This window comes from Rhizobium gallicum bv. gallicum R602sp (genome assembly GCF_000816845.1).
Taxonomy (GTDB): Bacteria; Pseudomonadota; Alphaproteobacteria; order Rhizobiales; family Rhizobiaceae; genus Rhizobium; species Rhizobium gallicum.
Genome location: NZ_CP006877.1, coordinates 1,976,797 through 2,031,605 on the forward strand (window position 1 = coordinate 1,976,797; position 54,809 = coordinate 2,031,605).

The window sequence follows — 54,809 nt, forward strand, 5'->3', positions numbered from 1 at the left end:
GGACTTTCCAAGATCGCCCGCGTCGTCGAGATCTATGGCCGCCGCCTTCAGACGCAGGAAACCATGACAGCACAGATCGCCAAGGCGATCGATGATACACTGGCTCCGCGCGGCGTTGCTGTCATGCTCGAAGCCGAACATCTGTGCATGGCGATGCGCGGGGTACAGAAACAGGGTTCCACGACGCTGACGACGACCTTTACCGGAATCTTCAAGGCCGAGCCTGCCGAACAGGCGCGGTTCATGACCATGGTGCGGAGCCGCTGATACGGCTCCATTAAGAGAGCCGAATGATGCCTTTTGCATTCAATGCGCCGTCAGACGACAAATCCGAACTGGAAGATGCCGGCGATTTCACGCCCCGCTTCGATGATCGCGGCCTGATCACCGCGATCGTCACCGACGTGCATGACGGCGAGATCCTGATGGTTGCGCACATGAACGCGCAGGCGCTGGCGCTGACGATCCAGACGGGCAAGGCACATTACTTCAGCCGGTCGCGCGGCAAGCTCTGGATGAAGGGCGAAACCTCCGGCAACATCCAAACGGTGAAGGAAATCCGTACCGACTGCGATCAGGATGCAATCTGGCTTAAAGTAGAGGTCGCGGGCCACGACGCGACGTGCCATACTGGCCGCCGTTCCTGCTTTTACCGCACGGTGACGCTCCAGGACGGGAAACCAATGCTCGATATCGTGGATGACGAACGGCATTTCGACCCGAAAGACGTCTACGGAAAATAGCGCGCCTGTCAGGTACCTGCTCGCTATTGAGACAGATAGCGCTGCTGTATACGATTTGGAAAGGGAACGGGGACACTATAACAAACTGAAATATTTCTGCCTGGAGGAGGCATACCATGCTGAACTGGAGTTTGCATCGTCTGAGCTCTGAAGCAGGCAGTTCAGGTTCCGGTGTCTCGACAGTTCCAGATATGACCGCTCCTCCGACGTCCACCCTTCCCCCTAAAAGAACAAAGATTGCGCTGGCGCTTGGCGGCGGCGCGGCGCGCGGCTGGGCGCATATCGGCGTGCTGCGCGCAATGGACGAGGCCGGCATCGAAGTTGGCATGATCGCGGGAACCTCGATCGGTGCGCTGGTCGGCGGTTGCTATCTTGCCGGCAAGCTGGATGAGCTCGAGGCCTTCGCCCGTTCGCTGACGATGCGCCGCATTGCCAGCCTGCTTGATCTTACCATCGGCGGCAGCGGACTTTTCGGCGGCATGCGCCTGACGAAGCGCATGCAGGAGCATCTCGAAGGTCTGAATGTGGAAGACCTCGACCGCCCCTTTGTCGCCGTGGCTGCAGAGGTGAACACCGGCCACGAGGTCTGGATTTCCAGCGGCTCGCTGATTACGGCGCTGCGTGCATCCTATGCCCTGCCCGGCATCTTCGAGCCAGTTCGCAGCAACAGCCGCACTCTGGTCGACGGCGCACTGGTCAATCCGGTGCCGGTTTCCGTTTGCCGCAGCTACGAACAGCAGCTCGTCGTGGCTGTCAATCTGAACTACGACCTCTTCGGCCGGTCCGCAGTCGTCAAGCACAATGCGACCTTGACGCTTCAGGAGATGCAGAAGCAGGAGGAAGCTCCCTATGCGCGCCTCGGAATGACCGGCGTGATGGTACAAGCCTTCAACATCATCCAGGACAGGATTTCGCGCGCGCGCCTTGCCGGCGATCCGCCGGACATTTCGCTACATCCGCGTCTCAGTGACATCGGCCTGTCGGAATTCCACCGGGCTGGCGAAGCGATAGAGCGCGGATACGAGGAAGCCAGAGCGCGACTTCCCGAACTCCGGCGGATGCAGGAAGCGTTCGCCACCCAGGCGTGATGGTGGGCCGCCCGCCTCAGCCCGCGATATAGGCCTTGATTTCTTCTGTCTCGCGCTCGACTTCAGCGATGCGCGTCTTCACGACGTCGCCGATTGAGACGATGCCGACGAGCTTTCCATTCGTTTCAACCGGCAGATGGCGGAAGCGCCGGCTGGTCATCAATTCCATCAATTCGTTGACGGTCGTGTCTTCGTGGCAGCGGAAGACCCTCGATGTCATCAGCGAGACAACCGGCTGATCGAGGCAATCCTTGCCAAACTTTGCTACGGCATTGACGAGATCGCGTTCGGTGAAGATCCCGGCAATACGGCCTTCCATGCCGACAATGACAACGGCACCGATCTTGCGGCTGCTGAGCACTTTCGCCGCTTCGCCGGCGGTCGTGTTCGCGCCGGCCGTGACGACGTTGCGGCCCTTCAGGTCGAGGATGGCTTTTACGGTGTTGGACATTCGAAACCTCCCATGTCGAAAGTGAAACACTTAACTGAACAGAGGCACCTGCGAAGGGCTGTTCGTCCCAACGCGGATCAATCCGAATGGTGCACTCCAAAGCTCAAGATTGCAATATATCCGGCTCTTGCGAAACCTCGGGCTCGGCAGGAATATTCCGGTCGAAGAACGAGAAAAGGAAGAATCCGAAAACGAAACCACCGATATGTGCGTCCCAGGCGATCGGCTGGTTCGGGTCGCCGATCAGTGGAATGCCGACGGCGATCAGCCCGTTTCCAATCAGCCAGAAGAGCGTGAATACCACCACCGTGCGGCTGCGAAAGGACTCGGCCACCGACAGGCGCGGATTGAGATGTGCCGGACGCGTTACCTTCCGCTCCGGCGGAAACGCAAAACGGCAGGCCGCCCCCATGAGCCCGGAAACGACACCGGAAGCGCCGATGAGCAAGGTTGGATCGCCCCAGTTCAATCCGGCGTGAAGCGCTGCGGAGGCGACCGATGAAAGAATCCAGAAGATAACATAGCGCAAGCTTCCGATGCGGCGCACGACCGGCGCGCCGAAAGCCATCAGCCACAGCCCATTGAAGAGAATATGCTCCACGCTGCCGTGCAGCAGAGAATAGGTCACCGGCGACCAGATCCATTGCAGCCCCTGCTCCGAGAACGGGATCACATAGCGTACCGGAATGAAGCCGAAAGTGATGAAAAGCCAGTCGACTGCGTTTGCGGAGAGGATGAACGACTGGACCGCATAGATCGCGCCGAGCAGACAGAGTGTCGCCAAAAGGATGCCGGGCAGATTGAAAACCGGCGTCCGTTTCTTTTCAATCGGGATTTCCTCAACCGTTTCCGGCTCCGTCCTGTGATCGTCCATATGCGTCCTCGCCGGATTGAGGTCTCAGCCTTACAGGAGCGAAGATCAAAAAAAAAGCCGCCCGGACAAACCGGACGGCTTGCCGAGCGTCCCCCGAGATTGACCCCGCGCCCGATCAGTGAAGTGCTGAACTTCGTTTCCGAAGCGATACCCAACAGTGGCACGGCATGTCACTGGCCGCAATCGAAACCGTTCCTTAACCTTAACTGCCCGCAGTTGGCATGAAATCCGCTTGGTAAGCATCAGAACAGCCGTTCGGGCTTGAACTTGAACCGAAATGAAACAGGTTGGTGTGCCGTGCGTCATCAGACGATCATCGATATTTACGATCACTGGAACCGTCTGCGCGGTGCCAGCGATGCACCGCTGAAATCGCAGATCGAACCGTCGAGCCTTGGCCACCTTCTGCCGAGCCTCTTCATCCTTGAGAAAAACGACGAACTGGGTGCCGTCACCTTCCGGCTTGCCGGCACCAGAATCTGCGATCTCTTCGGGCGGGATCTGCGTGACGAGAGCTTTGCCGAGCTCTTCGGCGACGGCCATGCCGATGACATTGAGGCAACGCTTCTGGGTGCGATGCATCACGTCATCCCGACGCTGCTCAATGCGACCGGCTACAGCACGGCGGGGCATCAGGCCACCTTCGAGATCATCGTCATGCCGCTGCGCTGTGAAAACGGCAGCCGCGCGCGGCTGCTCGGCGCCATTGCGCCGTCGGTTGCGGCAAGCTGGCTGGAAATCGTGCCGCTCGATTTTCTGGCGCTCGACCGCAGCCGCCTGCTGCGCGATAAGCCCGGGCAGAACGGCGGTGGGAGCAACTGGCCATACACAGCTGTCGCCGAGCCTCCGCATGGCTTTAGTGTGGTCCTCGGCCGCATGATGTCTTCATTGTTTTCCGGGGTGGCACCGCGCTGACCGTCTCATTCCGGCACAGCCTTATCCTATGCTGCAAGGTGTAATCGCGCCCTTCAGGACAACCTTCTGTTAAGGGATTGCGGGTAATGATTGTCCTATACCATTTTATGAAGAAGCGCTTTCATGCACTCATTCCAGCAAGCCCAGACGCCACGGACAACAGTGCCGCGCCCTGAGCAGGGTGTCTTCCAGCGCGTGCCCATCAATATGCAGGGCCGCCTCATGCTTGCGAACTACGAGGAATACGAATGCACAGTGATCGATATGTCTCCCGGCGACATGTATGTCACCTGCGCCGGCCGGCCGCGCGCCAATGAGCGCGTCGTCGCCTATATCGATCATCTCGGCCGTGTCGAAGGCAACGTTCTGAGCGTCGACGTGCGTGGCTTCACGATGTCGATCAACGCCACCGAGCGCAAACGGGAGAAGCTTGCCGCACAGCTCACCTGGCTTGCCAACAAGCATGAGCTCGGCCTGCCGGAAGACCGGCGTCATGACCGTCTGACCCCGCGTGAGACGAAGACAGAGCTAACGCTTGAGGATGGCACGCGCTACACCTGCCGCATCATGGACTTGTCGTTGTCGGGTGCTGCAGTTGACGTGGAGGTGCGCCCCGCTCTCGGCACGCCAATCCGTCTCGGCAACATGCGTGGCCGCGTCGTGCGCCATTTCAGCGAGGGCGTCGCGCTGGAGTTCCTCTCGCTCCAGTCCCGCGAGACATTGCGCGAATTCCTCTAAGCGGCTGCTGTCACTCCGACGTCATGGACATGACCGATGAAGGCCGCCCCAACAGGCGACCTTTCATGTCTTCGCTTTATCCCGAAATCGAGCCCTATGACACGAGATTCCTGGAGACCGGAGACGGCAACCGGATCTACTGGGAATGCTGCGGCAATCCCGCCGGCCAGCCTGCGCTCGTTCTCCACGGCAGTCATCCCGGCTCGGGATGTTCTGCAACCGCACGACGCTATTTCGACCCTTCAGCCTATCGCATCGTGCTCTTCGACCAGCGAAATTGCGGCCGCAGCCTGCCGAGTGCCGCCGAGTTCGATACGGACTTTGCGGCAACACCACGTGGCATTTGGTTGACGACATAGAGCGGCTTCGGCTTCACGTCGATGTCGAGGCCTGGGTCATATTCGCGAACGCCTGGGGCTCGACGCTGGCGCTCGCCTGTGGCGAGAGCCATCCCGATCGCGTGCGAGCCATGGCGATCGCTGGAGTGACGACCACCCGCCGTACCGAAATAAGATTGGCTCTGCCACAGCATGGCACGCTTCTTTCCCGAGGAATGGGGGCGGCTGCGCGAGGCGATACCGCCAAACCTTCGCCATCTCGATGTGCTTTCGGCCTTTCACCAGTTGCTGAACGGGCCTGATCAGGAAGTCCGCATAAAGGCGGCGCGCGATTGGCATGACTGGGGGGCGGCACCGATCCTTCTCGCTGATTCGGATGGTTTGCCCCACCGCTGGCGCGATCGGGACTATGTGCTGGCTCGAGCGCGGATCGTCACGCCCTTTTCTTCAACGGCGCATGGCTTGACGACGCTGTCCTGCTTTGCAAGGCGGGACGGCTTTCGGGAATACCCGGCATCTTGGTACAGGGCCGCTTGGACCTTGAAGCGCCGCTGACGACCGCCTGGGAACTGGCCGAAGCTTGGCCCGGCAGCCGCCTTGTCGTGGTTGAAAACGCTGCGCACTCGACGTCGAACACGGCAATCTCCTCCGCCGTCATCGCCGCAACCGACGAATTTCGCGAAATTTCCCAAAAATAATTTTTGAGGCATCGCTGCGGAAAACGAGCCGCAATCGCGTTTCGGAGCAACCCTATTCAGAATTTCCGCGTCTCTCCATGCCGCGCGCGCTATCTCCTCACCGGGCAGCGCGCTGCAATATTGAGCCGCAATGGTCGCTGCCGTTAACTTTTTTACGGAACGGCAGCACCTGTGGCGTCATCAAAGCTTGCGTCGAAACATAAAAGTTTATTCGAATTTACATCGAAACTGCGACGAGTTTTACGCGTATTCGATTTTGTTTTTAATCAGGTTTTACGCGCTTTTGAATCAACTAAGCTGTTAATTTTACTGCGTAATTTTGCGCTGGATAAAAACGTCCGTGTCATTGTCATCCTCACAAAACGGGGACGACAAAGACAATGTTCAATGCACTCAAAGGCACCTTTCTGGCCGGTATCCTGATGATGGCAATGACGGGCTCGGGCCAAGCGACGCCTGCCAATATGACGCTTGCAGGCAACACAAGCCCGCCGATCGGCCACTATGAATTTTGCAAGGCAAACTCGAGCGAATGCGCCTATGACGGTGGCGACGCCGGTCCCGCGATCCTGACCCAAGAGCGTTGGAAGGCGATTCTCAAGATCAACTACGAGGTCAACTCGCAGATCCAGCCGATGACCGACAAGGAAATCTTCGGCGTCGAGGAGCGCTGGGCCTACCCGCGCAGCGTCGGCGATTGCGAGGATTTCGTGCTGCTGAAGCGCAAGATGCTGATAGATGCCGGCATCTCGCCATCCGATGCGCTGATAACGGTTGTCATGCAGCCGAACGGCGAAGGCCATGCCGTGCTGACAGTCCGCACGGACCATGGCGACTTCATCCTCGACAACATGCGCAACAAGGTGATGCTCTGGGCGGATACCGAATACACCTTTCTGAAGCGCCAGTCCGCCGATGATCCGGCACGCTGGATGAAGCTGCAGGACGGCCGTGCCGTCGCTGTTGGCAGCGTGCGTTAAGTCAAATTGCCCCGCCGGAAATAGCGGCGGGTCCACTCGGCCCGGTCAGTCCCCTACGCACCCGTCCAGACCGGCGCCCTGGAGCCGTTCCCGCTGTCCCGGGAGCGGCTCGCCTTTTTGAGGGACGCTTGGCAATCAGGTTAATCTTTCTTTAACCGCATCCACCGGATGATGCCGTGAGATTCATCCAGGTACCGGCGACTCCAGTCTCTTTCGCGGCGGTCAGACACTGAAGAACCGCCATGAGCCACCTCGCCCGCAGCACCGGCACATCCGAGGAGTCGCCCCTCTTCTCGAACGGCTTCATCCTCCGTCTGAGCGCAGTTGTCGCAATGCTTGCAATGCTGATGCTGGGTATCAGCATCGGCGGCCGCTGGATCGGCCGGCACATTACACTGGCGGGCAATTCCGACAATACCGCCATCGTCACGATCACCATCGGCCGCGACACGCTCGATCTGCCCGAAAACGTGATCCGCTTCCCCAGCCAGAGGCACGGCGGTGCCGCCGAACGCGCCGACGTCTATCTCACCTGGCCGGAATTGCAGGGCTACACGAAGGAACACCGCGAGCGATTCGACGACGTCTCGCAATCCGCCAATCTTATCTTTCTGCAGATCACCCAGAGCACGATGTCGCGCGACATGTCGGGCCGCGTCGAGCTCATCTATAAGCATGTGATGGAAGGCGCCGCCGTGCCCTATGGCAACGGACTGACGCTTCACAATCTGAAAGCCGAGGCAGGCTATGGCGGCGAGGTTCTGCTGACTGCACCGCGCGCCAAGGAGGCCACATATGCCGTTCGCTGCATCCTAGCATCCGCCTCGCTTAGCCCAACAAGCGGGGACTGCCAGCGCGACATCAAGGTCGGCAAAGACCTAAGCGTCCTCTACCGTTTCTCAAGCCGCCATTTGCACGACTGGGACCATATTGATGCCGCTATTCGCGGATTTGTGGAGGCCCGTCTCGTGACCCGTTCCGCAACACCCCGCTAAAATGCATCTGCACGGCGAAGCAAACGATTAATCATAAACGGATTGGTAACCCTGCTCGGTTAGATTCAAAAGACAATGGCTGAGACAACGAGGACGTGTGTAGGCCGATATTTGAAAATGCAAGCGAAGAGTGAAATAGTGTCAAGGTCAATATCCTTCGTATCATCGCCACGATCCGGCAATTTCCTGGTGAAGATGTTAGCGGCGATCGCGATCGCAACAACGGCTTTCCTCGTTGAGTCGGCCACGGCCGAAGCAGAAGCCGCAAATTCGAAATATGCGGGCATTGTCGTCGATGCGAAGTCCGGCAACGTTCTCTACAGCGAGAATGCCGATCGCCTGCAATATCCGGCGTCGCTGACGAAGATGATGACGCTCTATATGGTCTTCGAGGCGCTTGAACAGGGTCGCATCCGTCTCGACACGCGTGTCCCCTTCTCGGCTTACGCTTCATCTCAGGCTCCGACCAAGCTCGGCGTTAAGGCCGGCAGTTCGATTAGCGTCGAGCAGGGTATCCTTGGCCTTGTGACACTCTCCGCCAATGACGCGGCAACCGCCCTTGGCGAATTGCTTGCCGGCAGCGAAAGCCGGTTCGCGCAGACGATGACCGCCAAGGCCCATGCGCTCGGCATGACCCGTACTACCTATCGCAATGCCAACGGCCTGCCAAACACGGCACAGATGACCACCGCACGCGATCAGGCCCGCCTCGGTATCGCACTTCGCCAGCATTTTCCGCAATATTACAGCTACTTCTCCACGCGCAGCTTCAAGTTCGGCAAACGCGTCATTCGCAGCCACAACCGCCTTGTCGGTTCGGTGCGCGGCGTCGATGGCATCAAGACCGGCTATACCCGGGCTGCTGGTTTCAATCTTGTGAGTTCAGTGCAGGCCGACGGCAAGTCGATCGTTGGTGTCGTCATGGGTGGCACCTCCACGCCTGCCCGCGATGGGCAGATGCGCAAGCTGATCGCCACCTATCTTCCGAAGGCTTCCACGCGCGGCGGCTCGAACCTGATTGCGCAGACGGCGCCCACTCCGGTTCCGTCACCGGCTGCTTCTGCGGCTGAAATTCCTGTCGCGGCCGCCGATGTCGACCTGCCGCGCAAGGGCCCGACGCCGGATGCGCGCTATGAGGTAGCGTCCGCTGCCGTCGCCTATACTGACGCTCCTGCTGCCAAATCCGAAAACCCGCTCGTTGCCGAACAGAAGACCGAAATTCCGGCTCCGACCAAGGTGAAGACCAAGAGCTTCAAGCAAGCCTCCGTTGCGGTCCCCTCTCCGGCCCCTGCCTACATGCCGCCGGAGGAGCCCGCCGGCAATCCAGTCGATGCTCTCACGACCGCCTCGGTGGGGCCTGCCGCCGCTGCCGCAAAACCGGCTCCGGTTGACGATCAGGGGCCGAGCGGCTGGGTCGTTCAGATCGGCGTGTCGTCGAGCCGCGAAATGGCGATGGATCTGCTGGAGAATGCAAAGAGCAAGGGCGGCAAGGCTTTGAGCTCCGCAAAGCCCTTCGCAGTCGCCTTTGCAAACGGCGGCGATCAGGTCTATCGCGCCCGCTTTGGCGGCTTCGACGACCAGCGCGAAGCCGTAAATGCCTGCAAGGCGCTCAAGCGCGCAGGCGTCAAGTGCTGGGCGGCAGCCCAATGAGAGATACGGTGCCGCCAGCATTCCTGACGGCGCCGTTCACGGCCGGAATCGGTGTTTGCGGCGCCGGCTACAGTTCATAACCTCGATTTGTAATGCGTACGGGGATGATTATGGCGACCAATGGAAATGTAACGGGTTTTCCGCCCCGCAGTTCAGGCAGGCCGGCGCGGTTCGGCCTCCACCCGCTGCACGAGGCAGCGCTCCGGCTTGCTGAGATCGGCCTGCACCGGCCGAGAGCAAAATCGGCTAAGACCAAGGATCTCATCAATCTGCTCCTCTGCCACGGCGCGCGCGCCTGGCGCTACTCGCAGCCGGAAGCCAACATTCACTTGCACGTCACCTGCCCGGACGGCAAATCGCCAGTCATGCTGCGGCTGCGCTGAGGTTAGAGCAATCCAAGCTCCGACAGCTCGCGGCGCAAATCCGCGGGCATCTCGGCAACACCCTCTCCAAGCGTCGTGATATCCCGCGGCACGTCTTCTTCCGGATAATAGCGCCAGCCCTGGAAGGCGCGCTTCGGCTGCACGGCAGTTTCGATCACTTCCGGCCCAAGAACCAGGTGGCACCGGCCGATCCCTTCACTGTCCGTGAAGGTCTGGATATCCAAGAGCTTCTGGCGCGCTTGCACCTGCCCCTTGATGACCCAATAGAGTGAGCCGCCGTCAAGCAATTCGGGGACCCGTTTCGGAACCATGCGCGTCGTGTGAACGGAATGCGGCTCGAGGCCAGCCGCAATCGCCCGCAGCGAACGCTCCGCCACCCATTCGCGCAAATCGTCTATCGAGTCCGCGCCGACGCATAATTTGATCAGATGCAATGCCATGCCGTCGTTGAAATCCTTTTGGCCGGCAGCGTCAAGCGACTAAGGGTCGCAAGTCCACAGGCTCAGCATTCGACGACGTTGACAGCGAGACCCCCTGTCGAAGTTTCCTTGTATTTCTCGCTCATATCGTAGCCCGTCTGGCGCATCGTCTCGATGCAGGCGTCGAGGGGCACGAAATGCTGGCCGTCGCCTTTGACGGCAAGCGAGGCGGCGGTAACGGCCTTGACGGCACCGAGCGCATTGCGTTCGATGCACGGCACCTGGACGAGACCGGCCACCGGGTCGCAGGTCATGCCGAGATGGTGTTCCAGCGCGATTTCCGCCGCATTCTCGATCTGGGCGGGCGTGCCGCCCATCACCGCGGCAAGTCCCGCAGCCGCCATCGCAGCCGCAGAACCGACCTCGCCCTGACAGCCCACTTCGGCGCCGGAAATCGAGGCGTTGTGCTTGATGATGCCGCCGACGGCAGCCGCAGTCAGGAGATAGTCGCGGATGCCGTTCTGATCCCAATCCTCGTGGAAATGCTCGTAATAGCGGATCGTTGCGGGAATAACCCCCGCTGCACCGTTCGTGGGCGCGGTCACCACGCGGCCGCCGGCCGCATTCTCCTCGTTGACGGCCATGGCATAGACACTCAGCCAGTCGTTGGCGAGCAGCGGATTGATGCGGTTACTCCTCCACTCCTCCTGCAGCTTGTCATGGATCTTCCTTGCACGGCGCCGGACGTTCAAACCGCCCGGCATGACGCCGTCGACCTTGAGGCCGCGCTCGATACAGGCGCGCATGGCTTCCCAGATACGATCGAGACCTTCGTCGAGCTCCTCACGGCTGCGCTGGCTCTCCTCATTGGCGCGCTTCATCTGCGCGATGCTGAGGCCGGAGCGCTCCGCCATTTCCAGCATCTGCTTGGCGGTGGCGAAGGGATAGGGAACCTTGGTCGCACCCGCGACGGCCCTCTTCTTGGCGCGCATCTGCTCGAGCTCGGTATCGGTGACAACGAAACCGCCGCCGACGGAATAGTAGACGCGTTTCAGGAGCAGGCGTTCGTCCCTGTCATAGGCGCAGAAGGACATGCCGTTTGCGTGGCCCGGCAAGGGCTGCTTCTTGTCGAAGACCAGATCGTTCTTCGGCATGAAGAAATAGGCCGGGTGGCCGGGCGGCGTGATGCGGCCCGAGCGCTCCACCTGGTCGATGATTCCGTCCATCTTGTCTGGATCGACGCTGTCGGGCTTCTCGCCCATCAGGCCAAGAACGACCGCCCTGCCCGTCCCGTGGCCGATACCGGTATGCGCAAGCGAGCCGTGCAGGCTGACCTTGATCGAGGCAACCTGCGCGCCAGAGGACGGACGTGGCCATTCGCTCGAAAGGATCAGGTCGAGGAAGCGGTTGGCAGCCGACATCGGCCCCATCGTATGCGAGCTCGACGGGCCGATGCCGATCTTGAAAACGTCGAATACCGAAAGGAACATGCCAGCTTCCTGTGAAAATCTTCAGCCAGACTATCCAAAAGGCTATTCCGTCACTCGCGACGAACCGACATCGCGTTTAATTGGCGCGACACTAAAACGAAGGGCGCGTCTTGCCAATCATTGCAGCATGCAATTGCATCTGTAGAGTGGCGGCGTCGAATGCAGGATTGTAACATTGATGCTGACGGTTGCGGATTATATCGCACTGGCTTTCTTCGCCATTCTGTGGCTCGGCTATTCCTGGCTGCTGCGCGGCAGGACATTCTTCGGCCGCACGAGCCTCACCCATGCCATGACCGAACGGCGGCGCGAATGGATCTATAATTCGCTGCGCCGCGACCTGAAGATGATCGACACGCAGATCATGGCCGGGCTCCAGAACGGCACGGCCTTCTTTGCGTCGACCTCAATGTTCGCGATCGGCAGCTGCTTTGCACTGCTCGGCGCGACGGACAAGGTAAATGCGATCTTCGCCGATCTGCCTTATGTATTCAGCAGCGGCACCGCGAGCTTCGAACTCAAGGTCGGCGGGCTGACGGCGCTTTTTGCATACGCCTTCTTCAAGTTTGGCTGGTCTTACAGGCTCTTCAACTACTGCAGCATCCTCTTCGGCTCGATCCCAATGGTGCGCGACAGCGAGACCGATATCATCGCCGCCGAGCGCGCCGCCGAACGGGTCATCCGCATGAACGTGATTGCCGGCGGTCATTTCAATGAAGGCCTTCGCGCGATCTTCCTGTCGATCGGTTATCTCGGATGGTTCGTGAACGCTTACGTTTTCATGGCGACGACGGCGATCATCGTCGTGGTGCTCACGCGCAGGCAGTTCTTTTCGGAGGCGCGGCTGGCGATCATGGATGCCAACCCGCCATCAATTCTCCACCTTTCTGCTATTCGCCGCGATATGCCGCCAGATGGCGGAAGTGATTTGTCCGGGGGATTGTGATGGCTATTTCGACGAACGAAAACGGTGCGTCCTCCCGACCGCCGCGCATCGGCCTGCTCGATACGGCGCGTGGCGCGGCCCTGGTTGCCATGGCGACCTACCACTTCACCTGGGATATGGAGTTCATGGGCTATCTGGCGCGCGGCACCGCGGAGGCTGGCTGGCTGAAGATCTATGCCCGCGCGATCGCCTCGACATTCCTCTTCCTCGCCGGTGTCAGCCTGATGCTTGCCGGCACTCCAAGCATCAGGCGCCAGGCCTATCTCCGGCGGCTTGGCATGATCGTTTCAGCCGCGGCTCTTATCACGGCCGCGACGGCAATTGCGATGCCGCAGGGCGCGATATTTTTCGGCATTCTGCACAGTATCGCAGCGGCAAGCGTCATTGGCCTTCTCTTCCTGCGCATGCCCGGGATTATAACGATCGCCGCCGGCGTTGCGGCCGTCATCGCCCCGCTCTATCTGCGCTCTTCATTCTTCGATACGCCATGGCTTTGGTGGGTGGGCCTATCCCAAGCGGTTCCGCGATCGAACGATTATGTGCCGGTTCTACCCTGGATCGGGCCCTTTCTCATCGGCATGGGCGTTTCGAGCATAGCGCTGAAGCAGGGCTGGGCGGAATGGCTCGCAAGGTTTGGCACCGGCTCCACTCTGCTCGCAAAAGCTGGCCGCCACAGCCTCGCAATCTACCTGATCCACCAGCCGATCCTGATCTCGCTCGCCTATGCGCTTTCGATCGCCGTCCCGCCCGCCAAGCCGGATCCCGTGCAGACCTACATGCAGCAATGCCAGTCCTCCTGCGTCGTCCAGGAAGGCGAAGCGCTTTGCCGCAGCTTCTGCCAATGCACGCTCGAAAGATTGCAGGGTGAGAACCTGTTCACGCCACTCCAGTCCGGCGCAATCCAGGCGGATAAAGATGAAAGGGTACAGCGTATCGCATTGGAGTGCAGCACCGAAGCGCAATGAAGGTGGTGGTTCGATGAATGCCTATCGTTCTAAGCCGCTGCAATTTCCGTGGCCGCCGGTTCTATACGGCCTCGCTTTTGTCTGCGCTTTCCTGCTCGGCGAAATCGCAGGGCCTCCGGTACCCCGGATGCATACCGCCTTTGGCTGGATCATAGGCGCAGCGCTCACCGTCGCAGCCGTCGGGCTCGACATATGGGCGATAAAGACCCTGCTGGAGAGCGGGACGACGATCATGCCGCATCGCGAAACAGCCCATCTCGTCACCCGCGGACCGTTCCGCTAGACGCGCAATCCGATCTATCTCGGCTACACGCTTGCAACGGTTGCCTTCGGCCTCATGACGGCAAACAGCTGGTTCTAGGCCGCAGCGGTCTTTGCGGCGATCGTCACCACCTTTGTCGCGATCCGGCGCGAGGAAAGACACCTGCAGGCCAGCTTCGGCTGTGATTTCGAAAGCTATTGCAGAAGGACCAGACGCTGGATCTGACGCTCAGGTGCCCACGCCGATTTCGGCGAGCCGGCCGAGGCAGGCCTCTTCGATATTGTCGAGCTCCGTCAGCGTGTCGTCGATGTCCTTGCGCTTCTTGCGCAGGTCTTCCCGCTTTTCATCGACACGTTTCATCAAAAGCTTGAGCTGACCGAGTTCCCCAGGCGGGTCCTTATAGACCTGAATGATCTCGCGAATCTCCGCAATCGTGAAGCCGATGCGGCGACCGCGCAGGATTTCCTGGATCAGGCGCCGGTCGGCCGGACGAAAGAGGCGCGTGCGCCCGCGGCGTTCCGGATGGATCAGGCCCTCGTCTTCGTAGAAGCGAAGCGTGCGCGTCGACACTCCGAATTCGCGCGTCAGCTCCGTTATGCTATAGTACTTGTTCACTGGCATTGGCTTCCCACTCTCGTAGCCCATAATATTGACTTTTACGTAATAGTCAATTTCGGCAAATCCGGCTCAGATGCCGAACCACCAGGTGGCGATACCGAGGAAAGCGAAGAAGCCCGTGCAGTCAGTGACGGTGGTTACGAAAACGGACGACGCAATAGCTGGGTCCGCGCCGACCTTATCCAGAAGAAGCGGCAAAAGAATGCCCGCCAGCGCTGCCGCCACCAGGTTGATGATCATGGCGGCGCCGATGACCATACCAAGCTGGTAGTCGTGGAACCACGTGCCGGCAATCGTGCCCATGATGCTGGCAAAGACGATGCCGTTCATGATCCCGACGCCCGCCTCCCTGCGGATGATGCGGCCGGCATTGTATATGTCGAGGTCGCGGGTCGCGAGCGCGCGCACGGTGACGGTCATCGTCTGCGTGCCGGCATTGCCTCCCATGGAGGCCACGATTGGCATCAGTACGGCAAGCGCGATCATTTTCTCGATCGATGCGTCGAAGAGGCCGATTACACTGGCCGAAAGCATCGCCGTGCCGAGATTGATCATCAGCCAGAGGAAGCGCGAGCGGACGGTCGATAAGACATTGTCGGACAGCTCTTCGTCTCCGACGCCGCCGAGGCGTTTGATGTCCTCATCCGCTTCCTCGTGAATGACGTCGACGACATCGTCGATGGTAAGAACACCGACAAGACGGTCGTTCTCGTCCACGACGGCGGCTGAGAGAAGGTCGTATTGCTCGAAGAGCTGCGCCGCCTCTTCCTGGTCCATCTCGGCTGGAATAGGATGGGTCGTCTCGCGCATGATCGCTTCGATTTTTGTCTGCCGCTTGGTGCGGAGAATCTGGTCGAGATCGACGGCGCCGAGCAGCTTGAAGGTCGGGTCGATAACGAAGATCTGCGTGAAGGAATAAGGCAGGTCCTCCTCTTCGCGCATATAGTCGATCGTCTGACCGACAGTCCAGAAGGGCGGCACCGCCACGAATTCCGTCTGCATGCGGCGGCCGGCAGAGCTTTCCGGGTAGTCCAGTGCCCTACGCAGGCGCACCCGCTCGGTGAACGGCAGCTGCGCCAGAATTTCTTCCCGGTCTTCCTTGTCCAGGTCCTCGAGAATGTAGACAGCGTCGTCCGAATCGAGCTCCCCGATTGCAGCGGCAATCTGCTCGTTCGGTATCTGATCGACGATTTCGCGACGGATCGTTTCATCGACCTCCGTCAGCGCCGTCATGTCAAAATCGTCGCCGAGGAGGCGGACAAGTGCCAGGCGCTGATCCGGCTGGATCGATTCCAGCAGGTCGCCTATTTCGGACTCGTGAAGACGCGCGACGTTCTGCCGGAGAAAAATCGTATCCCGGTCGGCGATGGCAGCGCCGACAAGCGCCAGAAAGTCGCTGCGGACATTGCCGTCCTCGTCGTAGATGTCGGCTCCTTCGTCGTCCGGACGTCTGCGGATGCGGTCGTCTTCTCCGTTTTCCGTCATCTGCCGTCCTCGCATTCCAAGATTAACGACTGTCGCGCCGCATTCGAGAATGGCGGCTGAAAAAGCATTGTCAACAAGCGGATAAATGAACTCCGCCTGCGCTCTCGGCCCGCCCGAATTCCAGCCTCTGCTAACCGAAATGCTCGGTGCCGTCTAGCGCCAAAGCGCATCGCGCAGATGACAATGCGCCGTCTTGCCGATAGTTTTCGCGCGCCAGCAAACAAGGACCGCCGCCGATGGCCATTCGTCCCATTCTTCGCTATCCGCATCCCGGCCTGAAGACGATCTGCGAACCGGTGACGGTCTTCGATTGGGCACTGCGTCGGCTTGCTGACGATCTGCTGGAGACGATGCGCGTTGCACGCGGCGTCGGCATTACGGCCGCCCATGTCGGCGTCTTCCTGCGGGTGGTCGTGATCGAACTCAACAAGGTGGACGGAGTTCGGACCTTTATCAACCCCGATATCATTTCGGTTTCGGATGAACTCATGCGCCAGACCGAAGGAAGCGTGTCGATGCCAGGCGTGACCGACGAGGTGACGAGGCCCCGCGCAGTCCGTTTCCGCTACCAGGACATCAACGGTGTCCAGCATGAAGAGCATGCCGATGGCTTCCTGGCGATTTGCATCCAGCACGAGGTCGACCAGCTTGACGGAATTTTCTGGCTTCAGCGCCTGTCGAAGCTGAAGCGCGACCGCCTGATCCGGAAATGGGAAAAAGCGGCGCCGTGATTTCACGAAACTTTGGCGAACCATTCCGGACCACGAGCGTTCTTCGATCAAGGTAACGCCTGAGGGAGAATGACTATGCCAAAGAAGGACGACAAGACCACCTTTTCGCGCGAAGACGATTATCGCGATTACGAAGAACGCAATCTTGACGAGGGCTGGCCCTACTCCGACGAAGCAGGTGCGCGATCGCCTGAACCGCAAAATCGAGCCTACGGCGAAACGCCTGCAAACTTCGACCGCGATCCTAACAGCGGCTTTCGCGTTGACGGCACGGACGAAGACGGAAACGAAAACCGGCTCAAGGATTCGCTCAGGGCCGATACGATCCATCGCGATGAAAGCGATGACCTCGAAGCGCGCGTGACGGAGAACCTGGAAAACATCCCGGATCTGAACCTCGACAGCATCGATGTTCATGCCGACGGCCACACCGTAACGCTGGAAGGCGCCGTCGAGACCATCGGAATGGCCCGGAAGGTCGAACTCGGTGCCCTTTCAGTTGATGGCGTCCACCATATCCGCAACCGGCTGGAAACGATCGGTGTTGATTCGCATCTATCGGACGAGGATTGAAGTCCCTGAAAATCAAGGCCTGTCGAACCGTTCGAGCATGCCGCAAACGAAAAGGGACCGGAACCGGCCCATTTTTCATGTCGCCGGCGAGATGAGACGATCTAAGAATTTCTCCGGAAGAGAATGGTGCGGTCGAGAAGACTCGAACTTCCACGGGTTGCCCCACAGCGACCTCAACGCTGCGCGTCTACCAATTCCGCCACGACCGCATCGTGGTAGGTGCCGATTTGCGTCGGCGGGGCAGCATGTAGCAAAAGCATTTGGGGTGCACAAGGGCGATATGGCAGATTTTTGCAAAACAAATCACAGCATTTGAATTGCCCGTCAAACGGGGCCATATAGGCGGTCTGCCGCCTGTGATCGCCGTGCGGCGAGGGAAGTCTATGCTGCGCACCGATCTACAGTTCTCGATGTTTCCGCTCGAAGGCTCAAAGCCCGTGCGTTGGCGCATCTCCGATGGTCTCATTCCTTATAGCGAAGCCGTCGAGACGATGGAGCGCGAGGTGGCCGTGATCGCCGAGGGGGGCGACGAGCTTGTCTGGCTCGTCGAGCATCCGCCCCTCTACACGGCAGGCACCAGCGCCAATGCGAAGGACCTTGTGCAGCCGGACCGTTTTCCGGTTTTTGCGACCGGCCGCGGCGGCGAATATACGTATCATGGCCCCGGCCAGCGCGTTGCCTATGTGATGCTTGATCTCAAACGCCGGCGGCAGGATGTCCGCGCCTTCGTCGTGGCGCTTGAAGAAGTGGTAATCCTTACGCTCGATTCGATGAACGTACGCGGCGAGCGGCGCGAGGACCGCGTCGGCGTTTGGGTAAGCCGGCCGGAGAAACCGCATCTTCCGGACGGCAGCATGAGCGAGGACAAGATTGCCGCGCTCGGCATCCGGCTTCGTAGATGGGTGACGTTTCACGGCTTGTCGCTCAATGTCGATCCCGACCTCGACCATTTTACCGGCATCGTACCCTGCGGGATTTCTGCCTACGGCGTGACAAGCCTTGTCGATCTCGGCCTGCCGGTGATGATGGCGGATGTGGATATCCGCCTGCGCGAAGCCTTCGAATCGGTCTTCGGCAAAACGGTGGGCGAACTCTAGTCGATATTGATCGGCATGCATTCCTGTGGTTGATGGCTTCGTTCCCGAAAGCCTGCAACATGTCCCAAGAACAATCTCCGTATAATCCGCTTCAAGGCATGGTCATCATGGCCGGCGCCATGGTCGTCCTGCCCGCCATGGATGCGATCGCCAAATACATGGCGACCTTCGAGGCTATGTCACCGGGACAGGTGACATTCTATCGCTTCTTCTTTCAGGTCGCCTGCACGCTTCCTATCCTGCTTGCCGTCTTCCGCTGGAAGGCCCTTTCGGCAAAGCGACCATGGATGAACCTGCTGCGGGGCGCCTTGCATGGCGCAGCCAGCCTGCTCTTCTTCGTCGCGGTCAAATACATGCCGCTCGCGGATGTCTTCGCGATCTATTTCGTGGAACCATTCATGCTGACGGCTCTTTCGGCGCTCTTCCTCGGCGACAAGGTCGGTTGGCGGCGGTGGGCGGCGATCGTCGTCGGCTTCGCAGGCGCGATGATCGTCATCCAGCCGAGCTACGAAATCTTCGGCCTGAAGGCGCTGCTGCCAGTGCTTTGTGCCTTCCTTTTCTCGCTCTATCTCTTTCTCAACCGGGCAATCGGTGAAGCCGATTCGCCGTTAACGATGCAGACCTTGGCCGGAATTGGTGGAATGCTCTTCATGGGGGCCACGCTCCTGGGCGGAAATGCGCTTTCAATGCCCGATTTCGAAATGTCGCTTCCTTCGTCGGTATTGGGCCTCGTCCTGCTGCTCGTCCTCGGCACTATCTCCGGCTATGCGCATATGCTGATCGTCAGGGCATTCCGCCTTGCGCCACTGTCGCTGCTTGCCCCGTTCCAATATTTCGAGATCATTTCGGCGACCGTGCTCGGATATGTCGTGTTCAACGATTTTCCCAATTTTTCCAAATGGATCGGCATTTTTATCATCGTCGCGTCCGGCCTCTTCATCATCTGGCGCGAACGCGTTCAGTCAAGATCGCTAAAATCATCGCAAACACCTGCGTAGTCGATTAACCCTTGTCGTTGAGGGTTCTTCAATTCCGCCGGGCTAAAATCATTTCTGGCTTCATGACGAAGTCTGGAGATGAAAGATGAGCGAATTCCGACTCGCTTTTCCGGCATGCGTGATCGCGGGAAAGCATCGGCTGGCCGCCGACGATATCAGCCTCTTGCGCAAGCACAGCTTTCCGCACGGCGTACGGAAGGCCGACGACGTCGTTGTCATGCTTGCGCTGAACAATTCCTGTCCTGAAAAATGCCCGGAATGGAGCGCCTTCTTTCTGGAAGAACTCGCCGGTTTCATTGTAAACTACAGCTATCCGCAGGGCTCGCTGGACGAGATCAATGTCGCCTGGATCATGCGCATGTTCGCGACCGACGGCGTCATCAATTCGTCGCTCGAACTGGAACTCATACTGCACATCATGGAGATTTCCTCCCATGTACCGGACGAGCTGCGCGCCTTTGCGCTCGATCAGCTGCGCCTTGCGATTACCGACGATGTTGGCGGCTACAAGCTGTCGCGTGCAGTGGACCGCAAAGGCATCGCCCGCCAGGACATCGATTTCGTGATGCGCGTGCTGCGGAACATCTGCGAGGGCGGTGTGATTCCAGTTTCGCATCTCACCTATAGCGTCTTGCGCCGGATCGAAGCGGAAACGCTGCCTTCCGCCAATCATCCCCGCTGGGCTGAGATCCTCCAGGCGCTCCAGCTTCGGGATTACGCCGAACTGCGCACCAGCCGCTGGCTGCGGATCGTGGACGACGAACAAGCCGTTGCGTGACTTGCGTTAGGACAGGTACCTTCCCCACCGTCAGATTTCGCACGATTGTGCGTCCCGGCGTTTCTGCGTAGAACTTCTGGACGCATTTTTCGGGTGGAGTCTGCATGTTCAAGAAAATCCTGATCGCGAACCGCGGCGAGATCGCTTGCCGCGTGATCAAGACTGCACGCCGCATGGGTATTGCAACGGTCGCGGTCTATTCGGACGCAGACCGCGATGCCCTTCATGTCGAGATGGCTGATGAGGCAGTGCATATAGGCCCGGCGGCGGCAGCCGAGAGCTATCTCGTCGCCGAAAAGATCATCGCCGTCTGCAAGGAGACCGGCGCGGAAGCTGTTCACCCCGGCTACGGCTTCCTTTCCGAACGGGCCTCCTTTTGCGAGGCCCTCGAAAGGGAGGGTATCGTCTTCATCGGGCCGAAACCGAAGGCCATCAGGGCGATGGGCGACAAGATCGAATCGAAGAAGTTCGCCAATGCCGCCAAGGTTTCAACGGTGCCGGGCTATCTCGGCGTCATCAAGGATGCAGCGCATGCCGAGAAGATCGCCGGCGAGATCGGCTATCCCGTGATGATCAAGGCTTCGGCCGGCGGCGGCGGCAAGGGCATGCGTATCGCCTGGAACGAGGCGGAAGTCCGCGACGGTTTCGACCGTGCCCGCTCGGAGGCAAGAAGTTCTTTCGGCGACGATCGCGTCTTCATCGAGAAATACATTGTCGATCCGCGCCATATTGAAATCCAGGTGCTGGCGGATGCGCACGGCAATACCGTCTATCTCGGCGAGCGCGAATGCTCGATCCAGCGGCGGAACCAGAAGGTCGTCGAAGAGGCACCCTCGCCCTTCCTCGACGAAAAGACCAGACAGGCGATGGGCAAGCAGTCCGTCGCACTGGCGAAGGCCGTCGATTATCAAAGCGCAGGAACGGTAGAATTCATCGTCGACCGCGACCGCAATTTCTATTTCCTCGAAATGAACACGCGGCTGCAGGTCGAGCATCCGGTGACGGAGCTGGTGACCGGGATCGACCTCGTGGAGCAGATGATCCGGGTTGCCGCGGGCAAAACGCTTCCCTTCAACCAGAAGGACATTAGGCTGAATGGCTGGGCGATCGAAAGTCGCCTCTACGCCGAAGATCCCTATCGCAACTTCCTGCCGTCGATCGGCCGCCTGACGCGTTACCGCCCGCCCGCGGAAGGCTGGCACGGCAGCACGATCGTCCGCAACGATACCGGTGTCTTCGAAGGCGCCGAAATCTCGATGTATTACGATCCGATGATCGCCAAGCTTTGCGCCTGGGCGCCGGACCGTTCGGCAGCGATCGAGGCCATGGGCCAGGCACTCGACGGTTTCGTGGTTGACGGCATCGCGCATAATCTGCCGTTCCTCTCGGCATTGATGAAGCACCCGCGCTGGCGCGAGGGCAGACTTTCGACTGGTTTCATTGCCGAGGAATATCCGGACGGCTTTGCGCCGATGGCCCCGGATCAGCGGGAGGAGGCGCTGCTTGCGGCCGTAGCGCTATCCACGGCGCTGATCGAAGCCAATCGCCGCGAACGCCATATCGACCGGTTGCGCGCTTCGGACGGTAATCTTCGCGAGGAATGGGTCGTGAAGATCGACACGGCCTATGTGCCGGTGAGACTTGCCGACGGACTGGTGACCATCCCGTTCGACATGGAGATGGAAGCAGCGGGAGAAAAGATCCATGTTGTCACCGATTGGCGACCCGGTGCACCAGTCTGGAACGGGGCAATCGGCGGACGGGCGGTGACGGCCCAGATCCGGCCGGTTCTGAACGGCATGCGCATCGACTGGCAAGGCCTTGCGATCCGCGCCACGGTTTTTACGCCGCGCCACGCCGAGCTCGATTGCCTGATGCCGGTCAAGCTCCCGCCGGATACCTCGAAGCTGCTGCTTTGCCCGATGCCGGGGCTGGTGATTTCGATCGCCGTCGCGGAAGGCCAGGAGGTAAAGGCCGGTGAGACACTTGCCGTCGTGGAAGCTATGAAGATGGAGAATGTGCTGCGCGCCGAACGTGATTTGGTCGTCGGCAAGATCAATGCGAAGCCTGGCGAGAGCCTCGCCGTCGATGCCGTGATCCTGGAATTCGCCTGATCCGGATTGGCACAGGTCCGTCTGCGCCGCAGCTTGCGCGACTTCGCATTTGTTAAGGTCTTGTAGCCTAGTATGTGGCGTTTTCGTCTTGTGGCTGGGGCCTCGGAGACACGAATGACGGCGCTGCAATCTGCCGCCCTGCTGCTTTTCATCAATCTTGGCCTCCTCTGGCTGCTCATGCGCATACCACTCGGCGTGCGCACCATTCGCCTGACGCGGACATTCCAGAGACCGCCGGAGGAGCTGTGGAGAGCGATCGATCCCGCCGGCACCGACGCTGACTGGCACCATTCCGTCATCAGCAGCAAGCCGCTCAAGAACCGCACAGGCATCGTCGAGCAGATCTACAGCCATTTGGACCGCGACGGCGCACCTTTGCGCCGCTTGCTGGCTTTGGAGCCGTTGCCGGCCGCCGGCGGACGCGGCTTTCGTTCGCGTATCGCTGACGACAGCACGCTTGATTTGGCCTTCTGGCGGGATTTCAGCGAAAGCAGGATCGTGCGCCGGCTGCCCGACGGCGCCGAGATCGAAATTACGCAGACGGATCGTTACCGCGGCCTCGCCTTCCTTCTTTTCCGATATGTCATGCTGCGCCGCGAGCTGCGTGCGCTCGAAGGTTGGCTTGAAACCGGTGCATCGGTTCCGCAGGGATATTTCGAACGTCCCACGTTTCAATGCGGACTGGCTGCAGTCTCGACGTTTTTGCTTTGGCCGTTCTTCGGACTGACGACGTACGGGCTGATGATCTCGACATTTCTTACCCTGGTCATCGCTCTGCACGAGCTCGGGCATCTCGCCGCCTACCGGACTTTCGGACATGAATCCGTGCGCATGATCTTCGTGCCGCTCCTCGGCGGCATCGCGATTGGCGGCAGACCCTACAAGAGCCATTTCGAGGTTGCCACCTGTGCGCTGATGGGACCTGGCATCTCGGCCTTCTTCGTGCCTATCCTGATTGCCGGGGATAACATTGCGGCACATGGGCTGCTGTCGGAGCAATTCCGCGGCCCGCTATTGATCTTCCTGCTCATCCTCGGCGCTTTCAACCTCCTCAATCTTCTGCCAATGCAAAGGTTCGACGGTGGCCAGGTCTTGCGGCAGATCTTTAGAACACCGCGCTCGCTAATCGGAGCGAGCTTTGCCATTACGGCCTGCATTCTCGCCATCGGCTGGGAGGTCGGCGTTTCCAGCGGCATCCTGGCTGCAGCGCTCGCCGTCTTCATCCTGCTCAGCATGATTGGCGCGGGATCCCTCAAGCCTCGCCACAAGCTCGAGGAGATGAAGGCCGGCGAGCGCCTTCTGGTCACCTTCGGTCTTTATGCTGCGATCCTCATTCACGGTTATGCAGTTATTTTTTCGGCGGAAAAGCTCTTTTGACGCTCTAAGCAAATTGGTTGTCGCAAGTAGCTGATTTTGCAATAATGTTGTTGCCGCCTTTCCTTTTCGCTTGAGCCGCCGTCGCCCGGCATGCCAAGTTACGCCGGAAAATCACGAGGAGATCAGACGATGGACGTTCGCGCCGCCGTTGCCGTTCAGGCTGGAAAACCGCTGGAAGTCATGACCGTGCAGCTGGAAGGCCCGCGGGCCGGCGAGGTTCTGGTCGAGGTCAAGGCGACCGGCATCTGCCACACGGACGATTTCACGCTGTCTGGGGCCGATCCGGAGGGCCTGTTTCCGGCAATCCTCGGCCATGAGGGTGCCGGCATCGTCGTCGATGTCGGCCTGGGCGTCACTTCGGTCAAGAAGGGCGACCACGTCATTCCGCTCTACACGCCGGAATGCCGTGAATGCCCGTCCTGCCTGTCGCGCAAGACCAATCTGTGCACGGCGATCCGCGCCACTCAGGGCCAGGGGCTGATGCCGGACGGCACGAGCCGCTTTTCGATCGGCAAGGACAAGATCCATCATTACATGGGCTGCTCGACCTTTGCCAATTACACGGTGCTGCCCGAGATCGCCGTTGCCAAGGTCAATGCGGACGCTCCCTTCGACAAGATCTGCTACATCGGCTGCGGCGTCACCACCGGCATCGGCGCCGTCATCAACACCGCCAAGGTGGAGATCGGCGCCACGGCGATCGTCTTCGGCCTCGGCGGCATCGGCCTCAACGTTCTCCAGGGCCTGAAGCTTGCCGGTGCCGACATGATCATCGGTGTCGACATCAACAATGACCGCAAGGTGTGGGGCGAAAAGTTTGGCATGACGCATTTCGTCAATCCCAAGGAGGTCGGCGACGACATCGTGCCCTATCTCGTCAACATGACGAAGCGTGGCGCCGACCAGATCGGCGGCGCCGACTACACCTTCGACTGCACCGGCAACACCAAGGTGATGCGCCAGGCGCTGGAAGCCAGCCATCGCGGCTGGGGCAAGTCGGTCGTCATCGGGGTGGCCGGTGCCGGCCAGGAAATCTCCACCCGCCCGTTCCAGCTGGTCACCGGCCGCAGCTGGATGGGCACCGCCTTTGGCGGCGCGCGCGGCCGCACCGACGTGCCGAAGATCGTCGACTGGTACATGCAAGGCAAGATCCAGATCGATCCGATGATCACCCATACGATGCCGCTCGAAGACATCAACAAGGGCTTCGAACTCATGCATTCCGGTCAAAGCATCCGCGGCGTGGTGCTGTATTGATCTCGTGTCGGTAGAATTGGAAAGGCGATATCAAATCTTTGCTGAAACCCGCTTCTCAACCTACAGCGCTTTCCGAAATATCCAAGCATCAGGATGTTCCAGTTCTGGACTCAATCATCATCTACGATCCGATGCCGGAAGGCGCAGGCGTGGAACTGATCCGCATTTTCAATGCGGCACGAGACTACCATCGTTATTTCGACGATTAGAAACGAACGACAATGCCGCAAATATATGTCGATGCTGACGCCTGCCCGGTGAAGCCGGAAATCCTGAAGGTTGCCGAACGCCACGGCATCAAGGTGACCTTCGTCGCCAATTCCGGCCTGCGGCCCTCACGTGATCCTATGGTCCGTAACGTCATCGTTTCCAATGCCTTCGATGCCGCCGACAACTGGATTGCGGAACACGCAACCAACAGCGACGTTGTGGTGACTGCGGACGTGCCGCTCGCCGTGCGGTGCGTTGCGGGTGGTTCACTGGTTTGCGGCCCCACCGGGCGCGTTTTCGACGACACAAACATCGGCATGGCGAGCGCCATGCGCGATCTCGGCGCGCACCTGCGGGAAACCGGCGAAAGCAAGGGCTACAATGCCGCCTTCAGCCCGAAGGACCGTTCGCGGTTCCTCGAAACCTTCGACCGGCTTTGCCGTCGCGCCAAGGCGGCAGCCTCAGGAACGGGAGATCAAGAATGAACATCATTTCCGAGGCGACCGCCTTCGGCGGCATGCAGGGCGTGTATTCGCATGAATCCGAAGCCTGCAAATGCGAGATGACCTTCGCAGTCTTTGCGCCGCCGAAGGCCATCAAGGAGCCCTGCCCGGTTCTGTGGTATCTTTCCGGGCTGACCTGCACGCACGCCAACGTCATGGAAAAAGGTGAGTACCGGCGCATGGCGGCCGAGCTCGGCCTGATCATCGTCTGCCCGGACACTAGTCCACGCGGCAATGATATTCCCGACGAGCTCACCAACTGGCAGATGGGCAAAGGCGCGGGCTTCTATCTTGATGCCACCGAAGAGCCCTGGGCAGACCACTATCGGATGTACACCTACATCACCGAGGAGCTGCCGGCCCTCGTCGCCCAGCAATTTCGCATCGACATGGGCCGCCAGGGCATCTTCGGCCATTCGATGGGCGGTCATGGGGCACTGACGATCGCATTGAGGAACCCGGGTCGCTTCAGGAGCTGCTCGGCCTTCGCGCCGATCGTCGAGCCGTCGACCGCCGATTGGTCGGCGCCGGCATTCGAAAAGTATCTAGGTTCCGATCGTGCGGCCTGGCGCAAGTACGACGCATGCGCCTTGGTAAGCGACGGCGCACGCTTCCCGGAATTTCTGATCGATCAGGGTAAGGCTGATGGCTTCCTCGACAACGGCCTGAGGCCGTGGCTTTTTGAAGAGGCGATCAAGGGCACGGATATCAAGCTCACGCTGCGGATGCATGAGCGCTACGACCATTCTTACTATTTCATCTCCACCTTCATGGATAATCACCTGACGTGGCACGCCGAGCGGCTTGGATAAGGAACGCAAGAAACGGTGGCATTGCAGCTATGCCAATTCCTACCTTGCAACGGCAGTCAAACTGCGCATATGAGCACCAACGCAGACGACTGCGGCGCCCGCTCCCCTGCGGGCTCAAACGTCGCGGGGACGGCCTCGCTCTTTGAAACGGAGAGTAAGATGGCTTGGTTTCTGCTGTTTCTTGCAGGTCTTTTTGAATGTGGCTGGGCAATCGGTTTGAAATACACCGATGGCTTCACGCGGCCCATGCCGACGGTCCTGACCGTCATTTCCATGGTGATCAGCATCGTACTGCTCGGTCTGGCGGTCAAAACGCTGCCGATCGGTACGGCCTATGCGGTCTGGACCGGAATTGGCACCGTCGGAACGGTGCTGCTCGGCATCTGGCTGCTTGGCGACCCCGTCACCGCGGCCCGCCTCGGCTGCATCGCACTCATCGTCGCCGGCATTGTCGGACTTAAGCTCACTGTATAACGATGAATGCCGCGGGACGAACCCGCGGCATTCTTCTCAGGCGTTGCGCTTGTCGACCGAAAAGGCGCCTGCACCGGCGAAAACCAGGAACAGGAAGATGAAGCAGTAGAGGATCGCCGATTCGCCCTGATTGACGGCCGGGAAGAAGCCCAGCGGCACATGCGCCATGAAATAGGCAACAGCCATCTGGCCGCTCAGGATGAAAGCGATCGGACGTGTCAGAAAACCGACGAGAATTGCCAGCCCGCCGACGAATTCCAGAAGCGCCGACACGAGCATGAGCGGCGGAAGCGGGCCGCCCTCCCCTTGCGGGATCGGGAATTCAAACAACTTCATCGTGCCGTGCTCGATGTACAGAAGCGCAGTGATGATCCTAAGAGCGGCCAGCGCGTAGGGTTGATAGGCGCTGAGACGTTCGAAACCGGACATTTGGGCTCTCCCTTGAGATAAGACAGTCGAGCGTTAATTTCCTAAACGACCGGAAAGAATACACGGATCGGTGACGGGCGTTCACTTCCTGTTGATTTCGCTTGATATTCAAGATTCTCACACCTCAGAGCGGAATATTGTCATGCTTCTTCCAGGGATTCGAGAGATCCTTGTTGCGTAGCATCTTCAGACCGCGCGCCAGGCGGCGTCGCGTCGAATGCGGCATGATCACCTCGTCGATATAGCCACGCTCGGCCGCGACAAAGGGTGACAGGAAGCGGTCCTCGTACATCTTTGTGTGTGCCGCTATCTTTTCCGGATCGGTGATGTCTTTGCGGAAGATGATCTCGACTGCGCCCTTCGCACCCATCACTGCAATCTGCGCCGTCGGCCAGGCATAGTTGAGATCGCCGCGCACATGCTTGGAGGCCATTACGTCGTAAGCCCCGCCGAATGCCTTGCGGGTGATGACTGTCAGCTTCGGCACGGTCGCCTCCGCATAGGCAAAAAGCAGCTTCGCCCCATGCTTGATGAGACCGCCATATTCCTGCGCCGTGCCCGGCAGAAAACCCGGAACATCGACGAATGTGACGATCGGAATACTGAAGCAATCGCAAAAGCGCACGAAGCGCGCGGCCTTGCGTGATGCATCGCTGTCGAGCACGCCGGCAAGCACCATCGGCTGGTTTGCCACAAAGCCGACCGTCGAACCCTCGATGCGCCCGAAACCGCAGACGATGTTCTTGGCGAAGCTTGCCTGAATCTCAAAAAAATCGCCATCGTCCGCAACCTTGTGGATCAGCTCCTTGATGTCATATGGTTTATTGGCATTGGCGGGGATGAGCGTGTCCAGCGATTGATCCCCATCCGTCACCGACTGGTAACATTCGATCTCCGGCACCGGCGAGGTGTTGGAAAGCGGCAGGAAATCGATGAGGCGACGGACCTGCAGCAATGTTTCGACATCGTTGTCGTAAGCGCCGTCAGCGATTGAGGAACGCGTCGTGTGGACAAAGGCGCCGCCGAGTTCCTCTGAGGTCACGGTCTCGTTGGTGACGGTCTTGACGACATCCGGACCGGTCACGAACATGTAAGAGGTGTCGCGCACCATGAAGATGAAATCGGTCATCGCAGGCGAATAGACGTCGCCGCCGGCACATGGGCCCATGATCACGGAAATCTGCGGAATGACGCCGGAGGCGAGCACATTGCGCTGGAAGACTTCGGCATAGCCGCCGAGCGCAGCAACCCCTTCCTGGATGCGCGCGCCGCCCGCATCATAGATGCCGACGATCGGCGCCCGATTTTTCAGCGCCATGTCCTGCACCTTCATGATCTTCTCGGCATGCGCCTCGGAAAGCGAGCCGCCGAACACCGTGAAATCCTTGGCGAAGACGAAGACGGTCCGGCCGTTGACGGTTCCCCAGCCCGTGACGACGCCGTCGCCGGCAATCCGGCTCTTGTCCATGCCGAAATCCGTCGAGCGATGCTCCACGAACATGTCGAACTCCTCGAAAGAGTCTTCATCGAGGAAGAGGTCGATCCGTTCGCGTGCCGTCAGCTTGCCGCGCTTGTGCTGCGCTTCGATGCGCGCCTGGCCGCCGCCCTGCCGGGCAATCTCCCGGCGCCGCTCCAGCTCGTCGAGAACTTCCTTCATGAAATCTCCCCTCGCCGCTCGATCGCGGCATGATCTTCAGCCGCGGCCAGTATTGAGCTTAAAGGCCGAGCGGACCCGCGCGGCGATATCCTCCGCTAGAATCTGATCCGCCATGGCCCGATCGTTGGCAGTGCTGGTCACCTCGAACGAGCTGACGGCGATGACCGAGCCCTCGTCGACGGACGCCGCATCGATATTGATCTTGGCGATATTCCTGTTTTTGTCGTAGCCTGTGACTTTCTGGAGGGAAGCGATGCGAATCGTCAGCACGACGCGCGGATAGACCTCGGTCCGAACCGTAGCATTGATGGCGGCATTGATGCGGTCGCCGATGCCTGAAAGCAGTTCGGGCGGCGTATTGGGACCGCCGAGAACCACGGCACTGCGGACATCGTAGATAGGAGCGGCGGGCTCATCGGAGGTCAGGCCCATGCAGGACGTCAACATGGCGCAGACCAGCCCCAGCTGACAAAAAAGCGACCTAAACCAATTCATGCTGAATTCCGCACCTCTCCCGCTCGGAGTCGCAGATTTCGCCATAATGGCTGCCAAAGCAATATGTTTCAGGCCTTTAGCGCCAAAAAAACGTCCGCCGCTGCCTTGAACTCTTCAAAGCGCTTGGCACGGCGCAGTTCGCCCTCCTCGTCGCTGCCCCAATGCTCGATCGTCCAATCCTCATCGAGATGGGCAAGCGACCAGACCTCGTCCATGGTCAGATGGTGCTCGGCAAACGCCAGCGCCAGAATGGCCGACCCGGTTAGCGTCGTTATCGTGTGAAGGGAGGCAAGTGCCAGCGCACTGTCGTGTCTGCGCAAAGTGACGTCGAAGGCTGCGACTGCTTCGCGCGGCTGCTCGTGATGCATCACGCCTTCGATCAGGATGAAGCGCGCGCCGAGATCATTCGCCGCCCAATCGAGAACCGGGTCCCACTGCTCGGTCTGGCGCTGCACCAGGAGTTCCGGTCCTTCGGCGCGGTAGCAGAGATGATCGCTCGAGGAAAACCGCAGGATGTCTTCGAAGACGGCTTGCGTGTCCATCGCAACGCCGTCGAGCGCGGTATTGACGAGGCGTGTCACGGGCATGGTCGCCGGGTCAATCACTTCCGCCTGTGCATCCCACTCGGCGGCGAGGAGCGCAGCCAGAGCCTCTGTCGGCACTGCCAGAACCTGTTTGGCGGGCGTGCGCACGACCTTGCCGTCAAGCGCGATCGCCAAGCCGTCATCCCGCTCGGCAACCGTGACGTTCTTGTAGAAGCGTTTCGGCAGCGGCCTTTTCATCTGGATCTGCGCGCGGCGGATCGGATCGGGGTGGCTCAGTCCTTCGGAAAGGTCGTTCAGCAGGTCGCGCATGGCGTCACCTCAAAAATGGTCAAGCACGTCATTCGGATGGTAAGCGACAGTATCGGCGCCGGCGGCAATCAGGTCGTCAACGCTGGCATAACCCCAGGATACACCAATTGCCTTTGCGCCTGCTGCCTTTGCCATCTGCATATCGTAGACAGCGTCGCCGATGACAATGGCATCAGCGGCCTTCATGCCCGCTTCGTCACAGCATTCGGTCACCATGGCCGGATGTGGCTTCGATGGACAATCGTCAGCCGTCCGCGAGACGATGAAATGCGGCGCGAAACCGTGTGTTTCGAGGACATTGACAAGCCCGCGGCGCGACTTTCCGGTGACGGCGCCGATCAGGATGTCTTCCCGTGCGGCAAGCCCGTCTATCATCGGCTTTATTCCGGCGAAAAGGGGCACATCCATGCCGGGCTCCTGCCTGACATTCATGTAGATCGACTTGTAGTGAGCCGTCATGGCGATCGCCTCGTCATCGACATGCAGCTTGCCCTGCATGCGGGCAATCGCAATGTCGAGCGTCAGACCGATGATCGATTTGGTGCTGGAAAGATCCGGCCGTGAATGACCGAATTGAACGAAGGTTCTGGCCATCACCTCATGTATCAGGGCGGCACTGTCGACCAACGTGCCGTCGCAATCGAAGAGAACAAGCTTCATTCGTCAATCCTCTCCGCACCGGCAAGATCAAGGCCAAGAAGGTTCCAGGTCTGCACCATATGCGGCGGCAGCGGCGCTGTGATGCGCAGGCGTCCGCCTGCAGGATGCGGGATGTCGATATGACGGGCATGCAGGTGCAGTCGCTTCTGGATGCCGCCGGGAAAGTCCCAGTTCGGGTCGTCGATGAAGTATTTTGGATCGCCGATGATCGGATGGCCGATATGCAGCGCATGAACACGAAGCTGATGCGTACGGCCGGTATATGGCTCCATCTCGAGCCAGGCCAGGTTTTGCGCCGCCGTTTCGATGACGCGGTAGTAGGACACGGCATGATCCGCACCCTCCTCGCCGTGCTTGGCAATGCGCATGCGATCGCCGTCGGCAGTCGCTTCCTTGACGAGCCATGTGGAGATCTTGTCCTCATGCTTGCGTGGCACGCCCTTCACCAACGACCAGTAGGTCTTCTTGGTGTCGCGTTCGCGAAAGGCAGCCGTCAGCTTCTGAGCGGCACCACGTGTGCGGGCAATGACGAGCACGCCCGATGTGTCGCGGTCAAGCCGATGCACGAGCCGCGGCTTCTCGCCCTTCGGGCTCGTCCAGGCCTCCAGCATCTGGTCGATATGACGGGTCAGACCGGAACCGCCCTGCACGGCAAGTCCAGCGGGCTTGTTGAGCACGATCACCTTGTCGTCCTCATGCAGCACCATACGCTGAAGTAGTTGGTGATCGCTGGAATGCTTCAGATCCTTCCCGGCGATCGGACCACTCTTGACCTTCGCATCGACATCGAGCGGCGGCACGCGAACCATCTGGCCCGGCTGCACACGCGCGTCGGTCTTTACGCGTCCACCGTCAACGCGGACCTGGCCCGAACGCAGGAGCTTCTGAAGCTGGCCGAAGCCGAGGCCAGGGAAATGGATCTTGAACCACCGGTCGAGCCGCATTCCCGCCTCGTCGGCATCCACCTTGATATGTTCGATTCCGGCCATTCTTGTTCTTTCGGAAAATCTTGGGCGCGCCATGCGCGGCTGTTGCCGGTGGCTTTAGAGCATTTTTCTTCGCGCGGAAACTGCCTTTCAGATCAAAGCGCGCACAAGCGCTAGACCAGCCATGACAGAGGCAATCGAAAGCCCGACGCTTGCGGCGACGTAAAGTCCGCCGGCGACTGCCTCGCCCCGCTCGAAAAGCGATATCGCATCCAGAGAAAAGGCCGAAAAGGTCGTAAAGCCGCCGAGGAAGCCGGTGATAAGCAGCAGGCGCATCTCGACGGAGGCGTTGAACCGGCGCGCGATCATTTCGGCAAAAACGCCAATCGCGAAACAGCCAACGATGTTGACAATCAGCGTGCCCCACGGAAAGCCGGGCCCCAGGAGCCGCAGCGACCATTGGCCGACATAATATCTCAAAAGCGAGCCGATAGCGCCGCCGGCGCCGACAAGAAGAGCCTGGATCATCGTTCTGGTTTTACCTGACGAATTGACCGTTTCCAATTGGATGAGAAGAAATCCCACCGTTCAATTAAAATGCGAATGGTTTCCTTAGCCGCGCACGAACCGGCGATGTGTATCAAACGTCCTATGACACAGGTCGTCACCATATCCGCGAGCACGGCCGCCGCCGCATTCGAAACGCTGAGGATTGCTCCCCGCGTGCCGACGAGCATGGCGGCAAAGGACGCGCGCCGGATCGCAGACCGTCAGCTCAAGGGCCGACATGATCAGGAGCTGAGCGAAACGGCAAGCATTATTCAGTCGACCGAAGTGGCGCTCGACCTGATGGCCAAGGGCAACAAGCAACCGCAGGCAGGATTGCAGCAGGCATTGAAATCCTACGAGGATTTTTGAATTTCTCACCTTTGGAACGCAAATGGCCCGCGGCGACTGCCGCAGGCCGTTTGCTGGTTATTTTCCCTGGGCCGAGAGAACCTTCAACGTCACGTCGATCTTGCCCGCCTTCTCAAAGGTGAGCGTCACCGGCACGCTCTCACCCTGCTTGAAAGGCGCCTTCACCTTCTGGAACATCAGATGCAGGCCGCCAGGCGCTAGCTTCACCGTCCCACCCGCCGGAATAACAATCCCATCCTTCAGTTCACGCATCTTCATGACATTGTTCTGCATGGCCATTTCGTGCATCTGAACTTCGCCCGCGGAAGGCGAGGAAACGACGACGAGCTTGTCGTCGGTCTTGCCGTTATTCTTGACAGTAAGGAAGCCACCGCCGACTGGCTGGCCGGGCAGCATTGCCTTCGAAAATGCGCCGGAGATTTCGAGGTCGCCGAGTGTTATAGTGCCGCCTGCTGCAGCATTCATGTCCATCCCGGCCATGTCGCCGTGATCATGGCCATTGTCGTCACCGGCAATGACCTTCAGCAACGGCGCAGGGCTCTTAAGCCTATGGGGATCGCCGCCATCGGTTGCGAGCTGGTCCCATGCCTCGGCCGCATCGCCGCAAAGCTGCTTCACCGGAAAGGCGAGCGATGTTCCGGCATCCACGCCCGAAACCTTGCCTTGGATCACGAAGGTATCGTAAAAATCGTCCGAGAGGTTGCCGCCCTTCCAGCGTATTTCGACTGCGCCGGATTTCACCTTGGTGCCGTGATTGTCGTAGGTCTTCTGATAGTCGCCCTTGATCACTTCAAGTTCCCAGCCGGCCTTCGGCTGCGGCTTGGCAAATACAAAGCCTTCCGGCAGTTTCACCTGCACTTCGTTGGTGGGCTTGCCGTCACAGCCATGCGGTACCTGCAGCGTTGCCAGGAACGTCTTTTCCTGTGGGGCTTCCGGATCAAGAAAGGTGACATGCGCCTGCGCTGCCGTGAATGCGGCTGCGAAAACCAGAGCGGCAGCGCTGAGTGTCTTGATTGTCTCCATCGGGTATCTCCTCGCCGGCTGCAGCTCGCAAATGGCTGGCGCATCGGCATTGTCGTGTCATTTCGGTGGTGGCTGGAGATCAGGCCAGAACCGGCGGTGCCCTGGACTTCGGCCGTTCGACGGCGTGCACCCCGATGGGGGTGTCCGCAACAACCGGGGGGTTATGCAGCGTCGCGAACTCGAGATGCAGCCAGGAGCCGTTATCCGGCACCGGCAGGATGACGAAAGCCGTAAGCCGGCAGACTTCGCAATTCGGCTTCAGAGGGGCCCTCTTGCCGCCGCTGTCCGTCGCGGTCACGCAAAGCGAGGCCTGGGTGCCGTCCGGCAGGACGTATGCGGCGCTATTATAGTCCGCATCCGCCGCAGCCGCCTGCGGCGCCTGATGCGCAAGGCCAAGCATAAGCAAGCTCAGCGCACAGAGAATGCGCGTCAGCATGCCAGCGTTTCGGCCCGTTTTCATCATCTGGATCCTCATTAGCGGATTTCGCGATTAAGCACTTTATCCGAAAAAAGCAAAAGTCCATTTGACGCAGTTCAACACTTTGTCGAAAGACGGCGCGACAAAAATTTGTTCGGCGGCGACATTCCCCCTTGCCAAGAGCCTGCTCCGCCGGATAATTGCCGCAACCCTGTTGGGAGAATCCGGTCTACAGACGGCCGGTGCCGAAGGAGCAACCGCCCCGGAAACTCTCAGGCCAAAGGACCAGCAAGGGCAGACGGAACTCTGGAGAGAAGCGTTCTCGAAACGCTCGCCGAAGGGATAACAATCTCAGGCACAGGGACAGAGGGGGCTCGAAAGCAAGGCGTAGCCGCGCCTTCTGATTGAGCCCGCGCATGGAATTCCACGCGCAAACCCCGGAGGCGTCGTTGGACGATACTGCTGCCCTCAAGAAAACTCCGCTACACGCGCTGCATCTTTCGCTCGGTGCCCGCATGGTGCCTTTCGCAGGCTATGAGATGCCCGTTCAGTATTCGGCCGGCGTGCTGAAGGAACACCTGCAGACGCGCGCCGGCGCCGGCCTCTTCGACGTCTCCCACATGGGTCAGGTCGTCGTGAGGGCGAAGTCCGGCAGATACGAAGATGCCGCCCTCGCACTCGAAAGCCTCGTACCGGTCGACATTCTCGGCCTCGCCGAAGGCCGCCAGCGCTACGGCTTCTTCACCGACGAAAACGGCGGCATCCTCGACGACTTGATGATCACCCATCTCGATGACCATCTCTTCGTCGTCGTCAACGCCGCCTGCAAGGAGGCCGATGTCGCGCACATGCAAAAGCACATCGGCGACCGCTGCGACATAAGCCTTCTCGACCGCGCGTTAGTCGCGCTGCAAGGTCCGCGCGCCGTCGACGTGCTGGCCGAACTCTGGGCGGATGTCGCCGCGATGAAGTTCATGGACGTGCGCCACTGCCGCTTGCACGACGTATCCTGTCTCGTCTCCCGCTCCGGCTACAGCGGCGAGGACGGCTTCGAGATCTCCGTACCCACTAACAAGGCGGAGGATGTCGCCAGGCGGTTGCTCGAACATCCCGATGCGCAGCCGATCGGGCTCGGCGCCCGCGATTCGCTGCGTCTGGAGGCCGGACTCTGCCTCTACGGCAACGACATCGACACCACCACAACGCCGGTCGAGGCGGCGCTCGAATGGGCCATGCAGAAGGCCCGCAGGACGGGCGGAGCGCGCGCTGGGGACTTTCCGGGTGCAGCACGCATTCTCGGCGAACTCGATAATGGTGCCACACGCCGCCGCGTCGGCCTGAAGCCGGAAGGCAAGGCGCCGGTGCGCGGGCATTCCAAGCTCTATGCGGATGCCGAAGGCAAGACCGAGATCGGCGAGGTCACTTCGGGCGGCTTCGGCCCGAGTGTCGAAGGCCCGGTTGCCATGGGCTATGTGCCGGTTTCGCATGCCGCCGTTGGCACCCAAATTTACGCTGAGGTACGCGGCAAGTATCTCCCCGCTACGGTCGCCGCCCTGCCCTTCATCACGCCGACCTACAAACGCTAAGATATTTCCAGAGAGGAACAAAACCATGCTGAAATTTACCGAAGAACATGAATGGCTGAAGCTCGAAGACGGCGTGGCGACGGTCGGCATTACGAATTATGCAGTCGAACAGCTCGGCGACCTCGTTTTCGTCGAATTGCCGGAAGTGGGCGCGACCTTTTCCAAGAATGACGATGCGGCCACCGTCGAATCCGTGAAGGCTGCCTCGGAAGTCTATTGTCCGCTCGATGGCGAGATCACCGAAGTCAACGAAGCGATCACTGCCGATCCGTCGCTGGTCAATTCCGACCCGCAGGGCGCCGGCTGGTTCTTCAAGCTGAAGCTCAAGAATCCGGCCGATGCCGATGGCCTGCTTGACGAAGCGGCCTATAAGGAGTTCACCGCGTAATGACGACGCCGACAGAATTCCAGTTTACCGACTACCAGCCCTACGACTTCGCCAACCGCCGTCATATTGGCCCGTCGCCGGCCGAAATGAGCGACATGCTGAACGTCGTCGGCTACAACAGCCTCGACAGCCTCATCGACGCGACCGTGCCGTCTGCGATCCGCCAGAGGGCGGCGCTTGCCTGGGGCGCGGCGATGACGGAGCGCGAGGCGCTCGACAAGCTGCGCGAGACCGCCAACAAGAACAAGGTCCTCGTTTCGCTGATCGGCCAAGGCTATTACGGCACCATCACGCCGCCGGTCATTCAGCGCACCATCCTCGAAAACCCGGCCTGGTACACGGCCTACACGCCTTACCAGCCGGAGATCAGTCAGGGCCGTCTGGAAGCGCTCTTGAACTACCAGACGATGATCTGCGACCTGACTGGTCTCGACGTCGCCAACGCTTCGCTTCTCGACGAAGCGACCGCTGCTGCCGAAGGCATGGCGATTGCCGAGCGGGTCGCGAAGTCTAAGGCCAAGGCATTCTTCGTCGATGCCGCCTGCCATCCGCAGACGATCGCGCTCATCCAGACTCGCGCCGAACCGCTCGGCTGGACCGTCATCGTCGGTGACCCCTTCAAGGATCTCGATCCGGTGGACGTCTTTGGCGCCATCTTCCAGTATCCGGGCACGCACGGCCACGTGCACGATTTCACCGCCCTGGTCTCTCGCCTGCACCAGACGGGCGCGATCGCCATTGTCGCGGCCGATATCCTCGCACTGACGCTTCTGAAGTCGCCGGGCGAAATGGGCGCCGATATTGCGATCGGCTCGTCGCAGCGCTTCGGCGTTCCGGTCGGCTACGGCGGACCGCATGCCGCCTATATGTCGGTCAAGGATGCGCACAAGCGCTCCATGCCCGGCCGTCTCGTCGGCGTCTCGGTCGACGCCCGCGGCAATCGCGCCTACCGGCTGTCGCTGCAGACCCGCGAACAGCATATCCGCCGCGAAAAGGCAACGTCGAACATCTGCACCGCGCAGGTGCTGCTCGCCGTCATGGCCTCGATGTATGCGGTTTTCCACGGTCCCAAGGGCATCAAGGCGATCGCCCAGCAGGTCCACCAGAAGGCCGTGCTGATGGCTAAGGGCCTAGAAAAGCTAGGCTACAGGATAGAGCCCGAAACCTTCTTCGACACGCTCACTGTCGATGTCGGCCACATGCAGGGCCTCATCCTGCGCGCGGCCGTCGGCGAAGGTATCAACCTGCGCAAAGTTGGCACGACCAAGATCGGCATGAGCCTCGATGAGCGCACGCGCCCCGCGACGCTCGAAGCCGCCTGGCGCGCCTTCGGCGGCAATTTCGCCGTCGCCGATTTCGAGCCGGGCTACCGCCTGCCGACGGATCTGCTGCGCACCAGCGAATATCTGACGCATCCGATCTTCCACATGAATCGCGCCGAGAGCGAAATGACCCGCTACATCCGCCGGCTCTCCGACCGCGACCTCGCGCTCGACCGCGCGATGATCCCGCTCGGCTCCTGCACCATGAAGCTGAACGCCACGGCGGAAATGCTGCCTATCACCTGGCCGGAGTTTTCGGATATCCATCCTTATGCTCCGGCCGATCAGGCGCTCGGCTACCGCGACATGATCGACGATCTGACGGAAAAACTCTGCGCCGTGACCGGCTATGACGCCTTCTCCATGCAGCCAAATTCCGGCGCGCAGGGCGAATATGCCGGCCTGCTCACGATCCGCAACTACCATATCGCCAACGGCAACGGCCATCGCGACGTCTGCCTGATCCCGACCTCGGCGCACGGCACCAACCCCGCCTCCGCGCAGATGGCCGGCATGAGGGTCGTCGTCGTCAAGGTTCGCGAAAACGGCGACATCGACATGGACGACTTCCGCGCCAAGGCGGAGGAGCATGCGGAAAATCTCTCCTGCTGCATGATAACCTATCCTTCGACACATGGCGTGTTCGAGGAAACGGTGAAGGAGATCTGCGATCTCGTGCACAAGCACGGCGGCCAGGTCTATCTCGACGGCGCCAACATGAACGCCATGGTCGGCTTGTCGCGTCCCGGTGACATTGGTTCCGACGTAAGCCATCTCAACCTGCACAAGACCTTCTGCATCCCGCATGGCGGCGGCGGTCCCGGCATGGGCCCGATCGGCGTCAAAGCCCATCTGACGCCTCATCTGCCCGGGCACCCGGAAACGGATGGACGCTCAGGCGCCGTCTCGGCAGCGGCCTTCGGCTCGGCCTCGATCTTGCCGATCTCCTGGAGCTATGTGCTGATGATGGGTGGCGAGGGCCTGACGCAGGCAACCAAGGTTGCGATCCTCAACGCCAACTACATCGCCGCCCGCCTGAAGGGCGCCTACGGGGTGCTCTACAAGTCCGAGAGCGGCCGCGTCGCGCATGAATGCATCATCGACACGCGTCCGCTGGCCGACAGCGCAGGCGTTACGGTCGACGACATCGCCAAGCGTCTGATCGACTGCGGCTTCCATGCCCCGACCATGAGCTGGCCGGTCGCCGGAACACTGATGATCGAGCCGACCGAGTCCGAAACCAAGGCCGAGCTCGACCGGTTCTGCGAGGCAATGCTGGCGATCCGCGAGGAAGCCCGCGCCATCGAGGAAGGCCGCATGGACAAGGTCAACAACCCGCTGAAGAACGCCCCGCACACGGTGGAAGACCTCGTCGGCGAATGGGACCGCCCCTACAGCCGCGAACAAGCCTGCTTCCCGCCCGGGGCCTTCCGTGTCGACAAATACTGGTCCCCGGTCAACCGCGTCGACAATGTGTACGGGGACAGGAACCTCGTTTGCACCTGCCCGCCGGTGGAGAGCTACGCAGAGGCTGCGGAGTAGAAGCGGTCGAGCCGATCGATCTGGTGAATCGATTGCAGCGACGAATGCCCCCGAGCTTGAAGCGGGGGCTGGAAGGCTCCTCGTCGGAGGGGCCTTCGATTCTAAGATCAAGGATCGTGCGTGTAAGAAACGGCGGGGGCCGATCAGATCTCTGGCTGCCGGCTCAGGGAACGATGCCGCGACAGGCCCAGGCAACATTTGCGAACGACCGTGGACCATCTAACCGGCCCGCCTCGTATGCGTCGCGTACGGCAGCATCGACGCGCGCCCGCTCAGGGGCGTCGAGCGTCGCCACATACTTGCCAAGAGGGCCTTCGCCTGCGGCAATAGGTGCCCAGTAATCATTAAAGCTTTGGTACTCCATGCGGATCACCAGCTGGGTTTCGGTCACGTCCAGCAGACCCTGCTCGACAAAAGTCCGCTTCATTTCGCCAGGCTGCATCATTGGCTGAAAGCAATAGCGATTGCGCAGCTGCCGCCCGGTCTCGCTGAGTGCCGCCACCGTGTCGACCATCATCCGCATGCCGGGCATGCCGCCGAGATGATCCCAGACCGCTGCGGCGACTACCCCGCCCGGACGCACGACGCGGCGCATCTCTCCAACGGCCCGGCCGGCCTCGGGCACGAAATGAAGAACGAGCAGTGCGAGCGCTCGGTCGAAGCCTCCGTCTTCGAAAGGCAAAGAGCAAGCGTCCGCCTGCCCAATCTTGATGCGCGGGTCAATGTTGCGCCGAATTGCCTCCTCGACGAAGACCGGCGAATAGTCGATGGCGGCGATCTCGCTCAGATCAGCAGCCTTGGCAAGGGCAAATGTCAGGCTGCCCGTGCCGCAACCGACATCGAGTACCTTCTCACCATCGGCAAGGCCCGCAAACTCGATGAATGGCGACGCGAGCTTTTGGCTCCAGCGTCCCATGAGCTGCTCGTAGCCGGCCGCGTTGTGAACGTTAAAGCTTGAGGACATCGAAAGCTCCATCAGCCAGAGGCATGGCAGTTAAAACTAAGCACTTGGCAGGCGCCAAGCGGTCATTGCCGGCCATATTGCGCCAAAAGTAGCTTGGGGCAAAGGCCCTCGCCTAGTCCTTTCCTCGACAAACTACCGCTCTATCCGGCATGCGCACGCAGGCCAACAAGTTCAGCGCGATCGCCAGCAACGTGGCGAGTATCAGCACGCCGGGCTATGGCCGCATCGATCTCGATAGGCTGACTGCCGATGAAGGCCAAAGTGCCGACCCCGCCACGGAACTGACAGGCCTGATCCAGGCCGAGCAAAGCTTCAAGGCAAATGCTGTCGTCATCGAGAGGGGCGCTGACATCTGGGAACTACTGATGAGCATCAAGCGCGACTGACCGGCGCCCGTAACTCCCTACGCAAGCAGCAGCCGCGCGGCAAAGCCGAGAACGACGGTGCCGAAGGCAATGATCAGCCCCCCGGAAATGCGGCGGATCAGCAGCGTGAGATCGCTTGAAATCCTGTCGCGGGCGAGATTCACCGCCGCGCTCAGCGCCGTCCACCACACCATCGCCCCGAAGAACACGCCGATGACGATCGATGCCACCTCGGTGACGGTTTTGCCGTCGACCAAACCAAGGCCAGCAAAGAGGCCTCCGAAGGACAGAAGCGCGCCGGGGTTGGAAATCGCCAGCAGGAAGGTCGAGGCGATCGTGCGCAAGAGATCGCGCGCACCGACCTGCAAGGCACCGGCGGGTGGCGTCATGAGGTCCCGGATGCCGAGAAAGATCAGAAGTGCACCGCCGGCCGCTGCAATCGGCAGCGAATAGTCATCGACGATAACCGAAACCATCGCGAGACCGGCGGCCGCGACCAGCGCATAACACGCATCGCCAAGCGCTGCCCCTATGCCGATGGCTGCACCCGATCCGAAACCACGATGAAGGCTGCGGTTGATGCACAGAGTCGCGATCGGTCCCGGCGGCGCTGTGACAATGAGGCCGAGGAGCGCGCCTTTGGCAAAGAGCAGTAGCAGCGTTTCGATGATCATAAAGTAGAAACTGTTTCGCTGCTGAAAGGGACAAATCAAAATAACAAAGCCGCCATCGCTGGCGGCTTTCGGGTGCGGCCTCAAAGAATTCAGTGCGCGGCAGGCACCACCGCGTCGCCGCGCGCGGCAAGCGCCGCGAGATCGGCAGGCTTGAGCTCGACGGATTCGCCGCAGCCGCACGCCGAGGTCTGGTTCGGGTTCGTGAAGGTGAAGCCCGAGCGCAGCGTCGTGGTCTCGAAGTCCATTTCCGTCCCAAGCAGATAGAGGACCGCAGAGGGCTCCACCCAGACCTTGGCGCCGTCGCGCTCGATCAGGTCGTCCTTGGCATTGGGTTCGCTCACCAGCTCGATGGTATATTCCATCCCGGCGCAACCGCCTTTCTTGATGCCGACGCGGATGCCCTTGGCGTCCGGCCCGGAATTTTCAACGATTGCCTTTACGCGCGCCGCGGCGGTGCCGGTCATGCTCATCACTGCAAAGCCCATCGGCTCATTCTCCTTCCACACCGGGGTCAAGATCCGGCGCTTCATCTCTTCAATTTAGGCAGTTATGCCTAATGCTTCAATCCCTTAATCAAAAGCGAAATTCGTCCCACGCCTTTTCATTGATGTATATCCTCGCATCGCCAGGCGTTTGGGCGTTCTGGCAAGAGCCAAACACATGAGCCAGCTCGCGCGCGAGGTTGGAATGAGCCGCTAACCGCTTTACAAGGCGCTGAGCGGCCAAGGCAATCTTGAATTTGCGACCATCATCAAACTAATGAAAGCTCTCGGAATCGACCTTGCTCCCATCATGCCAATGAAAAGTCGGCGGCCTGACCCTCAATACCAGCCGACGGCCACCTGCGCCTCTTCCGACATGCGGTCCGGCGTCCACGGCGGATCGAAGGTCATTGCGACCTCGACGCCGGATACGCCTTCGACGGCGCCGACGGCATTCTCGACCCAACCCGGCATTTCACCGGCAACCGGGCAGCCTGGCGCCGTCAGCGTCATGACGATCTTCACCATGCGGTCGTCTTCGATGTCGATCTTGTAGATTAGACCGAGTTCAAAGATGTCGGCGGGAATTTCCGGATCGTAGACGGTTTTCAGCGCCCCGATGACGTCGTCGCTGAGGCGCGCCAGTTCATCGGCAGGAATGCTCGAATGCACGATGCCCTCGCGCACGTCGGTCTTCTGTTCGCTCTCGTCCAGGCTCATACGGACACTCCTCAAGCAAAGAACTTGCGCGCATATTCCAGCGCGTCGGCCAAGGCATCGACCTCGGCACGTGTATTGTACATGCCGAAGGATGCACGGCATGTGGCGGTGACGCCGAAGCGTTTCAAGAGCGGCATGGCGCAATGCGTGCCGGCACGCACCGCAACGCCCTGCCGGTCGATGACCATCGAAACGTCGTGAGCGTGAAGACCGGCGAGTTCGAACGCAAAAATGCTGCCTTTACCGGGTGCCGTTCCGAAGACGCGCAGCGAATTGATCGACCGCAGCCGCTCGCCAGCATAGGCCGTCAGTTCGGCTTCATGACGCGAAATCGCCTCGCGGCCGATCTTCTCCATATAGTCCAGCGCATAACCGAGGCCGATCGCCTGAACGATCGGCGGCGTCCCGGCTTCGAAGCGATGCGGCGGGTCGTTGTAAGTGACCGCATCCTCGGTCACCTCGAAGATCATCTCGCCGCCACCCTGGAATGGACGCATCTCGCGAAGCCGGTCCTTCTTGCCGTAGAGCACGCCGATTCCCGAGGGACCGTAGAGCTTGTGGCCGGTCATGACGTACCAGTCGCAGTCGATATCCTGGACATCGACCGGCAGGTGCACGGCACCTTGCGAACCGTCGATCAAGACCGGAATGCCGCGCTCATGAGCAATACGGCAGACGTCCTTGACCGGAACGATCGTGCCGAGCGCATTCGACATATGCGTGATCGCGACAAGCTTGGTGCGCTCCGTCAGGCTCTTCTCGAAGTGCTCGATATGAAAGGCACCTTCGTCGTCCACCGGCACCCAGACCAGCTTGGCGCCCTGCCGTTCGCGGATGAAATGCCAAGGGACGATGTTGGAGTGGTGCTCCATGATCGAGACGACGATCTCGTCGCCCTCGCCGATCTTCGGCATTCCCCAGCCATGAGCGACCGTATTGATCGCCTCCGTCGAGGATTTCGTGAAGACAATGTCGTCGACCGACGGCGCATTCAGGAAACGGCGCACCTTTTCGCGCGCGCCTTCATAGGCTTCGGTTGCGGCATTGGAGAGGTAATGCAGGCCACGGTGCACATTCGCATATTCGGTTGAATAGGTCCGCGAGATGGCGTCGATGACGCCCTGCGGCTTCTGTGCGGACGCGCCGTTGTCGAGATAGACCAGTGGCTTACCATAGACTTCCCGCGCAAGGATCGGAAAATCTTTGCGGATGGCTTCGACGTCGTAGGTGGCTGCCGGTACTATCTTGTCCATGGCGCTTATCCGATCAGGCGTGCTTTTCGAGCCAGGCCGCGATGACGCCTTCCAGCGCCTCGACCAGGTCTTCGTCTTCAAGTTCTTCGACGATCTCCGCAACGAAGGCATTGACGAGCATCGCACGGGCCTTGTTCTCCGGAACGCCGCGCGCCATCATATAGAAGAGATGATTATCATCGATGTCGGTAACGGTCGCACCGTGGCCGCACTGGACGTCGTCGGCGAAGATCTCAAGCTCCGGCTTTGTCGAGAAGTCGGCATCGTCTGACATCAGCAGCGTGTTGCAGGACATCTTCGCATCGGTCTTCTGCGCGTCAGGCGCAACCCGGATAATGCCCTGGAAGACCCCCTTGGCGCGGTCGAAGACGACGTTGCGGATGATCTCCGTCGAACCGGTGTGCGGGACGTTGTGGCCAAGCACCATCGTCACGTCGGTATGCGTATCGCCGCCGAGCAGGTTGATGCCCCGGAGCGTCAGGTCCGCACCCTCGCCCGTCACCTTGATATGCATTTCCTGGCGCACCAGCTTGCCGCCAGCGTTGATGACAAAGAGCTTCAGCTTGGCATTGGCGCCGAGATCGATACGGATCTGGCCGAGATGCGTATCCTCGCGGCCCTGCTGCTGCAGGATGATCCAGATGAGTTCCGTGCCCTCGCCGATAGTGATGTCACTGACATGGGATACGAATGCCGCGTCCCCGGTCACCGACAGGTGACGCTCGATCACGGTCGCCTTGACGTTTTCGCCGAAGGACACCGGCAGGCGTGTATGGATCTGGCCGCCGGCGTGAACGACGTCGATCTCCAGCGGCCTATCGAACTCGGTCTTTGCAGGAATGTCGACGACATAGCCGTCGCGCACGAAGCTGCCATTGATGCGGCCGACGGCGTCATCCGCGCCGAGCGCGCCGAGCGCGGCGGCAGCCGAACCGTCGATCAGGCGCTGCGCGTAGCTGGAAATTTCGAGGTCGCCCGCCCTTGCGCTAGGGTCCGCATGGCCCTGCACGATCGAAAGAACCGAAGAACCTTCGATCAACGGCTCGATCTCTTTCGACGCGGCGTCTCCGGCCGTGGCCGGCACCTCGCGCAGCAGGTTCTTGAGGTCGGTATAGTGCCAGGCCTCGATCCTGCGTGTCGGCAGGCCGCCCTTCTTCAGGTCGTCGAGCAGCCGGTCGCGGGTCGCCGTCACGGCGCCGTCGCCCGGCAGTTCGCCGAACTGATTGTTGAAAGCCTCAACGAGCGCCGCTTCCGCGGCGGTCAGGCGGTTCGTCGTCTGCATGTTCATGAGACCCGTCCTTTCCGCCTGAATCAGGCTGCCGCTCCGATGATGTCGGCGTATCCGTTGGCTTCGAGCTCATACGCCAGCGTCTTGTCGCCCGACTTGATCACCTGGCCCTTGTAGAGGACGTGAACCGTGTCTGGGACGATGTAGTCGAGCAGGCGCTGGTAATGGGTGATGACGACCACCGCGCGGTCCGGCGAGCGTAGTGCGTTGACGCCATCGGCAACGATCTTCAGCGCGTCGATGTCGAGGCCGGAATCGGTCTCGTCGAGCACGCAAAGCTGGGGCTGAAGCAGCGCCATCTGCAGGATCTCGGCGCGCTTCTTCTCGCCGCCGGAGAAGCCGACGTTCAGCGGACGCTTCAGCATCTCGGTATTGATCTGCAGCTTGCCGGCCGCGTCCTTGACGAGACGCATGAAATCCGGCGTCTTCAGCTCTTCTTCGCCGCGCGCCTTGCGCTGCTCGTTCATCGCGACCTTCAAGAACTGCATGGTGGCGACACCCGGGATCTCAACCGGATACTGGAAGGCGAGGAAAATACCCTTGGCGGCGCGCTCGGCAGCGTCGAGCTCGAGGATGCTCTCGCCGTTGTAAAGAATGTCGCCTTCGGTCACTTCATAGTCTTCGCGACCCGCGAGAATATAGGAGAGCGTCGACTTGCCAGAGCCGTTAGGCCCCATGATGGCAGCCACTTCGCCAGCCTTCACCGTAAGGTCTAAGCCGCGGATGATTTCGGTGCCGTCTTCGGCGATGCGGGCGTGCAGGTTTCTGATTTCAAGCATGGTTATGTCCCATAAAAACAATCGTAGAAAGGCGCGCCGCGCGCGCCATCGCGTAGTCGTTTCGGTTGGCGTTAGCCCACGCTGCCTTCGAGCGAGATGCTGATCAGCTTCTGCGCCTCGACGGCGAACTCCATCGGCAGTTCCTGCAGGACTTCCTTGACGAAGCCGTTGACGATCAGCGCAATCGCCGCTTCTTCCGGGATGCCGCGCTGCAGGCAATAGAAGAGCTGATCTTCGGAGATCTTCGAGGTCGTCGCCTCGTGCTCGAAATGTGCCGTCGAATTCTTTGCCTCGATGTAGGGCACCGTATGTGCGCCGCACTTGTCGCCGATCAGCAACGAGTCGCACTGCGTGAAGTTGCGCGCGTTCGAGGCCTTGCGGTGGGCCGAAACCTGACCGCGATAGGTGTTTTGCGACACGCCGGCGGCAATACCCTTGGAAATGATGCGGCTCGAGGTGTTTTTGCCGAGATGGATCATCTTGGTACCGCTGTCGACCTGCTGATGGCCGTTGGACACGGCGATCGAATAGAACTCGCCGCGGCTATCGTCGCCGCGCAGGATACAGGACGGGTACTTCCAGGTGATGGCGGAGCCGGTCTCGACCTGCGTCCACGAGATCTTCGATCGGTCGCCGCGGCAATCGCCGCGCTTGGTGACGAAGTTGTAGATGCCGCCCTTGCCCTGGGCATCGCCCGGATACCAATTCTGGACGGTGGAATACTTGATTTCGGCATCGTCCAGCGCGATCAGTTCGACGACGGCGGCGTGCAACTGGTTTTCGTCACGCTGTGGCGCCGTGCAGCCTTCGAGGTAGGACACATAGGCGCCTTCCTCGGCGATGATCAGCGTGCGCTCGAACTGACCGGTATTCTTCTCGTTGATGCGGAAATAGGTGGAGAGCTCCATCGGGCAGCGGACGCCCTTCGGCACGAAGACGAAGGAGCCATCGGTGAAGACGGCGGAGTTCAGCGTCGCGTAGTAATTGTCGGTCTGCGGAACGACGGAGCCGAGATACTTCTGCACGAGCTCGGGATGTTCTCGGATCGCCTCGGAGATCGACATGAAGATCACGCCGGCCTTCTTCAGCTCCTCCTTGAAGGTCGTCACGACCGAAACGGAATCGAAGACGGCATCGACGGCGATCTTCGGCTTCTCAACGCCGGCAAGGATTTCCTGCTCGCGCAGCGGGATGCCCAGCTTCTCATAGACCTTCAGAAGCTCCGGATCGACTTCAGCCAGCGACGAGGGACCGGATGTGCTCTTCGGCGCAGCGTAAAAGTGGATTTCATTGAAGTCGATCTTCGGATAGTCGACGCGCGCCCAGGTGGGCTCGTCCATCGTCAGCCAGCGCTTGTAGGCCTCAAGGCGCCATTCGAGCATCCATTCAGGCTCACGCTTCTTGGCGGAGATGAAGCGAATGATCTCTTCGGACAGGCCCTTGGGTGCCTTGTCCATCTCGATGATGGTTTCGAAGCCGTATTTGTACTGGTCCACATCGATCTGGCGGACGCGTTCAACCGTATCTTGGACGGCGGGCATGTCGTTCTCCAATCTCGCCGGGTAAAGGTCCGGCAGCTTGTCTTGGGGCGATTTTCGTTACCCCGTATGTAGGTGGCCAAAAGGCGCTTTTCAGCCCGATTGGCAAGCGGAAATTTGCGTTTCCGCAATTTAGTGAGGCCGTCAGGCCGCCTCTCCGGCCGGCCTGCACCGCCCGGCAATCTTCGCAAAGGCGGCGACCGCCCTGTCGATTTCGTCTTCCGTCGTCGCAAAACCGAGCGAGATGCGCAGCGCGCCCATTTTCGGGTCGCGGCCCATGGCCACAAGCACATGGCTTTCGCCGACCTTGCCGGACGAGCAGGCGGAGCCTGCCGAAAGAGCAACGCCTTCGAGATCGAAGGCGATCTGGCCGGTCTCGGCCTTGAGGCCGGGAAGGGTGAAGAAGCTCGTATTCGATACCCGCGGCCCGTCCGCCCCATAGATCAGCAAACCGGGCGCTGCACGCCGCATTCCAGCCTCAAGACGGTCGCGAAGCCTTTCAAATCTGCTATTGCGCTCGTCGAACTCGGCAAGTGCCGCGGCTGCGGAGGCACCGAAGCCAATGATGGCAGCGGAATTTTCAGTCCCCGAACGGTGACCTTTTTCCTGGCCCCCACCGCGGATCAGCGGCCTCGGCATCAGGGTCTCACCGCGCGACACAAGCGCGCCGGCTCCTTTCGGCCCGCCGAGCTTGTGTGAGGACACGATCAGAAAATCGGCACCGAGCTCGTTGATGTCGAGCTTCAGGCGTCCTGCTGCCTGCACCGCATCCACTACGAGAACCCCGCCATACGTCTGTACGATCTTGGCGGCTTCGCGGACCGGCTGAACGATACCTGTCTCGTTGTTGACGAGCATGATCGCCACCATCGGCAAGCCCGCGGCCCTGTCATGGCCGGCAAGCAATCTCTCCAGCGCTGCCAAATCCACGACACCTGCGGACGTAACTGGAATCTCAGTCGTCTTCTCAGCAGAAAAGCGGCCGCCTTCTCGCACGGCCGGATGCTCGATCGCCGAATAGTAGAGATGGTCGATCGCAAGCGGCATGCGCCCCATGCGGAAATCCGGCGTCAGCACCATATTGGCCGCTTCCGTCGCGCCACTGGTAAAAATCACATTTGCCGGTTCGGCCGCGCTCAGCGCCGCAATCTGGCGGCGCGCACCCTCGATCGCAGCGCGTACGGCGCGGCCTTCGCCGTGAACAGAATTCGGATTTCCAAACAGAGCAAGCGCGCTTACAACCGCCTCGCGCGCTGCGGGATGCAGCGGCGATGTCGCGTTCCAATCAAGATAAAGGCGGGGCGGCGCCATGCTCTTTTGTCCTGCGCTTGATCCTGCTAGGCTGCCACGGTTCATTTTCCTTGAAATTTCCGCCGGGCTTGCCTTATGACACGTCCACGATGCGTGGATCGTATGCAAGTTTCGAATTGTTCTAAACTGCGTTTTAGAAAAGCTGACAACGTTCGTCAAGTCTAAGCAGCAGGAACGCGAAAATAAAAACCCGGAGTACCGATGCCCGAAGTCATTTTCAACGGCCCAGCCGGCCGTCTTGAAGGCCGCTACCAGCCCTCCAAGGAAAAAAGCGCGCCGATCGCCCTTATCCTGCACCCGCACCCGCAGTTCGGCGGCACGATGAACAACCAGATCGTCTACCAGCTCTTCTACATGTTCCAGAAGCGCGGGTTCACCACATTGCGGTTCAACTTCCGCGGAATCGGCCGCAGCCAGGGCGAATTCGACCACGGCGCCGGCGAGCTTTCGGATGCCGCTTCCGCGCTCGATTGGGTGCAGAGCTTGCATCCCGATTCGAAGACCTGTTGGGTCGCTGGCTATTCCTTCGGCGCCTGGATCGGCATGCAGCTGCTGATGCGCCGCCCGGAAATCGAAGGCTTCATGTCGATTGCGCCGCAACCGAACACCTACGACTTCTCGTTCCTGGCGCCCTGCCCGTCTTCCGGCCTGATCATCAACGGCGAAGCCGACAAGGTCGCGCCAGAAAAGGATGTCAACGGTCTGGTCGAAAAGCTGAAGACGCAGAAGGGCATCCTCATCACTCACCGTACCGTGCCGAATGCCAATCACTTCTTCAACGGCCAGGTCGAAACACTGATGGCGGAATGCGAGGACTATCTCGACCGCCGCCTGAACGGCGAACTGGTGCCGGAACCGGCAGCAAAGCGTATTCGCTGACAATCAAATGTCGGTGGCGCCGAGCTCGAATGTCGGCGCCACAAAGCCGTCTATCAGTCGCGGCGCGACGGGCCGCATTCCGATCTTCTTCAGTACATGCTGCGAGGCGAAGTTTTCCGGATGCGTGAAAGCGATGAAACGCGTGGCGAAGCCCTTGTCGAAGAACCAAATCGCAAGCGCACTGGCCACTTCCGTCGCATAGCCCTTTCCCCATTCTTCCTCGCAAAGCGCATAACCGAGTTCGAATTCGTTTGCGTCGCGGTCATGCATCGAAATGCCAGCGCGGCCGATGAAGCGGCCGTCATCTCTGCTCAGGAGCTTGTACTTTGTCGTCCCGTCCTGCGCATTCTCTTTGAACCAGCTGGCAAGCCGCTCCTCGCACTTCTCGATGCTCCAGGGCGCGCCGCCGGACATATAACGCGTTGTGCCAATCGTCGAATGCAGCTTGCGGACGAACCCCGCATCGCTTGCATTCCACATCACCAGCCGCAGCCGCGAGGTTTCGAGAATAAGCGTTCCCACCATCAAGGCCCCGCAAGAATGCCGCCGCTGACTGGTTCCTTGACACCGGTCGTGCCCGGAAAAGTCAGCGGCAGTCCCTCCAGCGACCGGACTGCTAGGTACCCCCAGGCTTCAGCTTCCATGGCATCGCCGTTAAAGCCCGCAACCTCGGCGGAGATCACGTCGGCATTTTGGCGGGCAGCGAGATCAGCAAGATCGCGCATGATCGTGCGGTTCAGCCGTCCGCCGCCGCACACGATGTAGACCGTCGGCATCACCGGGAGGTGACCGGCCGATTTGATGATCGAGGCGGCAGCCACATAGGCGAGCGTCCTCGCACCGTCCGCGAGCTCGGCGTCCGCTCCGCTCGGCGGTAGAAAATCGTTGCGATCGAGCGAACGGCGTTTTTCGGCAGTAAAGAACGGGCTTTCCAGATACAGGTCGACCAGTTCGGCGACGATCTTGCCTTCCGAAGCAATCATGCCGCCCTGGTCGAACGGAATCCCGGCATGTGTCTCGACCCATTGGTCGATCAAGGTATTTCCCGGCCCGCTGTCATAGGCGACGATCGAGCCGTCGGCGCCGATATAGGTAAGGTTCGAGATGCCGCCGATATTGACGAAGCAGACCGGCAGCTTGGCGTCCCGAAGCGTCCCCGAAAGCGCCGCATGATAGGCCGGCACGAGCGGCGCACCCTGCCCGCCATGCACCATGTCGTTCGCCCGCATGTCGTAGACGATCGGGATGCCGGTTTCGCTCGCAAGCAGCGGCCCGTCGCCGAGCTGGACGGTCAGTGCCTCGTCGGGCCGGTGCAGCACGGTCTGGCCGTGGAATCCGACGACATCGATTGCGCTTCGATCCAGACCGCAACGATCGAGAAATTGCGTGACGGCAGATGCATGACGCAGCGTAAGCTCTCGCTCGATTGCTGCAAGTTCACCGGGTCGTTCCTTGCGCCTGAGTATGGATTTTGCGCCTTCAAGCGAAAACTTCAGCCTGTCGCGAAAGGCCGGATCGTAAGGCACACCCAGAAACGGCCCCCGTTCCACGCTGGCTTCACCGTCTGTGCGAACCAGGGCGACATCGATTCCGTCCATCGACGTTCCGCTCATCAGGCCGATTGCGGTTCTTATTTTACCCATCCATCCTCCAAAACATTCCGAACGGAATAGTGCACTTTCGGCAAAACAGTGCTAAACGCGCCGCGGCAGTTCAACAAGTATCAATCCGACACCCCCAAAGAGACGAAGTCATGTCCGAGTTCAAATCCGATTTCCTGCGCATCCTGAAAGAGCGCGGCTTCATTCATCAGATCTCCGATGAAGCAGGCCTCGACGATCTGTTCGCCAAGGAAACCGTGACGGCATATATCGGCTTCGATCCCACGGCGCCGAGCCTGCATGCAGGCTCGCTGATCCAGATCATGATGCTCCACTGGCTGCAGAAAACCGGCCACCGCGCGATTTCGCTGATGGGCGGCGGCACCGGCATGGTAGGCGATCCGTCCTTCAAGGAGGAAGCACGCCAGTTGATGACCGTCGAAACGATCGAGAGCAACATCGCCTCGATCAAGCGTGTCTTCTCGAATTACCTCACCTACGGTGAGGGTCCGAAAGACGCCTTGATGATCAACAATGCCGAATGGCTGCGTTCGATCAACTACCTCGATTTCCTGCGCGATGTCGGTCGCCACTTCTCGGTCAATCGCATGCTGGCCTTCGACAGCGTGAAGACGCGTCTCGATCGCGAACAGTCGCTCTCGTTCCTCGAATTCAATTACATGATCCTGCAGGCCTACGACTTCGTCGAACTGGCAAAACGCTACGGCTGCCAGCTGCAGATGGGCGGTTCCGACCAGTGGGGCAACATCATCAATGGTATAGATCTCGGTCACCGCATGGGGACTACACAGCTCTATGCCCTGACCTCTCCGCTTTTGACGACATCTTCCGGCGCCAAGATGGGCAAGTCGGCGACCGGTGCCGTCTGGCTGAACGCCGATATGTTCTCGGCCTATGACTTCTGGCAATACTGGCGCAATACCGAAGATGCGGACATCCCGCGCTTCCTCAAGCTTTACACCACCTTGCCAATGGCCGAGATCGCACGCTTGTCTGCGCTCGGTGGCTCGGAAATCAATGAGGTAAAGAAGATACTCGCAACCGAAGTAACGGCGATCCTGCATGGCCGCACCGTTGCCGAAGAGGCCGCTGAAACGGCTCGCAAAACCTTCGAAGAAGGCGGGATCGCCGAGAACCTTCCGTCCGTCGATGTTCCCGCATCCGAACTCGACGCCGGTATCGGCTTGCTTTCGCTGATGGTCCGCGCCGGCCTTGCTAACTCCAACGGCGAAGCCCGCCGTCACGTTCAGGGCGGAGCCGTGCGCATCAACGACCAAGCGGTCAGCGACGAGCGTAGGCTGATCGGCAGCGGTGAAATCACCGCCGATGGCGTCATCAAGCTGTCGCTCGGCAAGAAGAAGCACATCCTCATCCGCCGCGCGGCCTGAGCCCCACGGTCTCGAAATTCAAGCAAGCCGGCCTTTGCGCCGGCTTTTTTTATTGGAACTCGAAGATGTTGCGAAAAACGCCCGGCGCAATGATCGACAGCGGATTGATCTGCATGGCCGGATGGTCGAATTTGCCGGTCAGCTTGAACGTGATGCCGATCAGGCCGCGATCCGAACCGTTCCCGAGAATGATCCCAATGACCGGCAGCTCGGCAAACAGCCGGTTCAATCCATAGGCCGGCATGAAGGTGCCGGTCATATCCATGTTGCCGCGCTGATCGCGGATCACGCCCTGGAACGTGGCCCCGATCTGATCGCCGCGCACCACGCCGTTTTCGACACCGACCACGCCGCCGCGGGACACGACGCGCGCAAAGCCGCGCTGGAAGCGCTGCGCGGAGGTGTCGATATTGCGTTTGACGGCGGAATTGAGACTGCGCTGGTTCTCGCCGACGGGCGTTGAAACGATCGAGTGCAGGCGCTGCTCGTTGACGATGGCGAAGCGGCGTATATCGACCGAGCCATCCCAATTGCCGCCGTCGCCGAGCCTGATCGACATGTTGAGCAGCCCGCCCTGCATATGCTGATAGAGATCGGCGAAGCGCGAGACGGCACCGGCATCGCCGCTCGTGATATTCAAGACGCGGCCTTCCCTTGTCTGGCTGACAACCGCCTCGCCGCTGCCGGTGATGCCGGAAAAGTTCAGCGCCTGCAGGCGCCCGCCGCTCGATACGTATCTGGCCTCGAAATTGCCGATCTTTTCATCGTTGAAGCCAACGACGCTGTTGAGATTCGCACGGACCGAGACGCTGGCACTGCCACCACCATCCCCGTCGCTGTCGCCTTGTCCGTTCTTCAATCGTGCAAGGATCGGACGCGCATCGGCAGTGTTCCCAGATACCGAAACGTCGAAATTGCCCCTGTTACGCCGGATCGATATGGCAAAGTCATCAAGGGACGAAAGTCTCACGCTGTCGAAATCGGCAGACTCGAGATCGCCTTTGCTGAGGGCAAACGAGCCGCTGGCGCCAAAGCCGTCGCCCTTCAGACGGAAATTCCTGATCTGCGTTTTCTCGGGTGGTCCCGATACTTCGAATTCCGCCGTCGCGCCGATCCCGCTTCCCTTCGCCCAACCGATCCAGGGAAGCTGCAACGACGCCTTGTCGAGATCGATCTGAACATTCTGGCGTTCCTCATCGATTTTCGTCAGCTGCATCGTCAGGCTGCCGTCGATGATCCCGGATAGGCCAGGAAGCACCTTTGCGCGTTGAGCGTTGTTCAGCGTCGCCGTGATGATGCGCTGCGGCTTGACGCCGGACGATTTGTCGGTCGGCTCGACAAGCTCGATCTCGGCGGGCACGCCGTCGATCTGCCCCTCGGCGTCGAGCGCCACTTGCTGCGGATCGGCGTCGAGCGCGCCATTCAGATTGGTAATCATCCGGCCCGACACCGGCTTGCCGACATCGACGCCGCTGAGCTGCATGCTGGCCTTCCATTCGGGCGGCGGAGGATCCTGCGATCGCAGAAGGCCGAGCCGCGCCTCGACGTCGGCGGTGATCTTGCCCTTCAGGTCCCCAGGCACAAGGCCGGCGCGCTGCAGGACCTGGACCGGCTTGTAGGTGAGGAGTTCGCCCACCGCATCGGCATCGCCGGAGATCGCGAGCTTCATTTCCGCCATCAGTGGCTTCTGGTAAGTCGAGGGCAGTACGAACTGACCCTCTCCGAGGCTGACGGAACGGCCCGATGCGAAATATGACGTGCCACTCTTGATCGAAATCGTCGCCCTCTGGCCGGTCAGATCGAAATGGGCGGACGTATCTCGGATCGGCGGAATATCGCCTGCCACGTTCATGCGCGCATTCGCGATATCGAAACTGATACGGATTTGCTCGTCGCCGAGTCTCAGCCCCTTGCCGACGGCCTCGTCCAATTTCCCGGACGGAATGAATACCGAGATCGACGCATTCGTGACCGTGCCGCCGAAGAGATTTCCCAGAACCCATTCGCGCGCCCTGGGCGCCATCCAAAAGGGCCAGAGCTGCTTGATCGCAGCCGTCTGAAGCTGCTGCGATTGTCCGACGAAGCTGATTTCCGGCGATTTGTCGCCGAGTTTGACATGAAGCGATCCGAACAGCTGCCCCAGAGGACTAGAAACTGTCATGCCCGCGAACTGCAGTTCCCGCGAGGTGACGAGGTAGCGGCCCGTCGTCTGGATATCGAATGGGAGCGGCTGTTCGCCCGAGCCCACCGGTGCAGCCGTGCCGCCGCTGATCAGCAGATCGATGCCAAAACCCTTGCCGACGGCCGGATCGAGCTTGTCGAGATCGATGATTGCGCCGTTGAACGGGACGGCGGTGTTGCCGAAC

At 60.2% G+C, this 54,809-nt stretch carries 60 protein-coding genes, 1 tRNA gene, 1 pseudogene and 1 riboswitch (2 of these 63 only partly in view); of the genes and pseudogenes, 34 read left to right on the forward strand and 28 right to left on the reverse strand.

Annotated elements, in window-relative coordinates:
• From folE to RGR602_RS09885, 3 genes are all read left to right on the forward strand, one after another.
• Positions 1-267, forward strand: the end of a protein-coding gene (gene folE / locus RGR602_RS09875) for a GTP cyclohydrolase I FolE (protein ID WP_039844955.1). The gene continues 348 nt to the left of window position 1, outside the view; 267 of the gene's 615 nt are visible here — the last part of the coding sequence; the start codon falls outside the window, past its left edge; the stop codon is at positions 265-267.
• Positions 268-290: 23 nt separating this feature from the next.
• The gene (hisI, locus tag RGR602_RS09880) at positions 291-743 is read left to right on the forward strand and encodes a phosphoribosyl-AMP cyclohydrolase (RefSeq protein ID WP_039844956.1); all 453 of its coding nucleotides are present in this window, start codon (positions 291-293) and stop codon (positions 741-743) included.
• 116 nt (positions 744-859) lie between these two features.
• Entirely contained in the window at positions 860-1,831 is a 972-nt protein-coding gene (locus RGR602_RS09885; protein WP_039844957.1) for a patatin-like phospholipase family protein, read from the forward strand.
• Positions 1,832-1,847: 16 nt separating this feature from the next.
• On the opposite strand, the gene RGR602_RS09890 is transcribed toward RGR602_RS09885, so the two are convergent.
• The gene (locus RGR602_RS09890; protein ID WP_039844958.1) at positions 1,848-2,282 is read right to left on the reverse strand and encodes a CBS domain-containing protein; all 435 of its coding nucleotides are present in this window, start codon (positions 2,280-2,282) and stop codon (positions 1,848-1,850) included.
• A gap of 103 nt (positions 2,283-2,385) precedes the next feature.
• Complete coding sequence (locus tag RGR602_RS09895) at positions 2,386-3,156, reverse strand: rhomboid family intramembrane serine protease (protein WP_039844959.1); 771 nt, start codon at positions 3,154-3,156, stop codon at positions 2,386-2,388.
• 297 nt (positions 3,157-3,453) lie between these two features.
• Here RGR602_RS09895 and RGR602_RS09900 point away from each other — a divergent pair, with 297 nt between their 5' ends.
• The 9 genes from RGR602_RS09900 to RGR602_RS09930 all read left to right on the forward strand — a co-directional run bounded on the left by RGR602_RS09900 (position 3,454) and on the right by RGR602_RS09930 (position 9,853).
• Complete coding sequence (locus RGR602_RS09900; RefSeq protein WP_052451523.1) at positions 3,454-4,071, forward strand: PAS domain-containing protein; 618 nt, start codon at positions 3,454-3,456, stop codon at positions 4,069-4,071.
• Positions 4,072-4,194: 123 nt separating this feature from the next.
• Positions 4,195-4,809: a PilZ domain-containing protein gene (locus RGR602_RS09905; RefSeq protein ID WP_039844960.1), complete on the forward strand. Its 615-nt coding sequence runs from the start codon at positions 4,195-4,197 to the stop codon at positions 4,807-4,809.
• A 145-nt stretch (positions 4,810-4,954) separates the two neighbouring features.
• On the forward strand, positions 4,955-5,449 hold the full coding sequence (locus tag RGR602_RS39645; protein ID WP_407692044.1) for an alpha/beta fold hydrolase: 495 nt from the start codon (positions 4,955-4,957) through the stop codon (positions 5,447-5,449).
• The gene (locus RGR602_RS39650; RefSeq protein WP_223844037.1) at positions 5,340-5,702 is read left to right on the forward strand and encodes a hypothetical protein; all 363 of its coding nucleotides are present in this window, start codon (positions 5,340-5,342) and stop codon (positions 5,700-5,702) included. The genes RGR602_RS39645 and RGR602_RS39650 overlap by 110 nt, the downstream gene beginning before the upstream one ends.
• A complete protein-coding gene (locus RGR602_RS39655; RefSeq protein ID WP_407692053.1) occupies positions 5,681-5,845 on the forward strand; it encodes a hypothetical protein in 165 nt (54 codons plus the stop codon). The genes RGR602_RS39650 and RGR602_RS39655 overlap by 22 nt, the downstream gene beginning before the upstream one ends.
• A 380-nt stretch (positions 5,846-6,225) precedes the next feature.
• A complete protein-coding gene (locus RGR602_RS09915) occupies positions 6,226-6,825 on the forward strand; it encodes a transglutaminase-like cysteine peptidase (protein ID WP_039844961.1) in 600 nt (199 codons plus the stop codon).
• Between the two features lie 242 nt (positions 6,826-7,067).
• A complete protein-coding gene (locus tag RGR602_RS09920) occupies positions 7,068-7,820 on the forward strand; it encodes a hypothetical protein (RefSeq protein WP_039844962.1) in 753 nt (250 codons plus the stop codon).
• 117 nt (positions 7,821-7,937) lie between these two features.
• Complete coding sequence (locus tag RGR602_RS09925) at positions 7,938-9,470, forward strand: D-alanyl-D-alanine carboxypeptidase (RefSeq protein ID WP_039844963.1); 1,533 nt, start codon at positions 7,938-7,940, stop codon at positions 9,468-9,470.
• A gap of 110 nt (positions 9,471-9,580) precedes the next feature.
• Complete coding sequence (locus RGR602_RS09930) at positions 9,581-9,853, forward strand: hypothetical protein (protein ID WP_039846765.1); 273 nt, start codon at positions 9,581-9,583, stop codon at positions 9,851-9,853.
• A gap of 2 nt (positions 9,854-9,855) precedes the next feature.
• On the opposite strand, the gene RGR602_RS09935 is transcribed toward RGR602_RS09930, so the two are convergent.
• Both RGR602_RS09935 and RGR602_RS09940 read right to left on the reverse strand, forming a co-directional pair.
• Positions 9,856-10,293 carry a DUF1489 family protein gene (locus RGR602_RS09935; protein WP_039844964.1) on the reverse strand — a complete coding sequence of 146 codons (438 nt, stop codon included), beginning with the start codon at positions 10,291-10,293 and terminating at the stop codon, positions 9,856-9,858.
• A 62-nt stretch (positions 10,294-10,355) separates the two neighbouring features.
• Complete coding sequence (locus RGR602_RS09940) at positions 10,356-11,762, reverse strand: L-serine ammonia-lyase (protein WP_039844965.1); 1,407 nt, start codon at positions 11,760-11,762, stop codon at positions 10,356-10,358.
• A gap of 181 nt (positions 11,763-11,943) precedes the next feature.
• Here RGR602_RS09940 and RGR602_RS09945 point away from each other — a divergent pair, with 181 nt between their 5' ends.
• The 3 genes and pseudogenes from RGR602_RS09945 (at position 11,944) to RGR602_RS09955 (ending at position 14,160) form a co-directional block, all read left to right on the forward strand.
• Positions 11,944-12,708 carry a DUF599 domain-containing protein gene (locus RGR602_RS09945; RefSeq protein WP_039846766.1) on the forward strand — a complete coding sequence of 255 codons (765 nt, stop codon included), beginning with the start codon at positions 11,944-11,946 and terminating at the stop codon, positions 12,706-12,708.
• On the forward strand, positions 12,708-13,673 hold the full coding sequence (locus tag RGR602_RS09950; RefSeq protein ID WP_039844966.1) for a heparan-alpha-glucosaminide N-acetyltransferase: 966 nt from the start codon (positions 12,708-12,710) through the stop codon (positions 13,671-13,673). The genes RGR602_RS09945 and RGR602_RS09950 overlap by 1 nt, the downstream gene beginning before the upstream one ends.
• A 13-nt stretch (positions 13,674-13,686) precedes the next feature.
• Positions 13,687-14,160, forward strand: a pseudogene (locus tag RGR602_RS09955) (methyltransferase family protein).
• Between the two features lie 3 nt (positions 14,161-14,163).
• Here the strand turns inward: RGR602_RS09955 and RGR602_RS09960 are convergent.
• Both RGR602_RS09960 and mgtE read right to left on the reverse strand, forming a co-directional pair.
• On the reverse strand, positions 14,164-14,556 hold the full coding sequence (locus tag RGR602_RS09960; RefSeq protein ID WP_022715690.1) for a MerR family transcriptional regulator: 393 nt from the start codon (positions 14,554-14,556) through the stop codon (positions 14,164-14,166).
• Positions 14,557-14,622: 66 nt separating this feature from the next.
• Positions 14,623-16,038, reverse strand: a complete 1,416-nt coding sequence (mgtE, locus tag RGR602_RS09965) for a magnesium transporter (RefSeq protein WP_039844967.1) — start codon at positions 16,036-16,038, stop codon at positions 14,623-14,625.
• A gap of 236 nt (positions 16,039-16,274) precedes the next feature.
• On the opposite strand from mgtE, the gene RGR602_RS09970 reads away from it, so the two are divergent.
• Both RGR602_RS09970 and RGR602_RS09975 read left to right on the forward strand, forming a co-directional pair.
• Positions 16,275-16,769: a peptide deformylase gene (locus RGR602_RS09970; RefSeq protein ID WP_039844968.1), complete on the forward strand. Its 495-nt coding sequence runs from the start codon at positions 16,275-16,277 to the stop codon at positions 16,767-16,769.
• A gap of 75 nt (positions 16,770-16,844) precedes the next feature.
• Positions 16,845-17,342 carry a BON domain-containing protein gene (locus tag RGR602_RS09975; RefSeq protein ID WP_039844969.1) on the forward strand — a complete coding sequence of 166 codons (498 nt, stop codon included), beginning with the start codon at positions 16,845-16,847 and terminating at the stop codon, positions 17,340-17,342.
• A gap of 124 nt (positions 17,343-17,466) precedes the next feature.
• Here the strand turns inward: RGR602_RS09975 and RGR602_RS09980 are convergent.
• Positions 17,467-17,551: transfer RNA gene (locus RGR602_RS09980), tRNA-Leu, on the reverse strand.
• A 174-nt stretch (positions 17,552-17,725) separates the two neighbouring features.
• On the opposite strand from RGR602_RS09980, the gene lipB reads away from it, so the two are divergent.
• The 10 genes from lipB (at position 17,726) to sugE (ending at position 26,962) form a co-directional block, all read left to right on the forward strand.
• A complete protein-coding gene (lipB, locus tag RGR602_RS09985) occupies positions 17,726-18,439 on the forward strand; it encodes a lipoyl(octanoyl) transferase LipB (RefSeq protein WP_039844970.1) in 714 nt (237 codons plus the stop codon).
• 59 nt (positions 18,440-18,498) lie between these two features.
• On the forward strand, positions 18,499-19,437 hold the full coding sequence (locus RGR602_RS09990) for a DMT family transporter (RefSeq protein ID WP_039844971.1): 939 nt from the start codon (positions 18,499-18,501) through the stop codon (positions 19,435-19,437).
• 85 nt (positions 19,438-19,522) lie between these two features.
• Positions 19,523-20,215 (forward strand): hypothetical protein, encoded by a 693-nt coding sequence (locus RGR602_RS09995; protein ID WP_039844972.1) that lies wholly within the window; start codon positions 19,523-19,525, stop codon positions 20,213-20,215.
• A 104-nt stretch (positions 20,216-20,319) separates the two neighbouring features.
• Complete coding sequence (locus RGR602_RS10000) at positions 20,320-22,329, forward strand: acetyl-CoA carboxylase biotin carboxylase subunit (RefSeq protein ID WP_039844973.1); 2,010 nt, start codon at positions 20,320-20,322, stop codon at positions 22,327-22,329.
• Between the two features lie 114 nt (positions 22,330-22,443).
• The gene (locus tag RGR602_RS10005) at positions 22,444-23,706 is read left to right on the forward strand and encodes a zinc metalloprotease (RefSeq protein WP_039844974.1); all 1,263 of its coding nucleotides are present in this window, start codon (positions 22,444-22,446) and stop codon (positions 23,704-23,706) included.
• Between the two features lie 129 nt (positions 23,707-23,835).
• On the forward strand, positions 23,836-24,963 hold the full coding sequence (locus tag RGR602_RS10010) for an S-(hydroxymethyl)glutathione dehydrogenase/class III alcohol dehydrogenase (protein ID WP_039844975.1): 1,128 nt from the start codon (positions 23,836-23,838) through the stop codon (positions 24,961-24,963).
• Positions 24,964-25,001: 38 nt separating this feature from the next.
• Positions 25,002-25,172, forward strand: a complete 171-nt coding sequence (locus tag RGR602_RS37055; protein WP_166677441.1) for a hypothetical protein — start codon at positions 25,002-25,004, stop codon at positions 25,170-25,172.
• 12 nt (positions 25,173-25,184) lie between these two features.
• Complete coding sequence (locus tag RGR602_RS10015) at positions 25,185-25,658, forward strand: YaiI/YqxD family protein (RefSeq protein ID WP_039844976.1); 474 nt, start codon at positions 25,185-25,187, stop codon at positions 25,656-25,658.
• Positions 25,655-26,488, forward strand: a complete 834-nt coding sequence (fghA, locus tag RGR602_RS10020) for an S-formylglutathione hydrolase (protein WP_039844977.1) — start codon at positions 25,655-25,657, stop codon at positions 26,486-26,488. Before RGR602_RS10015 ends, fghA begins: the two co-directional genes overlap by 4 nt.
• Before the next feature lie 159 nt (positions 26,489-26,647).
• Complete coding sequence (sugE, locus tag RGR602_RS10025) at positions 26,648-26,962, forward strand: quaternary ammonium compound efflux SMR transporter SugE (RefSeq protein ID WP_039844978.1); 315 nt, start codon at positions 26,648-26,650, stop codon at positions 26,960-26,962.
• Positions 26,963-26,998: 36 nt separating this feature from the next.
• On the opposite strand, the gene RGR602_RS10030 is transcribed toward sugE, so the two are convergent.
• From RGR602_RS10030 to crcB, 7 genes are all read right to left on the reverse strand, one after another.
• Positions 26,999-27,391 (reverse strand): DoxX family protein, encoded by a 393-nt coding sequence (locus RGR602_RS10030; protein ID WP_039844979.1) that lies wholly within the window; start codon positions 27,389-27,391, stop codon positions 26,999-27,001.
• Positions 27,392-27,515: 124 nt separating this feature from the next.
• A complete protein-coding gene (locus tag RGR602_RS10035) occupies positions 27,516-29,048 on the reverse strand; it encodes an acyl-CoA carboxylase subunit beta (RefSeq protein ID WP_039844980.1) in 1,533 nt (510 codons plus the stop codon).
• A 36-nt stretch (positions 29,049-29,084) separates the two neighbouring features.
• The gene (locus tag RGR602_RS10040; RefSeq protein ID WP_039844981.1) at positions 29,085-29,543 is read right to left on the reverse strand and encodes a hypothetical protein; all 459 of its coding nucleotides are present in this window, start codon (positions 29,541-29,543) and stop codon (positions 29,085-29,087) included.
• A 68-nt stretch (positions 29,544-29,611) separates the two neighbouring features.
• Positions 29,612-30,397, reverse strand: a complete 786-nt coding sequence (locus RGR602_RS10045; protein ID WP_039844982.1) for an ATP12 family chaperone protein — start codon at positions 30,395-30,397, stop codon at positions 29,612-29,614.
• A 9-nt stretch (positions 30,398-30,406) separates the two neighbouring features.
• Entirely contained in the window at positions 30,407-31,057 is a 651-nt protein-coding gene (locus tag RGR602_RS10050; protein ID WP_039844983.1) for an HAD-IA family hydrolase, read from the reverse strand.
• Complete coding sequence (locus RGR602_RS10055) at positions 31,054-32,046, reverse strand: RluA family pseudouridine synthase (protein ID WP_039844984.1); 993 nt, start codon at positions 32,044-32,046, stop codon at positions 31,054-31,056. Before RGR602_RS10055 ends, RGR602_RS10050 begins: the two co-directional genes overlap by 4 nt.
• An 87-nt stretch (positions 32,047-32,133) precedes the next feature.
• The gene (crcB, locus tag RGR602_RS10060; protein WP_039844985.1) at positions 32,134-32,511 is read right to left on the reverse strand and encodes a fluoride efflux transporter CrcB; all 378 of its coding nucleotides are present in this window, start codon (positions 32,509-32,511) and stop codon (positions 32,134-32,136) included.
• A gap of 123 nt (positions 32,512-32,634) precedes the next feature.
• Here crcB and RGR602_RS10065 point away from each other — a divergent pair, with 123 nt between their 5' ends.
• A complete protein-coding gene (locus RGR602_RS10065; RefSeq protein ID WP_039844986.1) occupies positions 32,635-32,901 on the forward strand; it encodes a hypothetical protein in 267 nt (88 codons plus the stop codon).
• Between the two features lie 57 nt (positions 32,902-32,958).
• Here the strand turns inward: RGR602_RS10065 and RGR602_RS10070 are convergent, their stop codons facing one another.
• Complete coding sequence (locus RGR602_RS10070) at positions 32,959-33,924, reverse strand: copper chaperone PCu(A)C (protein ID WP_039844987.1); 966 nt, start codon at positions 33,922-33,924, stop codon at positions 32,959-32,961.
• A gap of 79 nt (positions 33,925-34,003) precedes the next feature.
• Positions 34,004-34,387, reverse strand: coding sequence for a hypothetical protein (locus tag RGR602_RS10075; protein WP_039846767.1), 384 nt, complete (start codon positions 34,385-34,387; stop codon positions 34,004-34,006).
• Between the two features lie 160 nt (positions 34,388-34,547).
• Positions 34,548-34,640: riboswitch (glycine riboswitch) on the forward strand.
• A 151-nt stretch (positions 34,641-34,791) separates the two neighbouring features.
• Between RGR602_RS10075 and gcvT the strand changes: the two genes are divergently transcribed.
• The 3 genes from gcvT to gcvP are packed head-to-tail and all read left to right on the forward strand — an operon-like array spanning position 34,792 to position 39,180.
• On the forward strand, positions 34,792-35,928 hold the full coding sequence (gcvT, locus tag RGR602_RS10085; protein ID WP_039846768.1) for a glycine cleavage system aminomethyltransferase GcvT: 1,137 nt from the start codon (positions 34,792-34,794) through the stop codon (positions 35,926-35,928).
• Positions 35,929-35,953: 25 nt separating this feature from the next.
• Complete coding sequence (gene gcvH, locus RGR602_RS10090; protein ID WP_039844988.1) at positions 35,954-36,316, forward strand: glycine cleavage system protein GcvH; 363 nt, start codon at positions 35,954-35,956, stop codon at positions 36,314-36,316.
• Complete coding sequence (gene gcvP, locus RGR602_RS10095) at positions 36,316-39,180, forward strand: aminomethyl-transferring glycine dehydrogenase (protein ID WP_039844989.1); 2,865 nt, start codon at positions 36,316-36,318, stop codon at positions 39,178-39,180. The genes gcvH and gcvP overlap by 1 nt, the downstream gene beginning before the upstream one ends.
• A 163-nt stretch (positions 39,181-39,343) precedes the next feature.
• Here the strand turns inward: gcvP and RGR602_RS10100 are convergent, their stop codons facing one another.
• Complete coding sequence (locus RGR602_RS10100; RefSeq protein ID WP_039846769.1) at positions 39,344-40,144, reverse strand: class I SAM-dependent methyltransferase; 801 nt, start codon at positions 40,142-40,144, stop codon at positions 39,344-39,346.
• 149 nt (positions 40,145-40,293) lie between these two features.
• On the opposite strand from RGR602_RS10100, the gene RGR602_RS10105 reads away from it, so the two are divergent.
• Complete coding sequence (locus RGR602_RS10105) at positions 40,294-40,530, forward strand: hypothetical protein (RefSeq protein ID WP_052451524.1); 237 nt, start codon at positions 40,294-40,296, stop codon at positions 40,528-40,530.
• Between the two features lie 17 nt (positions 40,531-40,547).
• Here the strand turns inward: RGR602_RS10105 and RGR602_RS10110 are convergent, their stop codons facing one another.
• The 8 genes from RGR602_RS10110 to RGR602_RS10145 form a co-directional block, all read right to left on the reverse strand.
• Positions 40,548-41,183, reverse strand: coding sequence for a LysE family translocator (locus tag RGR602_RS10110; protein ID WP_223843993.1), 636 nt, complete (start codon positions 41,181-41,183; stop codon positions 40,548-40,550).
• Positions 41,184-41,272: 89 nt separating this feature from the next.
• Positions 41,273-41,668 carry a Fe-S cluster assembly scaffold SufA gene (gene sufA, locus RGR602_RS10115; protein WP_039846772.1) on the reverse strand — a complete coding sequence of 132 codons (396 nt, stop codon included), beginning with the start codon at positions 41,666-41,668 and terminating at the stop codon, positions 41,273-41,275.
• A 336-nt stretch (positions 41,669-42,004) separates the two neighbouring features.
• Positions 42,005-42,385, reverse strand: a complete 381-nt coding sequence (locus RGR602_RS10120; protein ID WP_027512444.1) for an SUF system Fe-S cluster assembly protein — start codon at positions 42,383-42,385, stop codon at positions 42,005-42,007.
• 11 nt (positions 42,386-42,396) lie between these two features.
• On the reverse strand, positions 42,397-43,638 hold the full coding sequence (locus RGR602_RS10125; protein ID WP_039844990.1) for a cysteine desulfurase: 1,242 nt from the start codon (positions 43,636-43,638) through the stop codon (positions 42,397-42,399).
• 13 nt (positions 43,639-43,651) lie between these two features.
• Complete coding sequence (gene sufD / locus RGR602_RS10130; protein WP_039844991.1) at positions 43,652-44,926, reverse strand: Fe-S cluster assembly protein SufD; 1,275 nt, start codon at positions 44,924-44,926, stop codon at positions 43,652-43,654.
• Positions 44,927-44,949: 23 nt separating this feature from the next.
• Positions 44,950-45,705 carry a Fe-S cluster assembly ATPase SufC gene (gene sufC, locus RGR602_RS10135; protein ID WP_022715290.1) on the reverse strand — a complete coding sequence of 252 codons (756 nt, stop codon included), beginning with the start codon at positions 45,703-45,705 and terminating at the stop codon, positions 44,950-44,952.
• Positions 45,706-45,776: 71 nt separating this feature from the next.
• Entirely contained in the window at positions 45,777-47,246 is a 1,470-nt protein-coding gene (gene sufB / locus RGR602_RS10140) for a Fe-S cluster assembly protein SufB (protein ID WP_039844992.1), read from the reverse strand.
• A gap of 141 nt (positions 47,247-47,387) precedes the next feature.
• Positions 47,388-48,554, reverse strand: a complete 1,167-nt coding sequence (locus tag RGR602_RS10145) for a cysteine desulfurase family protein (RefSeq protein ID WP_039844993.1) — start codon at positions 48,552-48,554, stop codon at positions 47,388-47,390.
• Between the two features lie 201 nt (positions 48,555-48,755).
• Between RGR602_RS10145 and RGR602_RS10150 the strand changes: the two genes are divergently transcribed.
• On the forward strand, positions 48,756-49,433 hold the full coding sequence (locus tag RGR602_RS10150) for an alpha/beta hydrolase (protein ID WP_022715287.1): 678 nt from the start codon (positions 48,756-48,758) through the stop codon (positions 49,431-49,433).
• Positions 49,434-49,436: 3 nt separating this feature from the next.
• Here RGR602_RS10150 and RGR602_RS10155 read toward each other — a convergent pair whose 3' ends face one another.
• Both RGR602_RS10155 and RGR602_RS10160 read right to left on the reverse strand, forming a co-directional pair.
• Positions 49,437-49,958: a GNAT family N-acetyltransferase gene (locus RGR602_RS10155; RefSeq protein ID WP_039844994.1), complete on the reverse strand. Its 522-nt coding sequence runs from the start codon at positions 49,956-49,958 to the stop codon at positions 49,437-49,439.
• Positions 49,958-51,076, reverse strand: coding sequence for an anhydro-N-acetylmuramic acid kinase (locus RGR602_RS10160; protein ID WP_039844995.1), 1,119 nt, complete (start codon positions 51,074-51,076; stop codon positions 49,958-49,960). The genes RGR602_RS10155 and RGR602_RS10160 overlap by 1 nt, the downstream gene beginning before the upstream one ends.
• Before the next feature lie 110 nt (positions 51,077-51,186).
• Here RGR602_RS10160 and tyrS point away from each other — a divergent pair, with 110 nt between their 5' ends.
• The gene (tyrS, locus tag RGR602_RS10165; RefSeq protein WP_039844996.1) at positions 51,187-52,443 is read left to right on the forward strand and encodes a tyrosine--tRNA ligase; all 1,257 of its coding nucleotides are present in this window, start codon (positions 51,187-51,189) and stop codon (positions 52,441-52,443) included.
• A gap of 49 nt (positions 52,444-52,492) precedes the next feature.
• On the opposite strand, the gene RGR602_RS10170 is transcribed toward tyrS, so the two are convergent.
• Positions 52,493-54,809 carry the 3' portion of a YhdP family protein gene (locus RGR602_RS10170; protein WP_039844997.1) on the reverse strand. 1,082 nt of this gene lie beyond the right edge of the window, so the window shows 2,317 of its 3,399 coding nt (coding positions 1,083-3,399); the start codon falls outside the window, past its right edge; its stop codon occupies positions 52,493-52,495.

What these genes read in the sequence shown, in the direction of transcription:
- sufA (WP_039846772.1), bottom strand. Translation starts at nt 41,668, where the DNA reads ATGGGCTTTGCAGTGATGAGCATGACCGGCACCGCCGCGGCGCGCGTA.
- RGR602_RS39645 (WP_407692044.1), top strand. Translation starts at nt 4,955, where the DNA reads ATGCTGCGGCAATCCCGCCGGCCAGCCTGCGCTCGTTCTCCACGGCAG.
- RGR602_RS10070 (WP_039844987.1), bottom strand. Translation starts at nt 33,924, where the DNA reads ATGGAGACAATCAAGACACTCAGCGCTGCCGCTCTGGTTTTCGCAGCC.
- tyrS (WP_039844996.1), top strand. Translation starts at nt 51,187, where the DNA reads ATGTCCGAGTTCAAATCCGATTTCCTGCGCATCCTGAAAGAGCGCGGC.
- RGR602_RS10125 (WP_039844990.1), bottom strand. Translation starts at nt 43,638, where the DNA reads ATGGACAAGATAGTACCGGCAGCCACCTACGACGTCGAAGCCATCCGC.
- RGR602_RS09885 (WP_039844957.1), top strand. Translation starts at nt 860, where the DNA reads ATGCTGAACTGGAGTTTGCATCGTCTGAGCTCTGAAGCAGGCAGTTCA.
- RGR602_RS09990 (WP_039844971.1), top strand. Translation starts at nt 18,499, where the DNA reads ATGTCCCAAGAACAATCTCCGTATAATCCGCTTCAAGGCATGGTCATC.
- RGR602_RS09920 (WP_039844962.1), top strand. Translation starts at nt 7,068, where the DNA reads ATGAGCCACCTCGCCCGCAGCACCGGCACATCCGAGGAGTCGCCCCTC.
- RGR602_RS09975 (WP_039844969.1), top strand. Translation starts at nt 16,845, where the DNA reads ATGCCAAAGAAGGACGACAAGACCACCTTTTCGCGCGAAGACGATTAT.
- sufC (WP_022715290.1), bottom strand. Translation starts at nt 45,705, where the DNA reads ATGCTTGAAATCAGAAACCTGCACGCCCGCATCGCCGAAGACGGCACC.
- RGR602_RS10000 (WP_039844973.1), top strand. Translation starts at nt 20,320, where the DNA reads ATGTTCAAGAAAATCCTGATCGCGAACCGCGGCGAGATCGCTTGCCGC.
- RGR602_RS10035 (WP_039844980.1), bottom strand. Translation starts at nt 29,048, where the DNA reads ATGAAGGAAGTTCTCGACGAGCTGGAGCGGCGCCGGGAGATTGCCCGG.
- RGR602_RS10075 (WP_039846767.1), bottom strand. Translation starts at nt 34,387, where the DNA reads ATGATGAAAACGGGCCGAAACGCTGGCATGCTGACGCGCATTCTCTGT.
- sufD (WP_039844991.1), bottom strand. Translation starts at nt 44,926, where the DNA reads ATGAACATGCAGACGACGAACCGCCTGACCGCCGCGGAAGCGGCGCTC.
- RGR602_RS10105 (WP_052451524.1), top strand. Translation starts at nt 40,294, where the DNA reads ATGCGCACGCAGGCCAACAAGTTCAGCGCGATCGCCAGCAACGTGGCG.
- RGR602_RS10040 (WP_039844981.1), bottom strand. Translation starts at nt 29,543, where the DNA reads ATGAATTGGTTTAGGTCGCTTTTTTGTCAGCTGGGGCTGGTCTGCGCC.
- RGR602_RS39650 (WP_223844037.1), top strand. Translation starts at nt 5,340, where the DNA reads ATGGCACGCTTCTTTCCCGAGGAATGGGGGCGGCTGCGCGAGGCGATA.
- RGR602_RS10065 (WP_039844986.1), top strand. Translation starts at nt 32,635, where the DNA reads ATGACACAGGTCGTCACCATATCCGCGAGCACGGCCGCCGCCGCATTC.
- RGR602_RS10120 (WP_027512444.1), bottom strand. Translation starts at nt 42,385, where the DNA reads ATGAGCCTGGACGAGAGCGAACAGAAGACCGACGTGCGCGAGGGCATC.
- gcvH (WP_039844988.1), top strand. Translation starts at nt 35,954, where the DNA reads ATGCTGAAATTTACCGAAGAACATGAATGGCTGAAGCTCGAAGACGGC.
- RGR602_RS09950 (WP_039844966.1), top strand. Translation starts at nt 12,708, where the DNA reads ATGGCTATTTCGACGAACGAAAACGGTGCGTCCTCCCGACCGCCGCGC.
- RGR602_RS10015 (WP_039844976.1), top strand. Translation starts at nt 25,185, where the DNA reads ATGCCGCAAATATATGTCGATGCTGACGCCTGCCCGGTGAAGCCGGAA.
- RGR602_RS09935 (WP_039844964.1), bottom strand. Translation starts at nt 10,293, where the DNA reads ATGGCATTGCATCTGATCAAATTATGCGTCGGCGCGGACTCGATAGAC.
- fghA (WP_039844977.1), top strand. Translation starts at nt 25,655, where the DNA reads ATGAACATCATTTCCGAGGCGACCGCCTTCGGCGGCATGCAGGGCGTG.
- sugE (WP_039844978.1), top strand. Translation starts at nt 26,648, where the DNA reads ATGGCTTGGTTTCTGCTGTTTCTTGCAGGTCTTTTTGAATGTGGCTGG.
- RGR602_RS09905 (WP_039844960.1), top strand. Translation starts at nt 4,195, where the DNA reads ATGCACTCATTCCAGCAAGCCCAGACGCCACGGACAACAGTGCCGCGC.
- RGR602_RS09940 (WP_039844965.1), bottom strand. Translation starts at nt 11,762, where the DNA reads ATGTTCCTTTCGGTATTCGACGTTTTCAAGATCGGCATCGGCCCGTCG.
- RGR602_RS10055 (WP_039844984.1), bottom strand. Translation starts at nt 32,046, where the DNA reads ATGGCCGGAATCGAACATATCAAGGTGGATGCCGACGAGGCGGGAATG.
- RGR602_RS10145 (WP_039844993.1), bottom strand. Translation starts at nt 48,554, where the DNA reads ATGGCGCCGCCCCGCCTTTATCTTGATTGGAACGCGACATCGCCGCTG.
- lipB (WP_039844970.1), top strand. Translation starts at nt 17,726, where the DNA reads ATGCTGCGCACCGATCTACAGTTCTCGATGTTTCCGCTCGAAGGCTCA.
- RGR602_RS09890 (WP_039844958.1), bottom strand. Translation starts at nt 2,282, where the DNA reads ATGTCCAACACCGTAAAAGCCATCCTCGACCTGAAGGGCCGCAACGTC.
- RGR602_RS09995 (WP_039844972.1), top strand. Translation starts at nt 19,523, where the DNA reads ATGAGCGAATTCCGACTCGCTTTTCCGGCATGCGTGATCGCGGGAAAG.
- mgtE (WP_039844967.1), bottom strand. Translation starts at nt 16,038, where the DNA reads ATGACGGAAAACGGAGAAGACGACCGCATCCGCAGACGTCCGGACGAC.
- RGR602_RS10100 (WP_039846769.1), bottom strand. Translation starts at nt 40,144, where the DNA reads ATGTCCTCAAGCTTTAACGTTCACAACGCGGCCGGCTACGAGCAGCTC.
- RGR602_RS09930 (WP_039846765.1), top strand. Translation starts at nt 9,581, where the DNA reads ATGGCGACCAATGGAAATGTAACGGGTTTTCCGCCCCGCAGTTCAGGC.
- RGR602_RS09915 (WP_039844961.1), top strand. Translation starts at nt 6,226, where the DNA reads ATGTTCAATGCACTCAAAGGCACCTTTCTGGCCGGTATCCTGATGATG.
- RGR602_RS10045 (WP_039844982.1), bottom strand. Translation starts at nt 30,397, where the DNA reads ATGCGCGACCTGCTGAACGACCTTTCCGAAGGACTGAGCCACCCCGAT.
- RGR602_RS09960 (WP_022715690.1), bottom strand. Translation starts at nt 14,556, where the DNA reads ATGCCAGTGAACAAGTACTATAGCATAACGGAGCTGACGCGCGAATTC.
- RGR602_RS09895 (WP_039844959.1), bottom strand. Translation starts at nt 3,156, where the DNA reads ATGGACGATCACAGGACGGAGCCGGAAACGGTTGAGGAAATCCCGATT.
- gcvP (WP_039844989.1), top strand. Translation starts at nt 36,316, where the DNA reads ATGACGACGCCGACAGAATTCCAGTTTACCGACTACCAGCCCTACGAC.
- RGR602_RS10160 (WP_039844995.1), bottom strand. Translation starts at nt 51,076, where the DNA reads ATGGGTAAAATAAGAACCGCAATCGGCCTGATGAGCGGAACGTCGATG.
- RGR602_RS10005 (WP_039844974.1), top strand. Translation starts at nt 22,444, where the DNA reads ATGACGGCGCTGCAATCTGCCGCCCTGCTGCTTTTCATCAATCTTGGC.
- sufB (WP_039844992.1), bottom strand. Translation starts at nt 47,246, where the DNA reads ATGCCCGCCGTCCAAGATACGGTTGAACGCGTCCGCCAGATCGATGTG.
- RGR602_RS10030 (WP_039844979.1), bottom strand. Translation starts at nt 27,391, where the DNA reads ATGTCCGGTTTCGAACGTCTCAGCGCCTATCAACCCTACGCGCTGGCC.
- RGR602_RS09925 (WP_039844963.1), top strand. Translation starts at nt 7,938, where the DNA reads ATGCAAGCGAAGAGTGAAATAGTGTCAAGGTCAATATCCTTCGTATCA.
- RGR602_RS09970 (WP_039844968.1), top strand. Translation starts at nt 16,275, where the DNA reads ATGGCCATTCGTCCCATTCTTCGCTATCCGCATCCCGGCCTGAAGACG.
- hisI (WP_039844956.1), top strand. Translation starts at nt 291, where the DNA reads ATGATGCCTTTTGCATTCAATGCGCCGTCAGACGACAAATCCGAACTG.
- RGR602_RS10150 (WP_022715287.1), top strand. Translation starts at nt 48,756, where the DNA reads ATGCCCGAAGTCATTTTCAACGGCCCAGCCGGCCGTCTTGAAGGCCGC.
- RGR602_RS10010 (WP_039844975.1), top strand. Translation starts at nt 23,836, where the DNA reads ATGGACGTTCGCGCCGCCGTTGCCGTTCAGGCTGGAAAACCGCTGGAA.
- RGR602_RS10155 (WP_039844994.1), bottom strand. Translation starts at nt 49,958, where the DNA reads ATGGTGGGAACGCTTATTCTCGAAACCTCGCGGCTGCGGCTGGTGATG.
- RGR602_RS10110 (WP_223843993.1), bottom strand. Translation starts at nt 41,183, where the DNA reads ATGATCATCGAAACGCTGCTACTGCTCTTTGCCAAAGGCGCGCTCCTC.
- RGR602_RS10050 (WP_039844983.1), bottom strand. Translation starts at nt 31,057, where the DNA reads ATGAAGCTTGTTCTCTTCGATTGCGACGGCACGTTGGTCGACAGTGCC.
- crcB (WP_039844985.1), bottom strand. Translation starts at nt 32,511, where the DNA reads ATGATCCAGGCTCTTCTTGTCGGCGCCGGCGGCGCTATCGGCTCGCTT.